Origin of the sequence: Prevotella sp. P5-50 (genome assembly GCF_002251295.1) — a bacterium.
Classification (GTDB): Bacteria; Bacteroidota; Bacteroidia; order Bacteroidales; family Bacteroidaceae; genus Prevotella.
In genome coordinates this window covers 1-57,671 of the sequence record NZ_NPJA01000035.1, presented here as the reverse complement: position 1 = coordinate 57,671, position 57,671 = coordinate 1, and the positions used below count along the sequence as shown (strand labels likewise).

General features: G+C 46.5%; 44 protein-coding genes, 2 tRNA genes and 1 pseudogene (1 of these 47 running past the window's edge). 28 read left to right on the top strand and 19 right to left on the bottom strand.

From position 1 onward, the window contains the following. The 3 genes in view from CIK88_RS08610 to CIK88_RS08600 are tightly spaced (at most 16 nt apart) and all read left to right on the top strand, a layout consistent with a single transcriptional unit that may run on beyond the window. Window positions 1-319, top strand: the 3' portion of a protein-coding gene (locus tag CIK88_RS08610; protein WP_094435886.1) for an HAD family phosphatase. It extends 302 nt beyond the left edge of the window; the window shows 319 of its 621 coding nt (coding positions 303-621); its start codon lies beyond the left edge, outside the window; its stop codon occupies window positions 317-319. Between the two features lie 16 nt (window positions 320-335). Continuing rightward, entirely contained in the window at window positions 336-1,157 is an 822-nt protein-coding gene (panB, locus tag CIK88_RS08605) for a 3-methyl-2-oxobutanoate hydroxymethyltransferase (protein ID WP_094435884.1), read from the top strand. Between the two features lie 15 nt (window positions 1,158-1,172). After that, entirely contained in the window at window positions 1,173-2,357 is a 1,185-nt protein-coding gene (locus CIK88_RS08600; protein WP_094435882.1) for an MFS transporter, read from the top strand. A gap of 492 nt (window positions 2,358-2,849) precedes the next feature. Here CIK88_RS08600 and CIK88_RS08590 read toward each other — a convergent pair whose 3' ends face one another. Beyond that, window positions 2,850-3,263: an N-acetylmuramoyl-L-alanine amidase gene (locus CIK88_RS08590; protein WP_094435878.1), complete on the bottom strand. Its 414-nt coding sequence runs from the start codon at window positions 3,261-3,263 to the stop codon at window positions 2,850-2,852. Between the two features lie 1,311 nt (window positions 3,264-4,574). Between CIK88_RS08590 and abc-f the strand changes: the two genes are divergently transcribed. From abc-f to CIK88_RS08530, 12 genes are all read left to right on the top strand, one after another. Beyond that, complete coding sequence (gene abc-f, locus CIK88_RS08585) at window positions 4,575-6,515, top strand: ribosomal protection-like ABC-F family protein (protein ID WP_094435876.1); 1,941 nt, start codon at window positions 4,575-4,577, stop codon at window positions 6,513-6,515. Between the two features lie 21 nt (window positions 6,516-6,536). Next, on the top strand, window positions 6,537-8,576 hold the full coding sequence (locus tag CIK88_RS08580) for a M13 family metallopeptidase (RefSeq protein ID WP_094435874.1): 2,040 nt from the start codon (window positions 6,537-6,539) through the stop codon (window positions 8,574-8,576). Between the two features lie 132 nt (window positions 8,577-8,708). After that, complete coding sequence (locus CIK88_RS08575) at window positions 8,709-9,650, top strand: zinc ribbon domain-containing protein (RefSeq protein WP_094435872.1); 942 nt, start codon at window positions 8,709-8,711, stop codon at window positions 9,648-9,650. Next, on the top strand, window positions 9,647-12,610 hold the full coding sequence (locus CIK88_RS08570) for a protein kinase (protein ID WP_094435870.1): 2,964 nt from the start codon (window positions 9,647-9,649) through the stop codon (window positions 12,608-12,610). Before CIK88_RS08575 ends, CIK88_RS08570 begins: the two co-directional genes overlap by 4 nt. 2 nt (window positions 12,611-12,612) lie before the next feature. Next, complete coding sequence (locus CIK88_RS08565) at window positions 12,613-15,921, top strand: AAA family ATPase (protein WP_094435868.1); 3,309 nt, start codon at window positions 12,613-12,615, stop codon at window positions 15,919-15,921. Between the two features lie 50 nt (window positions 15,922-15,971). Beyond that, window positions 15,972-16,562 (top strand): FHA domain-containing protein, encoded by a 591-nt coding sequence (locus tag CIK88_RS08560; RefSeq protein WP_094435866.1) that lies wholly within the window; start codon window positions 15,972-15,974, stop codon window positions 16,560-16,562. Between the two features lie 14 nt (window positions 16,563-16,576). Next, on the top strand, window positions 16,577-17,332 hold the full coding sequence (locus CIK88_RS08555) for a PP2C family serine/threonine-protein phosphatase (protein ID WP_094435864.1): 756 nt from the start codon (window positions 16,577-16,579) through the stop codon (window positions 17,330-17,332). A 60-nt stretch (window positions 17,333-17,392) separates the two neighbouring features. Continuing rightward, window positions 17,393-18,310 carry a homoserine O-succinyltransferase gene (gene metA / locus CIK88_RS08550; RefSeq protein WP_094390491.1) on the top strand — a complete coding sequence of 306 codons (918 nt, stop codon included), beginning with the start codon at window positions 17,393-17,395 and terminating at the stop codon, window positions 18,308-18,310. Continuing rightward, window positions 18,307-20,133, top strand: a complete 1,827-nt coding sequence (locus CIK88_RS08545; protein WP_094435862.1) for a U32 family peptidase — start codon at window positions 18,307-18,309, stop codon at window positions 20,131-20,133. Before metA ends, CIK88_RS08545 begins: the two co-directional genes overlap by 4 nt. After that, a complete protein-coding gene (locus CIK88_RS08540; protein WP_173815103.1) occupies window positions 20,114-21,085 on the top strand; it encodes a zinc ribbon domain-containing protein in 972 nt (323 codons plus the stop codon). The genes CIK88_RS08545 and CIK88_RS08540 overlap by 20 nt, the downstream gene beginning before the upstream one ends. A 199-nt stretch (window positions 21,086-21,284) precedes the next feature. Continuing rightward, window positions 21,285-21,371, top strand: a tRNA-Ser gene (locus CIK88_RS08535). A 31-nt stretch (window positions 21,372-21,402) separates the two neighbouring features. Further along, window positions 21,403-21,477 (top strand) — tRNA-Glu (locus tag CIK88_RS08530). A 448-nt stretch (window positions 21,478-21,925) separates the two neighbouring features. Here the strand turns inward: CIK88_RS08530 and pheS are convergent. Next, the gene (gene pheS / locus CIK88_RS08525) at window positions 21,926-22,963 is read right to left on the bottom strand and encodes a phenylalanine--tRNA ligase subunit alpha (RefSeq protein WP_094435924.1); all 1,038 of its coding nucleotides are present in this window, start codon (window positions 22,961-22,963) and stop codon (window positions 21,926-21,928) included. Between the two features lie 127 nt (window positions 22,964-23,090). Here pheS and CIK88_RS08520 point away from each other — a divergent pair, with 127 nt between their 5' ends. The 3 genes from CIK88_RS08520 to CIK88_RS08510 are packed head-to-tail and all read left to right on the top strand — an operon-like array spanning window position 23,091 to window position 25,709. Then, window positions 23,091-23,933, top strand: coding sequence for a DUF4348 domain-containing protein (locus CIK88_RS08520; protein WP_254046306.1), 843 nt, complete (start codon window positions 23,091-23,093; stop codon window positions 23,931-23,933). Between the two features lie 19 nt (window positions 23,934-23,952). Continuing rightward, a complete protein-coding gene (murB, locus tag CIK88_RS08515; protein ID WP_094435858.1) occupies window positions 23,953-24,954 on the top strand; it encodes a UDP-N-acetylmuramate dehydrogenase in 1,002 nt (333 codons plus the stop codon). Then, window positions 24,951-25,709 (top strand): MBL fold metallo-hydrolase, encoded by a 759-nt coding sequence (locus tag CIK88_RS08510; RefSeq protein ID WP_094435856.1) that lies wholly within the window; start codon window positions 24,951-24,953, stop codon window positions 25,707-25,709. The genes murB and CIK88_RS08510 overlap by 4 nt, the downstream gene beginning before the upstream one ends. 176 nt (window positions 25,710-25,885) lie before the next feature. Here CIK88_RS08510 and CIK88_RS08505 read toward each other — a convergent pair whose 3' ends face one another. Genes CIK88_RS08505 through CIK88_RS08480 form a run of 6 tightly spaced genes read right to left on the bottom strand, consistent with a single transcriptional unit; the run spans window position 25,886 to window position 32,171 of the window. Continuing rightward, window positions 25,886-26,701, bottom strand: a complete 816-nt coding sequence (locus tag CIK88_RS08505; RefSeq protein WP_094390486.1) for an SDR family oxidoreductase — start codon at window positions 26,699-26,701, stop codon at window positions 25,886-25,888. Continuing rightward, entirely contained in the window at window positions 26,694-27,926 is a 1,233-nt protein-coding gene (gene uxuA / locus CIK88_RS08500) for a mannonate dehydratase (RefSeq protein WP_094390485.1), read from the bottom strand. The genes CIK88_RS08505 and uxuA overlap by 8 nt, the downstream gene beginning before the upstream one ends. Before the next feature lie 42 nt (window positions 27,927-27,968). Beyond that, window positions 27,969-28,445, bottom strand: a complete 477-nt coding sequence (locus CIK88_RS08495; RefSeq protein WP_144007245.1) for a hypothetical protein — start codon at window positions 28,443-28,445, stop codon at window positions 27,969-27,971. A gap of 10 nt (window positions 28,446-28,455) precedes the next feature. After that, window positions 28,456-29,937, bottom strand: a complete 1,482-nt coding sequence (locus CIK88_RS08490) for an ATP-binding cassette domain-containing protein (RefSeq protein WP_094435854.1) — start codon at window positions 29,935-29,937, stop codon at window positions 28,456-28,458. After that, window positions 29,925-30,482, bottom strand: a complete 558-nt coding sequence (ruvC, locus tag CIK88_RS08485) for a crossover junction endodeoxyribonuclease RuvC (RefSeq protein ID WP_094390482.1) — start codon at window positions 30,480-30,482, stop codon at window positions 29,925-29,927. The genes CIK88_RS08490 and ruvC overlap by 13 nt, the downstream gene beginning before the upstream one ends. Window positions 30,483-30,518: 36 nt before the next feature. Beyond that, window positions 30,519-32,171: a glycoside hydrolase family 10 protein gene (locus CIK88_RS08480; protein WP_094435852.1), complete on the bottom strand. Its 1,653-nt coding sequence runs from the start codon at window positions 32,169-32,171 to the stop codon at window positions 30,519-30,521. Window positions 32,172-32,278: 107 nt separating this feature from the next. On the opposite strand from CIK88_RS08480, the gene CIK88_RS08475 reads away from it, so the two are divergent. The 4 genes from CIK88_RS08475 (at window position 32,279) to CIK88_RS08460 (ending at window position 38,562) form a co-directional block, all read left to right on the top strand. Continuing rightward, entirely contained in the window at window positions 32,279-33,742 is a 1,464-nt protein-coding gene (locus CIK88_RS08475) for a carbon starvation protein A (protein ID WP_094435850.1), read from the top strand. A gap of 21 nt (window positions 33,743-33,763) precedes the next feature. Then, complete coding sequence (gene nadC / locus CIK88_RS08470) at window positions 33,764-34,612, top strand: carboxylating nicotinate-nucleotide diphosphorylase (protein ID WP_094390479.1); 849 nt, start codon at window positions 33,764-33,766, stop codon at window positions 34,610-34,612. Between the two features lie 50 nt (window positions 34,613-34,662). Next, window positions 34,663-36,309 (top strand): dipeptidase, encoded by a 1,647-nt coding sequence (locus tag CIK88_RS08465; protein ID WP_094435848.1) that lies wholly within the window; start codon window positions 34,663-34,665, stop codon window positions 36,307-36,309. Window positions 36,310-36,546: 237 nt separating this feature from the next. Further along, window positions 36,547-38,562 carry a sensor histidine kinase KdpD gene (locus CIK88_RS08460; RefSeq protein WP_094435846.1) on the top strand — a complete coding sequence of 672 codons (2,016 nt, stop codon included), beginning with the start codon at window positions 36,547-36,549 and terminating at the stop codon, window positions 38,560-38,562. A 96-nt stretch (window positions 38,563-38,658) separates the two neighbouring features. Here the strand turns inward: CIK88_RS08460 and CIK88_RS08455 are convergent, their stop codons facing one another. Continuing rightward, entirely contained in the window at window positions 38,659-39,018 is a 360-nt protein-coding gene (locus CIK88_RS08455) for a hypothetical protein (RefSeq protein WP_094390476.1), read from the bottom strand. Between the two features lie 303 nt (window positions 39,019-39,321). Between CIK88_RS08455 and CIK88_RS08450 the strand changes: the two genes are divergently transcribed. Then, window positions 39,322-39,954 (top strand): peptidylprolyl isomerase, encoded by a 633-nt coding sequence (locus CIK88_RS08450; protein WP_094390475.1) that lies wholly within the window; start codon window positions 39,322-39,324, stop codon window positions 39,952-39,954. An 18-nt stretch (window positions 39,955-39,972) separates the two neighbouring features. Next, window positions 39,973-41,049, top strand: a complete 1,077-nt coding sequence (gene aroC, locus CIK88_RS08445; RefSeq protein WP_094390474.1) for a chorismate synthase — start codon at window positions 39,973-39,975, stop codon at window positions 41,047-41,049. Window positions 41,050-41,263: 214 nt separating this feature from the next. On the opposite strand, the gene nifJ is transcribed toward aroC, so the two are convergent. Further along, the gene (gene nifJ, locus CIK88_RS08440; RefSeq protein ID WP_094435844.1) at window positions 41,264-44,842 is read right to left on the bottom strand and encodes a pyruvate:ferredoxin (flavodoxin) oxidoreductase; all 3,579 of its coding nucleotides are present in this window, start codon (window positions 44,840-44,842) and stop codon (window positions 41,264-41,266) included. 35 nt (window positions 44,843-44,877) lie between these two features. Beyond that, the gene (locus CIK88_RS08435) at window positions 44,878-46,065 is read right to left on the bottom strand and encodes an ATP-binding protein (RefSeq protein WP_094435842.1); all 1,188 of its coding nucleotides are present in this window, start codon (window positions 46,063-46,065) and stop codon (window positions 44,878-44,880) included. 118 nt (window positions 46,066-46,183) lie between these two features. Between CIK88_RS08435 and CIK88_RS08430 the strand changes: the two genes are divergently transcribed. After that, entirely contained in the window at window positions 46,184-47,269 is a 1,086-nt protein-coding gene (locus CIK88_RS08430) for a hypothetical protein (protein ID WP_094435840.1), read from the top strand. A 41-nt stretch (window positions 47,270-47,310) separates the two neighbouring features. Further along, window positions 47,311-48,942, top strand: coding sequence for a glycoside hydrolase 43 family protein (locus CIK88_RS08425; RefSeq protein ID WP_094435838.1), 1,632 nt, complete (start codon window positions 47,311-47,313; stop codon window positions 48,940-48,942). Between the two features lie 523 nt (window positions 48,943-49,465). Here CIK88_RS08425 and CIK88_RS08420 read toward each other — a convergent pair. The 3 genes from CIK88_RS08420 to CIK88_RS08410 are packed head-to-tail and all read right to left on the bottom strand — an operon-like array spanning window position 49,466 to window position 51,536. Next, window positions 49,466-50,110 (bottom strand): MBL fold metallo-hydrolase, encoded by a 645-nt coding sequence (locus CIK88_RS08420; RefSeq protein ID WP_094435836.1) that lies wholly within the window; start codon window positions 50,108-50,110, stop codon window positions 49,466-49,468. Continuing rightward, entirely contained in the window at window positions 50,104-50,727 is a 624-nt protein-coding gene (rsmG, locus tag CIK88_RS08415) for a 16S rRNA (guanine(527)-N(7))-methyltransferase RsmG (RefSeq protein ID WP_094435834.1), read from the bottom strand. The genes CIK88_RS08420 and rsmG overlap by 7 nt, the downstream gene beginning before the upstream one ends. A 17-nt stretch (window positions 50,728-50,744) precedes the next feature. Continuing rightward, window positions 50,745-51,536 carry an RsiV family protein gene (locus CIK88_RS08410; RefSeq protein ID WP_094435832.1) on the bottom strand — a complete coding sequence of 264 codons (792 nt, stop codon included), beginning with the start codon at window positions 51,534-51,536 and terminating at the stop codon, window positions 50,745-50,747. 593 nt (window positions 51,537-52,129) lie between these two features. Between CIK88_RS08410 and CIK88_RS08405 the strand changes: the two genes are divergently transcribed. Both CIK88_RS08405 and CIK88_RS08400 read left to right on the top strand, forming a co-directional pair. After that, a complete protein-coding gene (locus tag CIK88_RS08405; protein ID WP_094435830.1) occupies window positions 52,130-52,894 on the top strand; it encodes a hypothetical protein in 765 nt (254 codons plus the stop codon). Next, a complete protein-coding gene (locus CIK88_RS08400) occupies window positions 52,881-53,843 on the top strand; it encodes a nucleotidyl transferase AbiEii/AbiGii toxin family protein (protein WP_094435828.1) in 963 nt (320 codons plus the stop codon). The genes CIK88_RS08405 and CIK88_RS08400 overlap by 14 nt, the downstream gene beginning before the upstream one ends. Window positions 53,844-54,262: 419 nt before the next feature. Here CIK88_RS08400 and CIK88_RS08395 read toward each other — a convergent pair whose 3' ends face one another. The 5 genes and pseudogenes from CIK88_RS08395 to CIK88_RS12410 all read right to left on the bottom strand — a co-directional run. Beyond that, on the bottom strand, window positions 54,263-54,610 hold the full coding sequence (locus CIK88_RS08395; RefSeq protein WP_094435826.1) for a hypothetical protein: 348 nt from the start codon (window positions 54,608-54,610) through the stop codon (window positions 54,263-54,265). Window positions 54,611-54,616: 6 nt separating this feature from the next. Further along, complete coding sequence (locus CIK88_RS08390) at window positions 54,617-55,660, bottom strand: Fic family protein (RefSeq protein WP_094435824.1); 1,044 nt, start codon at window positions 55,658-55,660, stop codon at window positions 54,617-54,619. 807 nt (window positions 55,661-56,467) lie between these two features. Next, a complete protein-coding gene (locus tag CIK88_RS12415; RefSeq protein ID WP_158214619.1) occupies window positions 56,468-56,566 on the bottom strand; it encodes a smalltalk protein in 99 nt (32 codons plus the stop codon). Beyond that, window positions 56,563-56,751, bottom strand: a complete 189-nt coding sequence (locus CIK88_RS08385; protein WP_094435822.1) for a hypothetical protein — start codon at window positions 56,749-56,751, stop codon at window positions 56,563-56,565. Before CIK88_RS08385 ends, CIK88_RS12415 begins: the two co-directional genes overlap by 4 nt. A 54-nt stretch (window positions 56,752-56,805) precedes the next feature. Next, window positions 56,806-57,671 (bottom strand): annotated as a pseudogene (locus tag CIK88_RS12410) (hypothetical protein); the annotation flags it as partial.

Below are 57,671 nucleotides of genomic sequence, written 5' to 3'. Positions count from 1 at the left end.
CACCAGTTCCAACCAAGCCAAGATGGAGAATGTCTATCACCGACATCCTGAGTTCAAAACCTATTTCGATGCCATCCTTACTTCCGAGGACTTCGAATACTCTAAACCGCATCCCGACTGCTACCTGAAGGCAGCAGCACGCTTTGGGGTTAACCCCACCGACTGCGTGGTCTTCGAAGATAGCTTCAATGGACTGCGCTCCGGACGTGCCGCAGGCATGACCGTCGTGGCACTGGCTACAACCAACGCACCGGAACAGATTGCACCACTCAGCGATGAGGTTATCAAAGACTTTAGCGAATATATTCCAAAACTCTAATAATTAATAAGATATAATGGCAGGATATTTGGTTAGTGACACCCGAAAAGTCACATCATGTCGATTAAAGGAAATGAAACAAAAAGGTGAGAAGATTGCCATGCTCACCTCTTACGATTTTACGATGGCAGGTATTGTCGATGGTGCTGGCGTTGATGCCATCCTCGTTGGCGATTCCGCTTCTAATGTCATGGCTGGCAATGCCACTACACTCCCCATCACCGTCGATGAGATGATTGTCTATGCTCGTTCGGTGGTAAGAGCTGTCAAACGTGCCTTTGTGGTCTGCGATATGCCCTTCGGTAGCTATCAGGTGACTGCCGATGATGGTGTACGCAATGCAGTACGCATCATGAAAGAGACAGGTTGCGATGGCGTGAAGATAGAGGGTGGGGCAGAGATTGCCGATATGATACGCCGCATCGTCGGTGCGGGCATCCCCGTAGTGGGACACCTCGGTCTCACTCCACAGTCTGTGAATGTCTTCGGCGGCTATGGACTGCGTGCGAAAGAGGAGGCTGAGGCTGCCAAACTCCTGGCTGATGCCCATGCCCTTGAAGAGGCTGGCTGCTGCGCTGTCACCCTGGAGAAGGTTCCTGCTGCACTTGCCACACAGGTGTCTCGTGAACTCACCGTTCCTACCATCGGTATCGGTGCAGGTAATGGCTGCGACGGACAGGTCCTCGTGGTACACGATATGTTGGGCATGAACAAGGGCTTCAAACCGAAGTTCCTCCGCCATTACGCCCAACTCCATGATACCATCACCGATGCTGTAGGACAGTATGTGGGTGATGTGAAAACAGGCGATTTCCCCAACGATAACGAGTCTTACTAATCGCAATATACCCCGATGAATGCACAGAACACACCCGTTCATATCCGTCTCTGGCATAGAGAGTTCTGGCAGATGGCTTTAGCAAACCTGCTGTTGTCTATGTCGGTCTATATCCTCTATCCGCTGTTGCCGCAATGCTTGGAGGATAACGGACATTTCACGGCGGTAGAAACAGGGGGCTCTATGGCGGTCTTCGCCTTGGGCTTGTTCCTCTTCGGTCCCTTCTGCTCGTTCCTTGTGCAACACTATCGGCGCAACAAGGTATGCCTCTGGTCTATCGTCATCATGGCGGCATGTCTTGGTGTCCTATGGTATCTCTTTGATGGTGGGTGGCCCTCTGCCACCTTCCCCCTCGTCATGCTGTTGCGATTGGTACAGGGTGCCACCTTCGGTTTGGCACAGATGATACTCTCCAGCACCCTCGTCATCGACACCTGTGAGTCCTACCTCCGTACCGAGGCAAACCACAGCATGTCGTGGTTCGGACGTTTCGCCCTGTCCCTCGGTCCGTTGGCAGGTCTTTTTGCCACCCGCCATTTCCACATGCCTGTTCCTGATGCGTTATGGATGGCGGTAGGCTGCGCCTTATTCGCTTTCCTGTTGATCCGCATGGTGAAATTCCCGTTCCGTGCCCCTTCCGATCATGTCACTTTGTTCAGCACCGACCGTTTCTGGTTAGGCAGTGGCTTCATTCTTTTCGTCAACCTGCTCCTCATCTCCGTGGCAGTAGGTATGGTCTTGGCATTAGCCACCACCATCGATTTCTATGCCGGTATCATGGTTGGCTACCTCTTCGCCCTGTTAGCCTGTCGTTTCGTCTTCCGTGATGCAGAACTCAAGAGTGAGGTTGTCAGTGGCCTCATCCTGTTCTTGGCAGCCCTCCTCCTGTTGATGGTACGTCCCACAGCATCCTCCGACTTCACCGCTGCCGCCCTGATAGGCATCGCCATCGGCCTCATCGGTTCCCGTTTCCTCCTGTTCTTCATCAAACTCAGTCGCCATTGTCAGCGTGGCACCTCCCAGAGCACCTATATGCTGGCATGGGAGAGTGGCATCGCCCTCGGCGTCGGCATCACCTACGCCCTCCCTGCCTCCCGCTACACCACCTCCCTGACCACCTCCCTCATCCTCGTCTCCCTCGCCATGCTCATCTACAACCTCTACACCCACCGTTGGTTCGAACACCACAAAAACCGGTAATCTTTCAACCTCTAACGATAACCTTAACCCTAACAACACGGAGTGTTTAGTTTATAGGTTATAGTTTATAGGTTATAGGTTATAGGTTAGTGATTAGTGTTTAGTGGTTAGCGTTAAGGTTATAGTTTAATGTTTATAGATTCTAGTTAAAGATTCTTCTAAAGATTTTGATACACAAGCAAAAACGGGCTGAAAGCCCAATGGTTTCCCTAGCCCAGGGCAACACCCTGAGGAAGAGCGCATTTTGGTCAAAGATTTTAGTTAAAGATTTGTTTTATGTTGCTTACGCAAGAAATCTTAGAGGAAATCTTCATGTAAAATCTAAGGACCTAAACGGTCCAGAAATCTATTTAAGATTCTATTTCCCTAAAATATTTCTTGCGAAGCAACATCTTAAAGAAGATTTCCTCCAAGATTTCTTGCGCTCGCGCAACCCAAAAATATCCGTGTCCTCCGTGTGATCCGTGGATCATTTAGAGTGTCCTCCGTGGATCATTTAGAGTGCCCTCCGTGGACCTTAAACCCAGGGCAGAACGGCTTCCGTGTATCCAGGTCACAGTGTCCCACGACGAGAGCCTTAGGATACCGTTCCTTCAGTTCCTTGATGAGTTTCCACAGTGCAATCTTCTGTTCAGGCGTCCTGGTATCCTTGGGAGTCTTCCCATCCACATCCAGTCCTCCGACATACGCCACTCCGATAGAGTGTTTGTTATGGTTCTTACAGTGGGCTCCCACCAGATCCTCCGCTCTACCTTTCTCGATGGTCCCATCCGTCGGAATCACATAGTGATACCCACATCCTTTCCATCCCAATGACCGGTGATACCGATCGATGTCCTTTACTCTCAGCGTGCTCCCCGCTTTATTAGCGGTACAATGCACAACAATCAATGTTATTGTTCTCATATTACTTTCAAATTTTTAACTGAACTTTCGCATGTGGGGAAGTTAAGGGAAGTTAGGGAAGTTAGAGAGAAGTTAAGGGACAAATGTCCTACGTCTTACGGCAAAAGGCTATTGTCTCTTAACTTCCCGAACGACCGTAGGAAGTGATAACTTCCATTTTATGGCACCTTTTCTCGCCATGACAGAATTAAAGCGAGCTTTATTCTGCTCATTTGGCTTAACGAAAACGTTCTTTAACTTCAATCAATTCCCTCAGTTGCGAGACTTGAAATCTTTAAATAAAAATCTCGACTGAAAATGCGCTCGAATACCTCGCTTTTGGGGAGGGTTTTTATGGGGATCGCATCGGAGATGCTCGAATTTTTGGAGCAGCGAGAGCAGAGAATAAATCTAAAAATTTATTCTTTGCCGAGTCGCGAGAAAAATAACCTATGGTAAATCTAAACGAAAATCTTTAGAATAATCTTTAACCTCTAAACTATAACCTATAACCTAAACACTCCGTGTTCTCCGTGTGGTCCGTGGATTTTTTCGGAGCACCAACGTTTCTGAGATTTCTGACATTATTAAGAAAAATGCACTATGCATGGTGCAAATTATGTTAAAAAGTGCACTGTGTGTAGTGCATTTTTCGTATTTATTCGTATATTTGCAACCACAGTAAAATAAATAAGGATTTTTTTATGATAAGGCTGAAGAGGTTGTATGTGAATACCGCCTCTTCTTTTTGTATGATCATCGGATGTTAGATGGATTTTTTGGGGTTGCTTCGCAAGAAATCTTTGGGGGAAATCTTTTTAAAGAAGTTGCTTACGCAAGAAATATTTTAGGGAGATAGCAATATTGTTAAATAGATTTCTGGACCGTTTAGGTCCTTAGATTTTTACCAAAGATTTCCTCCAAGATTTACCTATGGTTTGTTTTGTCGTGACTCAGCATAGTGAAAGCCGCGTCTCTCACTCTGTCTTCGCTACTCCAAAACATCTTGCCGACAGGCAACTAAAAATATAATCTTCAACAAAAATCCTTGACCAAAATGCGCTCGAATACCTCGCTTTTGGGGACGGTTTTATGGGGATCGCATCGGAGATGCTCGAAATCTTAACGAAAATCTTGAGAATAATCTTTAACTAGAATCTCTAACCTCTAATCACTAAACACTAACCACTAATCACTAACCCATAACCCATAACCTAAACACTCCGTGTACTCCGTGTGTTCCGTGGATAAAAATTTCCTTGTAATCCGTGCGACCTTTTCGGTGGGAATACGGGAATAATTTTGTAACTTTGCATGGTAAATATAAATAGAATGATATCAGTAGAAGGATTACAGGTGGAGTTTGGGGTCAAACCCCTCTTCCAGAATGCCAGTTTTGTGGTCAACGACCGCGACCGTATTGCCCTTGTGGGTAAGAACGGAGCTGGTAAATCAACGCTCTTGAAAATACTGTGTGGCTTGCAGCATCCTACGGCAGGAACTGTCAACGTGCCCTCCGACACCACTATCGGCTATCTGCCACAGGTGATGGTGTTGCAGGATGATACGACCGTGAAAGAAGAGGCGATGAAAGCCTTCGCCAATGTCACACGACAGCAACAGTTGATAGACAAACTCAATCGCGAACTCGCAGAACGTACGGACTACGAGAGCGAAAGTTATTTGGCGCTGGTGGAACGCTTCACGCAGGAGCACGACCGCTACATGATGATGGGAGCGGACAGTAATGATGCCGAAGTGGAACGCACCCTGACAGGTCTCGGTTTTGTAAGAACAGACTTTGACCGTCCCACACGCGAGTTCTCAGGAGGTTGGCGCATGCGTATCGAACTGGCAAAGATTCTGTTGCAGAAGCCCGACGTGCTGTTGCTCGACGAGCCTACCAACCACCTCGACATCGAGTCGATACAATGGTTGGAGCAGTTTCTTGCACAAAGTGCGAAAGCCGTAGTATTGGTCAGTCACGACCGCGCCTTTATCAACCATGTGTCTAATCGCACCCTGGAGATATCGTGTGGACACATCATAGACTATAAGGTGCGCTACGATGAATATATGGTGCTTAGAAAGGAACGTCGCGAACAACAGCAGCGTGCCTACGAGAACCAGCAGAAGGAGATAGCCGAGATGCGCGCCTTTATCGAGCGCTTCCGATATCAGGCCACCAAAGCCGTACAGGTGCAGCAGAAGGTGAAACAACTGGAGAAGATAGTACCTATCGAGGTGGATGAGGTGGATAACTCCGCCATGCACCTGAAATTCCCACCCTGTCTGCGAAGCGGCGACTATCCCGTCATCTGTGAGGACGTCAGGAAAGACTATGGCGCCCATACCGTATTCTCGCATGCCAACCTGACCATCAAAAGAGGAGAGAAGGTGGCTTTTGTGGGAAAGAACGGCGAAGGAAAGTCAACCCTCGTGAAATGTATCATGGGCGAGATACCCTACGACGGTATGTTGAAGATAGGGCATAACGTACAGATCGGCTATTTCGCACAGAACCAAGCCCAGCTCCTCGACGAGTCGCTCTCCGTATTTGAAACGATAGACCGTGTGGCAAAAGGAGAGGTCAGACTGAAGATCAACGACATCCTCGGCGCTTTCATGTTTGGAGGCGAAGCATCTGACAAGAAAGTGAAGGTGTTGAGCGGCGGCGAACGCAGTCGTCTGGCCATGATCCGGCTGTTGCTCGAACCCGTCAACCTGTTGATCCTCGACGAGCCCACCAACCACCTCGACATGCCCTCGAAAGACGTGTTGAAGGAAGCCATCAAGGCCTTCGACGGCACAGCCATCATCGTGAGCCACGACCGTGAATTCCTTGACGGCCTGGTCACCAAGGTCTATGAGTTTGGCGGAGGACGCATCAGAGAACACCTCGGAGGCATCTACGATTTCCTACAGTCGAAGCGTATTGACGAACTGAGCCAGTTGGAAACGAAGCCTGCGGCAGAAAAGACACCCAAGGCAACAGAGAAAAAATCAGACGAAAAATCGCCAGCCCTGTCGTATGCCGAACGCAAAGAACAGCAGAAGAAGATCAGTAAGGCAGAAAAGGCCGTAGCCGCTTCGGAGAAGAAGATCAGCGAGATGGAAGACCGCCTGAAACAGTTGGACCAACTCCTCATGGACCCCGCACAGGCATCCAATATGGAACTGGTGACCGAATATACCAATATCAAGGCAGCCCTCGACGAAGAAGTGGAGCGCTGGGAACAACTCTCAGAAGCGTATGACGCATTAACGAAATGACGAACAAAGATCAATAATATTATGAAAATGAAAAAATTACTTCTAATGATGGCAGTTACAACGATGGCCATTCCTTCGATGGCCCAGCAACAACTGAAATCGGGATTGTCTCTGGCCGACATGGATCAGAGTGCCCGTCCTGGAGACGATTTCTACACTTATGCCTGTGGCGGATGGATGAAAGCCAACCCTCTGCCGGCAGCCTATTCACGCTATGGAAGTTTTGACCGCCTGGCGGAAAACAATACCAAGCGCATCAACGGCATCCTGAAGGAGCTGCAAGAGAACAGCTATGCCGAAGGAACGGTAGAGCGTAAGTTAAGCGACCTTTACAAAATGGCTGTAGATACAGACCGCAGAGAAAAAGACGGACTCTCGCCCGTACAGCCCATCCTCAAGCGCCTTGAAGCCGCCAAGACCACCAGTCAGCTCTTTGCCATCCAAAAGGAAATGATGCCCGCAGGAGCACCTATGTTCTATGGCGCCGGTATCGGAGCCGACGAGATGAATGCTACGCAAAACATCCTTGGCGTCAACCAAGGCGGACTGACCCTCGGACAGAAAGACTACTATCTGGAGAATGATCCCGCCACGACAAAAATCCGTGAGGCGTACAAGCTCCACATCGTGAAAATGTTCCGACTCTTCGGATTCAAGACGGGGGCGGCACAGAAGAAGATGCAGAACGTCATGAAGATAGAGATGGCTTTGGCGAAAGTATCACGATCAAATACACAGCTGCGTGACCCGAAAGCCAACTACAACAAGATGACGCTTCAGGAGTTTCAGAGCAAATATCCCCATCTGCAACTGGAACAGCTGATGAATGCCAAAGGCATAGACAGCAAATACCTGCAGACACTCGTCGTAGGCCAGCCCGACTTCATGGCAGGTGCCGAGAAAGTGATTGCCGGTCTCTCAGCTCCGGCATACCGCGACTGGATGGAATGGCGCATCATCAACGGCGCCGCCAACCTGCTGAACGACGAAGCCGCACAAGCCAGTTTCGATTTCTACGGCAAGGTGATGGCAGGACGCAAGGAAAACCATCCCCTCTGGCGCAGAGCCACCTCGCAGGTGGAAGGCGTGATGGGTGAGGCCCTTGGAAAAATCTATACAGAGAAGTATTTCCCCGCCTCTTCTAAGAAGCGCATGACCACCTTGGTGGAAAACCTCCGTATCGCCCTGGGCGAGCGTATTGCCGCACAAACCTGGATGGACGACAGTACCAAGGTGAATGCCTTGTTGAAACTCAACACCTTCTATGTCAAGATAGGATATCCCGACAAATGGACCGATATGAGCGAGCTGACTATTGATCCGTCGAAATCGTATTATGACAATATGAAGGAATGTAACCGCTTCTGGAACAAATGGCAGATCAACCATACCGCAGGAAAGCCTGTTGACAAAGACGACTGGTATATGAATCCGCAGACCGTTAACGCCTATTATAATCCAACCACCAACGAAATCTGTTTCCCTGCCGGCATCCTTCAGCCCCCGTTCTTTGACCCAGAGGCAGACGACGCCTTCAACTATGGTGCGATCGGCGTGGTCATCGGTCACGAAATGACCCATGGATTTGACGACCAGGGACGACAATACGACAAAGACGGTAATATGCATGACTGGTGGAAGGCTGAGGATGGGAAGAATTTTACGGAACGTACCGACCGCTATGTGGAATTCTTCAACAATATCAAAGTATTGCCCGACCTGAATGCCAACGGACGTCTGACCCTTGGTGAGAATCTGGCCGACCATGGCGGTCTGCAGGTGGCCTATTACGCGCTGAAGAACGCCACCAAAACCCAGGCCCTTCCCGTGATCGACGGACTGACACCTGAGCAACGCTTCTTCCTCGCCTACGCAGGAGTATGGGCAGGAAATATCAATGAAGCCGAAATCCGCAACCGCACCAAGAGCGACCCACACTCCCTCAGCCGTTGGCGTGTGAATGGTGCGCTTCCCCATATTGACATGTGGTATGAGGCATTCGGCATCAAAGAAGGCGATAAGATGTTTATTCCGAAATCAGAACGGTTGGAACTCTGGTAAACACCCGATTTGAGGCATTTACAAAAAGAAATTATAAGAAAAACCGCTGTAGATGATAATTTACAGCGGTTTTTTTAGTATATTTTCAAAAAAAATAAGTATCTTTGCAACAATATTACAACATTTGTAGTAATGATAGAAGCTAACCAGACAATTAGAAACCAAAACCAGCGCACAGTACGTCCGCAGGAAATGTTGCCAAGCCAAGAACTCCAAGAAGATCAGGTTTTGCAGCAGGCGGAAATGCTAACCTTGCGTGCCAAAGTCAAAGTATGTCCGTATTGCGGCGCAGAAAATGAAGAAGAATCCATCTTTTGTGCACAATGTGGACAACCCATAGGAAAACTTACGTGTCCCTATTGCGGGGCAGAAATGGACCCAGGAGCAGATTTCTGTGAGACCTGCCATCGGTATGTGCGCAAAGACGTTTGTTCGTACTGCGGCTATGCGCTCCACGGCAACGAAGCCTACTGTCCCGAATGTGGAAGTCCGAGAGGAGGACTGGTTTGTCCGACCTGTCATACGATGAACGATTTTGCTTTCTGCAAGAAATGCGGCACTCCGCTGACGGCAGAAGCCAAGGAGATGGTGAAGCGATTGCAGAAAGAGCCCGATTATATCCATCTGCAAGAGATCGTCAAGGAGTACAACCTTCTGGAAAGCATCCTGCCTGCCTGTACGGAGAAAGACCGTCTGCGCGACAAAAAGAACGATGAGTTGAGAAAACGCGTGTTGACGCTTCTCGCGAAAGACTCGGGGATGCCTGAGGAAGACATCGTGATTCCATCGCGCAACCGCATGACCGATAAACAGTTGGAGATGTTGAAACAGCAAAATATGGAGGCGCTGGCAGAAGCGTTGGAAAAACTTGCAACCAGACCTACCGAGTCGCCTATCATGGCCAGAAACTACACTATGGCCTGCAAGCCACAAGGCATACGCCTCGCGTGGGTATGCAACTATAAACACGCCATGCACAGCAGTCCATGCGGATGTGCCAAGCCACAGCTTGGAGGCAAATGGGTGGTATTGGGAAAAAAGAGCAGTTCCGACATAAAAGATGATAAGAAATGACAGACAAGACCATCGTAAATCCGGAACAGACACAACAGGTCCAACAGGCAACGTTTCGTGTACAGGCATCTGCCATGGCGGATGACCAAACCATTCGTACCAATAGAATTGCCAATGACGATGAAGAAAAGACAGGAGATTTCATTCTCAAAGGCAAATGTTATCAGAATATCAAATGTCTGAGCGACCATTCTGGTGAAGCACAGGTGTTTCTGGTGAAAGACGGAGAAGGGGAGAAGGTGCTGAAACTCTATTACCCCAACTTCAGCATCAACAAGACGTTGATGCGCATCATTCAGAACTTTGACATGGAAATGGTTGTCAAAGTGCAGGATTACGGCAAGACATACGTTGACGGCAAAAACCGAGACTACGAACTGATGGAATATCTGCGAGGAGGTAATCTTGGAGAATACGACCTTGACGGTAACTTCAATCAGTTCAGACGTATTGCCCTGCAAGCCGCAGCAGCCTTGGAATATTGCCACAACAACAATATCATCCACAAAGACATCAAACCTAGTAATTTCTTCTTCCGCGATGAGAATCACACGCAATTGGTGCTTGGCGACTTCGGCATCTCAAGTGTGATACGTGACGATGAAGATATGCATAAGACCACACAAGCGCGTACCCCTGCCTATGCAGCACCGGAGATGTATAACGACGTGATTGACGGCGAGGTGGAGATTACGCCTTCGGTAGATAGCTACTCGCTGGGAATCGCCTTGATGACCCTGTGGCTCGGAGAGAGTCCGTTCAGCCAAAATGAGCGCGTGATGATGCGCAAGAAAAACGAAGGACGTCTGCCAAGAATCAACGAACTGCCAGAACGCGTCAAGATGATCGTACTGGGTCTGACGGCTGTCAACCCAAAGAGCAGATGGGACTACAATCATGTGGAGCGCTGGTTCCTGGGAGAGAATGTCCCCGTGGATATTTCATCGCCACTTCTGAAATATCGCAGTTTCGTGGTAGATCCAGAGCGCAACCTTGTGGCGGATAATGTGCATGAACTCATCCCCTTGTTGGTAGATAACGAGAAACTTGCCATCAACTATCTCTATAACGGTCACATTACCAGTTGGTTGGAACAATGTGGTAATGTAAAACTTAGCGCTACGTTGAAGGATATCGTCAGCAATCGCTATCCTGTCGATCAGACAGCAGGTCTGATGTCGGCCATCTACGCCATGGAGCCTACCTATCCGTATCGGGACCTCCGAGGCAAGCTATGTGACAACCTTCACAGTGTGGTCATCTCTGTACTTGCAGCCTCCGATGAATATGCGCTGGCCCTGAAGAACGAAAATGACAGCCTGTTCCTGTATCTTGAAAGCCATTCAACAGCTAATATTGAACGCCTCAGAAGTTATTTCCGCGAAGACAGCCACTTAGACTCGCGTAAGGCGATACTCCAGTTGGCCTATGAGGTAGATAGCGAAATACCGTTTCTTCCGAAATATCCATCATCCAACATCTCGGAAATCGTCAGAGCCTACGGGTATGAAGACTGTACAGACGACGAATGGATGGCGCTGAGCGACGGACGCCTGCTGTCGTGGATGTATGCACACGAAGATCGCATGGCCTGTGAGTCGTTGCGCATCATGACAGAAGGACAGCAGCCTTCAAAGGCGCTGGGGTATAAGGTGTTGTATAATATCGACCGCAACGCGGCATTCGACCTGCGCGAAGCACAAACTCCAGATGCCGTTGGCGCCTGTCTTCTCGCTTTGCTTCACGATACCCAGCATAGTAATGATGAGGATTTTGCGGCAGCCATAGCCGATTACTCAGACCCCGACGGCCGATTCCATTATTTCGCACAGTTGCACGGATGGATGGAACAAATCAATATGGCACGTTCATGTTTCGACATGTCGAGCGATGAGAATACCGAACGCCTGGGAGTTTACGACCTCCGTACGGCAGCCTATCGCTTCTGCATGATGCTCGGCGTCTGTCCAACCTATATGTTGGAGGACGGTATCGAACTGCATGATGTCAAGGCGATGCAGCAGTATGGGAAACGTACAGTACTCATTGGCGAACTCCAACGGGGTGCGTTGAAGCAATGGATGTCGATCTTCTACCACGAGAATCCGAAAGAAGACTTCCGCGAGTCATACAGTTACGAACGGAGTCTGGAACAATGGATACTGGCGTTAGGAGAGATAGACCAGACGCAGACCTATTATAAAAGGTATTGTGAGGCGAAAACACAAACCGCGCAGAAATTTGAACGCGTGCATGGCGATTATATCCGCGCCAATATGAAGGAACGCATGTTGCGCATGGTCTTTTATGCGCTATGCGTACTGTGGGTTCTGATGCTGGCGGTCTGCGGCATCAGCGGACGCGAGTATTTGCTGGAACATGCCGGACTCACCATCGTACTGCCTGTGGGAGGAATCATGGCACTTATCATAGCCATGAGAGCCTATTTCCACGGTTTCGGATTCGTGCTCTCGGCATTATGGGGAAGTCTGGGACTCTTCTCTACCTATATTCCTGTGGCCATTCTGCGGCATACGCAGAAAACGGCCCCCGCTATGTTTGTCCCGGTAGTAATCGTCATTACAGCCGTATATATGGCCATCTGCTATTTTACCGACTACCGGAAGGAAAGACGTAATGACGGAAACCTGATAGACGAGGTGATGGACGACGACATCAAGACCTCCCTGCTGGAACCCTTGTACTTCACCTTCAGACAGAAGAGTTATCGGTTTAAGGGTTCTAAGTTCGGACTGTTGGACGATGTCTCCAATCAGATACGTTCCATCAGCGGAGAGTCGGTAGCCCACTACCTGCTGTGGTCTGTCATGGTGCTCATCATGGTCATGGAACTGCTGGTCTATAGCCCGAAGCTATTGAATGTGAAGAATCCTGATTTGGACAACTGGCGGCTCAATCCTACCAAAGTTGTCAATCAGTTGCAAAGAGATGTAGAATAATTATGGTCTGTGAGAAATGTCATAAAGAAAATCGCTCGATAGCGAAATTCTGCAAGTGGTGCGGCCAACCTCTTGCCACAAAACACGTGCTTGACCGCATGGTCGGTCTTGACGAGGTGAAGCGTCAGTTGAAGACCGTAGTAGATACCTATACCTATTTACAATCGCGCAAGGATATTGTCAATATCCGGTTGAGCATCAATACCATTATTATTGGTGAGACAGGTACGGGAAAGACCGCCTTGGCCGAGGTCATTCGCGACTATTTCTATCAACATAAGATTATCGAGAAACCCAAGTTGACCATGGTTGACGCCGTGGATTACCAGCGTTTCGTGGATAAATGGGACGATAATGTGAAAAAGGCGCGCAACGGTATTCTCTTCTTTGACAACGTACAGAAACTGTTGCCAGACCGTTATTCCAATCAGGTCAACCCGCTCGACAAGTTGTTTGTGGAAATGGACAAATGGAACGAGAATCCTATCGTGATCATTTCGGGACTTCCCAAGGGACTTGACGATTTCCTGAGCAATAATCCTGCGGCGCAGAACCGCTTCAAATATACTTTCCGGTTGCCTGCACCAGGCTATGCAGAACTCTGTGAGATCTGTAAACTGGAGTTACGGAAGAAATACGCCATAACCTCCTTTACCCAGGCTGCAGAACATAAGTTGCAACGGTTCTTCCAGTATCAACTGAAGATCAAGGACGAGACCTTCGGATACGGACATCTTGCCGTGAAGACCGCAGAAGATATCTTCACCTCTTTCATCAGCAGAGGAGCCCAAGCCGATACCGTTGAGGAGTGTGACATCAGAGGATATGTTCCTGCAGAACGTTCTGTGGATGACATTCTCAAAGACCTTGACTGCTTCATCGGAATGGATGAAGTCAAGAAGACCGTGCGCGAGATTGCCTATAGCGTGAAGAATAGTGTGGAACGTGCACAACGGGGACTCGGCGATCAAGAGAAAGCCGGCATACATATCGTGCTGACGGGTAATCCCGGAACCGGTAAGACGACCATCGCCCGGAAACTGGGCGAGATACTGGAGTCGATAGGTTATCTCGACAGCGGTCATGTGGTAGAAGCCGACCGGTCGAAGATGGTGAGTCCATACCAGGGCGAGACTCCGAAGATCGTAGATCGCCTGTGTGATAAGGCCATGGGCGGCATCCTTTTCGTGGACGAAGCCTATACGCTGGCGCCACTCAGTCAGACGGGCGAGCGCGACACGCAAGGAGCGCAGGCCCTTGAACAGCTGATGAAACGAATGGAGGACGACCGCGGCAAATTTGTTGTTATTGCCGCAGGTTATCGGTCGGAGATGGAAAATCTGTTCCGTATCAACGTGGGTTTCAGAAGTCGATTCAGCTATTTCCTGAATATAGAAGACTACTCTCCAGAGCAACTTTTCGACATCATGAACATGTTTGCCAAGGAGAAGAAATACGAATTTAGCGAGGCGGCAGAAGGATTGGCGCGCAAGATGATCAAGGAGATGTATCAGTCGCGCGACAAGGATTTTGCCAACGGCCGCACGATGCGTCAGTTGTTTGACAAAATCTGTACCCGTCAGGCAGAACGTCTGCAACGCCTTGACATCAACAGTCTCGACAATCAGCAGTTGATGACGATAGAGCAGGTGGATATTCCCTATCAGGCTCCCAAGAGTGTCAACTACGACGAGTGTCTCGAGAAGCTCCATGGCATGGTGGGTCTTGCTGCGGTAAAACAGGAGATTTCCAATCTTGTTTCGTTTCTCAATCTGCAGATTCGCCGTGGAGAGACGGATACATTCCAGGGAAAACACTATGTGTTTACAGGAAATCCGGGAACCGGTAAGACTACCGTTGCCCGCATCATGGCAGATGTGTTTCGTACACTCGGAATCCTGTCGAAAGGTCAGCTTGTAGAAGCCGACCGCAGCAAACTCGTAGCGGGCTATTCCGGACAGACAGCTATTAAGACCAACCAGGTGATCGATTCAGCCTTGGGAGGCGTATTGTTTATCGACGAGGCCTATACGCTCAAGACCAGCGATGCCGACACATTCGGTAGTGAAGCCATAGACACCCTGTTGAAGCGTTTGGAGGATGACCGTGGAAAGTTCATCTGTATTGTTGCCGGATATACGGACCAGATGCATGATTTCATCAGTTCTAACCCCGGACTGAAGAGTCGTTTTACCCAGACCATCCATTTCGACGATTATACGCCAGATGAGTTGACGCAGATTTTCATCAATATGGCGACGGCAAAGAAATTCACCATCGATGCATCAACCACCAACGCCATTCACCGGCAGTTTGAGCAGATGTATCTGCGACGGGATAAGAATTTCGGTAATGCGCGAGAGGCACGCCGCCTTTTCAACTCGGCAGTAGAGAAACAAAGCCAGCGCCTGATGAAACAGATGAGCGATCCGAATTTCAATCAGGAAGATATGTTCAAAATCGTGGAAGACGATTTGGCAGACGGACGTAACGAGCAAGCACGCCCATTGGACGAAGTATTGTCAGAACTGGACGAGTTTGTGGGCATGCGTTCGGTCAAGAACATGATCCGTCGTCTGGCAGTACAGAGCATGTTCATGAAGCAACGTGCCGCCATGGGCGCAGGAAAAGTGCAGCAGATGTCTATGAACTTCATCCTGATGGGTAATCCCGGAACGGGAAAGACCACTATCGCCCGTAAGATGGGAGAAGTGTTGCAAAGCATGGAGATTCTCCCGACAAGTCACGTGGTGGAAGTGAGTCGTGCCACGTTGGTAGGAAAATACATGGGCGAGACTCCCAAGATCGTCAATAATATGTGTGACAAAGCCATGGGCGGCATCCTGTTTATCGACGAAGCCTATACGCTATCGGCAGAAAACGACCAGTATGGTAAGGAAGCCATCGATACGTTGATGAAACGGATGGAAGACGACCGTGGCAAGTTTGTGGTTATTGCTGCAGGCTATAAGGATCAGATGGAAAATTTCCTGATGACCAATCCAGGTCTTGCCAGCCGTTTCACACATAAGATGCAGATAGACGACTATAATGAAGACGAGTTGCTGGCCATTTTCAAGAAGATGGCACAGAAAGACAATTACACCTTGTCGCCAGCAGCTGAATTTAAGTTGATGGACCTGATCTGCAGAAAAGTGGTATCGAAGGATCAGCATTTCGGTAATGCACGAGAAATGCGCAACCTGCTCGATGCAACCATCCAGCAACTCTCCGTCAGAGTCAGCGGTATGCAGGAGGTGACCAAAGAAACCTATCAGACCATTATGCCAGAAGACATCTGTGACGTGTAGGTCGTGAGGGGAATTGCAAATAAAATAAGAATCTACGTAGAAAAGAAATTATGATAATATGTCCTAATTGTAAAGAAGAGATCGACGACGATTCGCGCTTCTGCGATCAATGTGGTCAGGCATTACTCTATTGCAGCAGTTGTGGTAGGGTAGGACTGGGTCATCGCTGTACCCATTGTGGCGGTCTGATGATCAGTTACGATGAATTACAGAAGAAGCGGGAAGAGCGCAATAATATGACCTCCTTGTCAACGTCGTTTGTCAGCCAGTCGGTAAGCATCGGTCAGGCAACGAGGGGCAATATGGAAACAATTCCCAACGATGTCCCGCAAATCAAGGGAATGCCCATGCTGTTGTTATACAACTCTTCTTTAGCCATCCGTATCGTAGGAGTGAACGGGGCTGTCATAGGACGCCGACAAGGTCCATACGCAAAATTCTTCAGCAACAACATGTATGTATCGGGTGTTCATGCCCAACTGCTCTTCAAACAAGATTCTGGATGGTGTGTCATAGACAAGCATTCTTCAAACGGAACGAAGCTGAACCAACGGGATCTGTTGCCCGATGTGCCGATGTCTGTTAAGAATGGAGATATTCTGACCATAGCAAATGTCAGTTTACAAGTAAGTATAAAATAATGATAAGATAAGATATGAGTAAGATAACGATAACTGCATCGAGTCGTGTCGGATGTATTCGAAGCAATAATGAGGATATGATTCTGGTGGAAAACAAGTATGTAAGGAGTGAGGCCTGTGACTTGCAGTTCTTTACAGAAAACAAGGATCGTTTTATTGTGGCTTTGGCAGACGGAATGGGCGGACATAATGCCGGAGAAGTTGCCAGCGAGGAGACGCTAAGAAATCTACATTTCTTCATCCACGACCTACCTGCACATCTGAGCGAAGGTGCCTTGTGTGAAGCTATGGTGGAGTGGCTCGTTTCCATCAATAAGATCATCTCTTCGCGTGGTGTTGAAGACCGCACGCTTCAGGAAATGGGTACCACACTCGTTGGAATACTATATTACGAAGGAAACTATTTCTGGATGAACTGCGGAGACAGTCGTCTGTATATGCTGTCAGATGGTAAACTGAAGCAAATCACGACAGACCACAGTCTGAACGAAATGACTGGTGTAAAACGCCATTCCAACGTCATCACCAACTGTATCGGAGCAGGATGTACCACCTCGTTTCTCGACTTTACCGAGTTTACCAATGATGTAAAAGCTGGTTGTACCTTCCTGTTGTGTTCTGACGGACTCAGCGATATGGTAGATGATGAACATATAGAAAAATTACTCAATGAAGGGAAGGATGCCAACGCTTTGTGTGAGGCAGCTATCACAGCCGGAGGTTTCGACAACGTGTCGGCTTGTGTTGTTGCTGTTGCTGAGAGCCATTGAGGATATATAAAAAAGATTGTATTGAAAAAGATTGTGTTGAAAAAGTAAACTGAAAGAAACATGCCTTTAAAATTACCAGATCAATTACCGGCAATAGAGTTGCTGAAAAAGGAAAACATTTTTGTGATGGACGATTCACGCGCCCACATGCAGGATATCCGCCCGTTGAAGATTGTGATTCTCAATCTGATGCCATTGAAGATAACTACTGAGACAGACCTGATCCGTCTGCTTTCAAATACACCCTTGCAGTTGGAAGTGAGCTTCATGAAACTCAGAAGCCACACGCCAAAGAACACCCCAATCGAACACATGATGATGTTCTACCGAGATTTCCAGCAGATGCGCAAGGAGCGTTATGATGGCATGATTATTACCGGTGCACCCGTCGAGACTCTTGATTTTGAAGATGTCACCTATTGGGATGAAATGACAGAAATATTCTCATGGGCACGTACGCACGTGACTAGTACATTATATATCTGCTGGGCTGCGCAGGCGGGATTGTACTACCATTACGGAGTGCCGAAATACCAGTTGCCCAAGAAAATGTTTGGCGTATTCCCCCAACATACATTACAGTCCAAGCTCCCTATCTTCCGAGGCTTTGACGATGTGTTTCAGATGCCGCATAGCCGACATACCGAGATTCATCGCGAAGACATAGAAAAGCAGCATGAGCTGAGTCTGATTGCCGAATCACCGGAAAGCGGAGTGAGTATTGTGATGGCGCGAGAGGGTAGAGAGTTCTTTATTACCGGCCATCTGGAATATGCTCCCAATACTCTTGACAAGGAGTATCGACGAGACTGTGGCATACGTGACGATGTGGATTTGCCCAAGAACTATTATAAAGACAATAATCCATCCAACGAGCCCCTTGTCACATGGAGGGCCCACGCCAATCTGTTTTATAACAATTGGATCAACTATTACGTATATCAAGCAACACCGTTCGATATCAATACTATACGATGAGAAAACTGGAACTGCTGGCACCTGCCAAGAACCTTGCCTGCGGTATTGCTGCTATTGACCATGGGGCCGATGCCGTATATATCGGAGCATCACGTTTCGGAGCAAGGGCTGCTGTGGGAAATAGTGTGGACGACATCAGACAGTTGTGCGACTATGCCCATCTGTTTGGTGCAAAAGTCTATGTGACGGTCAATACCATTATTTATGATGGTGAACTCGACGACACGCTGTCACTTATCCGCGAACTCCATGGGGTGGGGGTTGATGCCATTCTCGTACAAGATATGGGACTGCTCAAACTCCAGTTGCCTCCTATAGCGCTTCATGCCTCAACACAGACCGACAATCGTACGGCAGATAAGGTGAAATGGCTGGCAGAATTGGGATTTCAACGGGTGGTCTTGGCACGCGAACTATCGGTAGAGGAAATCAGAAGCATCCATGAGGCTGTGCCAGATGTCGAACTCGAAGTGTTTGTTCATGGAGCCTTGTGTGTCAGCTATAGCGGTATCTGCTATGCGTCGCAATACTGTTTCGGACGTTCTGCCAACCGTGGAGCGTGTGCGCAGTTCTGTCGTATGAAATTCGACCTTGTCGATGCAGAAGGACGCGAAATCGAACACCAGCGCCACCTCTTGTCGTTGAAAGACCTCAATCAGGCGGATGTGCTCGATCAACTCGTCGAAGCAGGAGCCACCTCATTCAAGATAGAAGGAAGGTTGAAGGATGTCACCTATGTAAAAAATGTCGTGGCTGCCTATAACCTTCGCCTCAATAAGATTGTTGCCAATCAGCCTGATCGCTATTGCCGCGCTTCGAAGGGAACGTGCAGCTATACCTTCACACCCAATCTGAAAAAGACCTTTAACCGTGGTTTTACACATTATTTCCTGAATGGACGCCAACCAGACATCTTCTCTCCCGATACACCAAAGGCCATGGGCGAGTATGTGGGATATGTGAAAGAGATACGCAACAACTCCTTTAATGTTGCAGGAACTGCTGCATTTGCCAATGGTGACGGATTGTGTTTCATTACGGGAGACCGCGAACTGGAAGGATTCCGTGTCAACCGAGCGGAAGGCAACAGACTCTATCCTCAAAAGATGCCTCGGAATCTTCGTCCAGGAATGGCACTCTATCGTAATAACGACCAGGAATTTGAAAAACTACTCTCTCGTCCGAGTGCAGAACGCAAGATTCCCATCATCATGCGGTTGGCAGCCGACGAACAGGGCTTTAATCTCTCGGTTGGCGAGGTTTCGGTAGGTATTGCCTGTGAGCATCAGGCTTCAGAGAAACCACAACGCGACAATATCGTCAGGCAACTCTCGAAACTCGGAGGAACACCCTATCTTTGCGAGCAGGTGGAGATGGGCGATGATTTCAATTATTTCATCCCCAGCAGTTTCCTCGCAGATCTGCGCAGGCGTCTTGTCGAAAAACTCATGTTGTCCACTCCTCAAGCGGATGGTCAGTCTAAAGTTTTACCGGCCCACATTCCCGCGTCTGTGTCGGCCCTTTATCCGTATGACTATCTGTATAATATCTCCAACGCAAAGGCACGCGACTTTTATATCTCACAAGGGCTTCATCCTTCCGAACAAGCATTCGAACTCCAGTCATCACGACAGAAGGCTTCCTTGTTGATGCAATGTCGCCATTGTCTGCGCTATGCGCTTGGCGGTTGTGTGAAACATGGCGGGACAAAGGCCCATTGGAGGGAACCCTTGTTTCTGCGTTTGTCTGATGGTCGTAGGTTTCGTTTAGAGTTTGATTGTCGTCATTGTCAGATGAATGTCTATGGAGAAAGTGAAAAATAGCCTGTTGTGTGTGATCGTCCTGTTGTTGTCTGCCTGTTACAACCATGGACCTGTTTCGCCTGACGCATGGGACCTTACCGAGCGTCAGATAGACTCCTTGTCGTTCTTTACTACCCATCATTATTCTCAGAACTATAACTTCGTGGTTAAGGCCAGCCAGATGCCCATTTCCGATGAGGCAGGATCTCAGGCTTTCGATACGCTATATGTGTCGAAAGGCGATCCCCTTGTTGTGGCCGACATCAAGACCATCTCGTCAGATACGATAGATTCCGTTTGGGTGAAGGTGGCGCGCGACCAGATGACACAGGGATGGATTCGTGAGAGCGAGATGTTGCCTTGCGTATCGCCCAACGACCCCATTTCCCAGTTTATAGATTTCTTTTCAGATACCCACCTGTTGCTATTCCTGGCATTATTGGTTGTTGTCGTAGTGGCATACGGTCTTCGACGTTTGATGCGCCATAATGCGCGTATAGTTCATTTCAACGATATTGATTCGTTCTATCCTACATTGTTGTGCATACTCATCGCCTCTTCTGCAACGCTCTATGCATCCATACAGATGTTCAGTCCCGAATCGTGGCGACATTTCTATTATCACCCTTCGCTCAACCCGTTCTCGCTACCGTGGTTCCTTGCACTCTTTATTGCCTCCGTATGGGCCATCCTTATCGTAGGTGTGGCGACGATAGATGATGTAGTGCATCGTTTGGAGCCTTCTGAAGGGTTGCTTTACTTATGCGGACTTGCTGGAGTATGTGCAGTCGATTATGTTCTTTTCAGCATCACTACCTTATATTATATAGGTTTCCTATTTCTTGTTGTCTATATCATCTTTGCCCTGTGGCGCTATTTCCGGTATTCGCATTATCGGTATGTTTGTGGCAATTGTGGCGCAAGGATGCATCGCAAAGGTATCTGTCCGAAGTGTGGGGTGGAGAATGTCTAAGGGATGTGCGGAAAACTCAAGAATCGTCAATATATGGCTCAAGAGGGTAGGGCTTGCGGTGGAAAAGCAGAAAAAATGGGCATAATGCAGAAAAAAATCAGAAAAATTTTTCAAAATATTTGGTGTTCTCAAAAATATGTAGTACCTTTGCACCGCGTTTGAGAGAAAACGCCTAAGGTTAAGAAAGAACAACCGGTTAGGAAGTTTGGGTGAGTGGCTGAAACCAGCAGTTTGCTAAACTGCCGTGCGGGTTACCGTACCGGGGGTTCGAATCCCCCAGCTTCCGCTGGGCTTTCCTAAAAAGACAAAAGAATGATGGTCGATTCATCTAATGGTTAGGATACAAGATTCTCAATCTTGGCATAGGGGTTCGATTCCCCTATCGACTACCAACAAGCAGCGTAAATGATGTATTTACGCTGTTTTTTTTTGTTCAAAAGTAGTATGTGAACCACCTTTTGCAGATTAGTCTCTTATGGTGATGCCGTGTAAAAAAAGTAAATCTAGAACTCGCAATTTTTCGGAAAGTTCCCTAACAGATTATTTCTTATCGAATATGGTTTCTCTTTTCTACATTCTATAGCTGTTCAACCTTTCTGTTGATTATGGTTTGTGAAGCGTAAGACTACTACCTCTATCCGTATTATTCCTCTAAGGAGAGGATGATACTTTTTTGAATGATTGGAATGATTATTCTTGTGGCGCAAAAGTAATTTTCATGGAAGCCTTGAAACGGTTAGAACTTTGCCGTACAGACGAAAGACTATGGTTGAGTATAGCAACAAAAAAAGAAGGCTCGCTGATGACAGGAGCCTTCTTGAATATGTTGGTGTGATGAAATTAGTCGGCTGACTCGAATTCGTGGAGGAAGCGGACGTCGTTCTCAGAGAACATGCGGAGGTCGCTTACCTGGTATTTTAAGTTGGTAATGCGTTCAACACCCATACCAAAGGCATAGCCGCTATAAACGCTTGAATCAATACCGCATTGTTCGAGAACATTGGGATCGACCATACCACAACCGAGAATCTCTACCCATCCTGTGTGCTTGCAGAATCCGCAGCCTTCGCCGCCACAGATGAAGCAAGAGATGTCCATCTCAGCGCTGGGCTCGGTAAATGGGAAATAGCTTGGACGAAGACGTATCTTGGTATCTGCACCAAACATTTCACGTGCAAAGGACAACAATACCTGCTTGAGGTCGGTAAACGATACGTTCTTGTCGATATACAATCCTTCTACCTGATGGAAGAAACAATGAGCACGGGCGGTAATGGCCTCGTTACGATATACGCGTCCGGGGCAGATGATGCGGATAGGAGGCTGGGTAGTCTCCATCACGCGAGCCTGTACACTTGAGGTATGGGAACGGAGCAGGATATTTTTGGTGACATCGTTAGGATGTTGTGACACAAAGAAAGTATCTTGCATGTCACGTGCAGGATGGTCTGCAGCAAAGTTCATACGGGTGAACACGTGGAGGTCGTCCTCTACTTCAGGTCCATCGGCTAATACAAATCCCATACGCGAGAAGATGTCGATAATCTCGTTGGTAACAATAGTGAGCGGATGACGTGTACCCAATCCGATGGGGTAGGGTGTGCGTGTGAGGTCGATATGTTGCGCATCGCATTCTACTGTTTCGGTATCAGTCTTGAGTTGGTTGATGCGCTCCTGTGCTATTTGCTTGAGTTCGTTGATTTTCATGCCCACAGTCTTTTTCTGGTCGGCTGGAACATTGCGGAAATCGTTCATCAAAGCTGTAATGGCACCTTTCTTGCTGAGGTATTTCAGTCGTAACTGCTCTACCTCTTCTGCGTTGGCGGCCGTCATTTGCCGCACTTCGTCTAAGAGTTGGTTTATCTTGTCGAGTATCATAATCATTGATATAAAACTAAATTTTCTGCAAAGGTATAAAAAAAATAAGAATTATGGATTAGGAGTTGGGAGTTTTTTGTACCTTTGCCGAAAAATTGAGAGAAGTTTATAAAATAGATGGAGGTCAATGATGAAACGATATTGGATTGCGTTTTATGTTATGGTCTGTTTGCTGGCAGGTTGCCAGGGTAACAAAACGGTAGAATCTACCGAAGAAACGGTTGCTGACACTACTGCGACTGTTGACTCTACGGTTGCTGACAACGAGATGAAGGCAATCGAAGAGGAGCCGATGCCAAAAGCGGCTGATGAGTTGTTTGATGATTTTGTATTCAATTTTGCCGCCAATAGGAAATTACAATACAGCCGTATTAAGTTTCCACTACCTGTTGTACGTGGAGACGATATTGAATTGTTGCCTAAAAGCAAATGGCATATGGAGAATTTCTTCATGCGACAAGATTTCTATACGCTGATTTTCGACAGCGAGAAACAATTGGAAGAAACCAAGCAGATTTCTGTCTCACATGCTGTGGTGGAGAAAATATATTTTCACTCGAAATCCATCAAACAGTATGTCTTCGACCGTATTAACGGAAGATGGATGATGCAGAAGATCATACACATTCCTTTGCATGAATCACATAATGCATCGTTTCTTGACTTTTACGAGCATTTTGCTTCTAATGCCGACTATCAGATGCACCATCTCCGAGAGACGGTAGATTTTGTGGGACCGGATCCTGACGATGACTTCAATGAGATGGAAGGAGTGATAACACCAGATACGTGGCCAGCTTTTGCACCTGAATTACCTACGGATATGATTTATAACATTATCTATGGTACCAATCATAAAGCAGGAAAATGTAAGGTGTTCGTGCTGAGAGGTATCGCTAATGGTTTGGAGACAGAACTGACCTTCCGACACGAAGGAGGAAAATGGATGCTGTCTAAACTCTCTACCTAATATAAATAGGAACAACGCTATGAAAGATATTCATGACTATAGTTTGAAGCAGCACAATACCTTTGGTATTGAAGCCCGTTGTGACCGCTTCTTGGAATATTCGACTGCCGATGAAGCAAAAGCTGTGGCCGACATTCTTCGTCAGTCAGCCCAACCTTTTCTGATTATTGGAGGTGGAAGTAATCTCCTGTTGACACAGGATTTCAAAGGCATTGTCGTGCGCTCAGCCATCAAAGGCATAACACCACAGAAGGACACCCTACGCTGTGGAAGCGGCGAGGTATGGGATGATGTAGTAGATTATAGTGTGAAGCATGGATATTACGGCATGGAGAATCTCTCGTGGATTCCGGGTGATGTGGGTGCCAGCGCGGTACAGAACATCGGTGCGTATGGTGTTGAGGTGAAAGACTTTATAGAGACCATTGAAGCCATCGAGATCGTTTCGGGAGCGTTACAGCTCATTGATGCCGCTGCTTGTCGGTACGCATATCGTCAGAGTCGGTTTAAAGGAGAATGGAAGAATCAATATCTGATCACCCATGTGACCTATCGTACCCAAAGAGATTTTCAACCTAAACTCGATTATGGTAACATTCGCAGCGAACTTGAAAGGCGAAACATGACTCATCCCACAGCAAGTCAATTGAGAGAGGTCATCATCGGCATACGACAAGAGAAACTGCCTGATCCTGCTGTTATGGGAAATGCAGGAAGTTTCTTCATGAATCCCATTGTGGAACGATCACAATATGAGGCTTTGGCATCACAATATGAGAATATGCCACACTATACCATCGATGCAAATCACGAGAAGATTCCTGCAGGATGGATGATAGACCAATGTGGATGGAAGGGACGTACCGTAGGACATGCAGGCGTTCACGATCGTCAGGCCTTGGTGTTGGTGAATCGTGGTAATGCTACCGGTCAGGAGATTGTTGATCTTTGCCGGATGATCCAGCGTGATGTGAAAGAAAAATTCGGAATAACCATCAAACCAGAAGTGAATATTATATGAAAATAACCTTCCTCGGTACTGGAACATCGTGTGGCGTTCCTACCATTGGATGCCAATGTCCTACCTGTAGCAGTCAAGATCCACATGATAAAAGGTTGAGATGTTCGGCGCTGTTAGAGGAGGGAGACACACGCTTGCTTATCGACTGTGGGCCAGACTTCCGTCAACAGATTATGCCCTTTCCATTCAGTCGGATAGATGGAATCCTTATCACCCATGCCCACTATGACCATGTAGGAGGACTTGATGATGTCAGGCCTTTCTGTCAGTTTGGAGAGGTGAACGTCTATGCGGACCCTATTGCACGTCAATCGTTATTGAAGATGCTTCCATATTGTTTTGGAGAACATCGCTATCCCAATACTCCTGTCATCAGACTTCATGAGATTCATCCTCATGAGGTGTTTAACATCAACGGTATTGATATCATGCCGATACAGGTGATGCATCACGACTTGCCCATTTTAGGTTATCGGATTGGTGGATTGACATATATTACGGATATGAAAACCATTGCAGATAGCGAATTGGAATATCTGAAAGGAACAGAAGTGCTGGTGGTTAACGCGCTTCGCCGTACTCCGCATCATTCACACCAGACGCTTGATGAAGCGGTGGCATTTGCGAAAAAGATAGGAGCACGTCAAACATGGCTTACTCATGCGGCACATAGCATAGGAAAACATGATGAGGTCAATAATATCTTGCCTCCTCATATTCGCATGGCATACGATGGACTTGTGGTCAACATATAATGAGTCGCAGGAGGTTCTCTGCCTTGAGAATCTCCTTTTGTCTTATGCCGTAATCCTAACTCTCTTTTTATAATCATACACAGAAAATTTATAAGGAATACTAAAACTTTCTGAAAAAAGAAAGAGAGTCACACGAGGTGTGGCTCTCCTTTGGAGTATGATGTATTGTTTGGAACTTACATGGCAAAAGCATTAAAACCTCCGTCAACAACAGCAACGGTACCGGTGACGAATTTTGCAGCTTCTGACATCAGATAGTGGATCGTGCCACAGAGTTCTTCAGGATCACCCATGCGGCCGAAGGGAGTCTGACGAATCACATCCTGACCACGCTGTGTGAAGGTACCATCGGGATTGGTCAACAAAGCACGGTTCTGTTCGGTAATGAAGAAACCGGGAGCAATGGCGTTGACGCGAATTCCTTCGCCAAACTTCTTGGCACATTCTGTTGCCATATATGCTGTGAAATTGCTGATACCAGCCTTGGCAGCAGCATAACCACATACGCGAGTCATGGGACGGAAAGCAGCCATCGAAGAGAAGTTGATGATGCTACCTTTTCCCTGAGCTACCATGGGACGAAGAAATACTTGGGTGGGGATGACCGTTCCTGTGAGGTTCAGATTGAGAACAGTCTGGAACTGTGAGGCATCGAGGTCGAAGAAGGTTTTATCGGGAGCGATGGTAGCGCCCGGCATATTACCTCCCGCAGCATTTAGGAGAGTGTCGATACGTCCGTATTTACGCATGATGTCGTCGCAGTTTTGCTGAACGACCTCTTGGTTCATGACGTCAGTTTTCATAAACTCACACACGCCACCTGCTTCGCAGATGTCAGAAGCAATTTTCTGTCCAACCTCTTCCTTACGGCCGAGGATGATGACTTTGGCTCCTTCAAGGGCCAGATACTTAGCGATGGCACGTCCAAGAACGCCTGTTCCGCCTGTGATGACAACAACGTTGTCTTTAATGTTGAAAAGGTTGTTATTCATAAAATCCGGGTTGTTTGTATTCTATTCCTAATTCACGGTCAACGGTGGCGAGAATGCCTTGTACTTGTCCCATGGCAAACATACGTCCGAGGAACGAGTAGCCTGCATTATAACCTTTAGTCTCGTCGCCAAGCATTGTCATGCCGTGATCCACACGCATGGGCAACGCAGGATTCTCTTGTTCGAAAATACGTGCCAGTTCGATGATATCGGCACGTCCTCCAAGGTGTGAGGCTTCTGTAAAGTCGCCATTGGGGAAGATATGACAAGAGCGGAGGTGTACGAAATGGGTGCGTGGTGCAAATTTACGTGCCATCTCCACCACATTGTTATAAGCGCCAGCAGAGAGACTCCCAGCGCAGAAGGTCAGTCCGTTGTGCTTGTTAGGAACAGCATCAAGGAACCATTGGATATCTTCTTGGGTGCGTACGATGCGTGGGAGGCCGAGAATCTCGATGGGGGGATCGTCAGGATGCACACACATGTTCATATCACACTCTTCGCAGGTAGGCATGATAGCGTTGAGGAAGTATTTCATGTTTTCCCTCAGTTGATTCTTGTCAATACCATCATAGTTTGCGAGCAACTGGTGGAAGAGTTCGAGGGGGTGTTCGTCGCCCTCTTTGAAGTTGCCACTTACAAAACCTTGCGTTTTGATAACGATGTTTTCTACCAGTTGATGGTCTTTCTCTGGAGTCATGGTTTTGGCGAGTGCATCAGCCTCTTCCAGTACGTTACGTCCTTCACCTACGCCAGCTGGGAATTGGAAGCGTGCCCATTCTTCGCGTGCGCCTTGTCTTTTGAGTATATAAATATCGAAATAGGCAAATTCTGCATAAGAGAAGAATAGGTTTGACGAACCGTTAGGATTCGCGTGAAGCAAGTCTGTACGAGCCCAGTCGAGTACGGGCATGAAGTTGTAACAGATGGTATGGATGCCTTCAGCCGATAGGTTGCGGAGCGATTCCTTATAGATTTCTATCTGTTGGTCACGGTCAGGACCTCCGTATTTGATAGTCTCTACCACGGGTAATGATTCCACGACGCTCCATCGCATGCCGTAGCTTTCGATATATTCGCGGAGTTCTTTGATTTTTTTCCTGGTCCAAACTTCACCAAGAGGTACGTCGTGAAGAGCAGTTACGATGCCTTCCACACCGATTTGTTTTAACATGGCAAGCGTTATCTTATCGTTTTTGCCAAACCATCTCCATGTTCTTTCCATAGTTGTTGATCTGTTTTTGTTATTGTTAGTTTTTGGGTAATGTTAGTCTTTCAGTTGTGCTTGAACAGCAGCCAAAGCCCGAGGCCAGTCGGTATCGAGTGAGAATCGTGTGATGCTGCTGGCATTGTTTAGATAGCTGTGTGCAGGTTCTTCTTCCTTGTCGTTGAAGAGCGGGTTTGACACGGAGGCATCGATAAAAATCTTGGTGATCTTCACTTGTGCAGCATCGGGCATATTATTCATTTTTACCAGTTGCATGATATATGCTGTAATGAAATTGTTCAGTCCTAATGCCTGTTCGTCAAGATAGAGTACTGGTGCGTCTGGCATCTGTTCCTGCATGCTTATTGCAAGATAATTGAGCGCATCGAGTTTAAACTGATTGATCTGTTTCATGATTGGCAAAGTCTGTTCGTTGCTCACAGCATCGAAGGCTTTGTGTTTAATCTCGTTGAAGATCTCCTGTGCTTGCGCATTAGCACAGAAAGCCATCATTAGTACAATAAATAACTTCTTCATATATAATATGTTATTGTTGTTTGATTAAGTAAATCTTGTTAGTGATATTGTTAGGTAGTTCCTCTTCGTAGTGGGTCACCATGACCATTGTCTTGTGTGGACGTTGGCAGAAGGTTTCTATCACATCTTTCACCAAACGGCGATTGTAGAGGTCGAGCCCGTGGAGTGGTTCATCAAGGATAATGAGTTGTGGGTCTTTAACGAAGGCACGAGCCAAGAGTACGAGTCGTTGTTCACCACTTGACAGTTTGAGAAAGGGTCTGTCGTAGAGTCCTTCGAGTCCGAAGATATCCATCCACCATCTGCATATTTCGTATTCTTCGGGATTGGGTTTGACGTAGAGTCCTACAGAATCTTTCAGTCCGCTTGCTACGATGCGAACGGCAGGAAGGTCTTTTTGATAAGCTCTATGCATTTCAGGAGATACATATCCAATATGTCGTTTGATGTCCCAGATGCTCTCTCCCGATCCGCGTTGTCTGTCGAAAAGTGTTATGTCGCAAGCATAGCTTTGAGGGTTGTCGGCGCATACCAGAGAGAGAAGAGTGGATTTTCCGCTTCCGTTCTGTCCGCTGAGCGCCCAACGCTCTCCATCGCATACCGTCCAATCGAGTTCTTTCAAGATGGTTCGTTCTCCATAGCGTATGCCCACCTGATGCATGGCAATAACCTGATGTGCTGTATAGTCATTGGCTTTGTTGGGCAATTGGATGATAGCTTCGCGTTTCTCTTCGGAGAGGACGTGTGAAGGTATAGTTGGTTGTCTGTTGTTGTATTCTTCTAATGTGCATTTGGGTTGTACCACTCCTTGTTTGACCTCCACGACATGCGTGATGAAGTCTGGAATGTCATCAGTTTTGGAGAGCACAAGGATGATCTGTAGCGCGCGCTCATGAGCCAGGGTGCTCAGCAATACTTTGAGTTGGTCGCGTGTTGTGGCATCTAGTCCAATAAACGGATTATCCATGATTAGTACGCGAGGATCTGCAAGGAGCGTCTTAGTGAGCTGGAATTTGCGCAGTTCACCACTCGACAGACTGATGATATATTTATCAGTTAGCTGTTGGATATGGAAGAGTTCGTATAGATGTTGTTGTAAACCTCGATGTTCTGGTGTATCTTCGCCTGCCATTTGGTATGCCTCTTCCAAGAGGTCACCCACACGTGGAGTCTCAGGGTCTATATCGTGTTGATTCCATCGTTGTTGGAGATAATATGCTCCGTCAGACGTACCGTATGAATCGCGAAATGTGATGTATCGTATGTTGTCTGAAACCAACGGTTTTGTACTTGGTGAGAAATCGTATTTAGGAGGCTGCAAGCGTAAAGGATGTCTGCCGGTAATGATATCTACGAGCATGGATTTTCCACTGCCGTTGCGTCCTACAATGGCGATATGTTCGCCGTCGAGAGATTGGAAATCGACGGGTTGAGCCATTCGCCATTCTTCCATACGGGTGACACCCTGTTGTATATCAATTATTTTTTGCATATTCTATTCTGATTTTTATTGGCGAAGTCTTTCCAGCTACGATAGTTGGCCTGTGATTCTGGTCTTCCCATTTGCAGAAAATGGCAATAGGCTGCGGCCAGCGCATCTGTTGCATCCCGGAATTTTGTTAAAGCGTCTGCATCAAATTTCAACATTCGTTGTAGCATTCCTGCTACCTGTTCTTTGGATGCCGAACCGATACCTGTTATTGCCATTTTGATTTTCATCGGAGCATATTCATGAATAGGAACTCCATGATGGATGGCTGCAGCGATGGCTGTACCTTGTGCACGTCCGAGCTTCAGCATGGTCTGTGCGTTCTTTCCGAAGAAAGGTGCTTCAATAGCCAATTCGTCGGGCAGATAGGCATCGATGATTCCCGTGACTCGCTCGAAGATGTGTCCGAGTTTAAGGTAGCCATCTGGAAATTTTCGCATATCGATAACTCCCATCGTCACCATTTCGGCGTGATGGTCCACCACTTTCAGCACACCATATCCCATGATATTCGTGCCAGGGTCGATACCTAATATGATTTTTTCCATTTATTTTGTTTTGCAAAGTTAGTCAATTCGTTTGAATTATTTCCCTTTTCTGATGACAAAATATCCAATATGTTGTTGGTTGTCGTGTTGTCGTGGCGAAACAACCTCATATACGCCATCTGGCAGAAACCCTACGGGGATTGCTGTGTCAGCGGGATGGGTGGCAAGTGTTTGTCCTTGCATAGAACAAATGGCAATTGTGGTAATCTCCCCAGTCAGCAGTTCGGTAGGAACGTGAAGAGTTGTACCATCGCAGTCGAGTAGGGAAGTCTTAGCCTCTTGTTGAGCAGTCGTTCGGTTAGGTTGAGCAGGCTGGCTCTCCTGTCCGTAGCGATCTACTGCTGATACTGCGAAGTGAAGTGGTGCTTCAGTTTTCTGTCGTTTGATTTCTATTGTCGTATCTTGCCAACGGATGGCGACGATGTTGTTGGCATCATTTGTGTTGACAGGATAGTGAGTAGAAGCATAGACGGTATAGACGATGTATTCGTTGGGATGCTGTGAGGTAACAGGAGCCCAAGACAACCGGTAGCCCGATGGAGACGGAGTTGCCGAGAAGTGCTGTGGAGCCGCAGGCGCAGGTGTTGATGTCTTGAGGGCAGGGGTGAGCGCCAATGTGGCATCGAAACGACAAACGAAGTCGTATATGCCCTTCACATTGTCTGTGAGGAATTTTGTACGGAAGTAAGCATGTCCCAATCCCATTTGTCGTGCCACATTCATTTGTCTTTCAACAGCCGACAGCGACCAGTTGCGCTCTTTGGGTGAGAGCATATAAATGCCCAGTCCTGCTGCTGTTTGTCCATCATAACGGTTGTCGCTCCAATCGCTGGCAAAAGGATAAAAGTGTTTGCCGTCGAAATACATCATCGGATAGAGTTGATCCATTATTCCGTCACGTAACCATTGCTGTGCATCTTGACAAACGCGTGTGTATGCATTCCACCCATAGCTTTCTTGTCGGTCGAGGTCTTTGTATTTTCCGATAGGAGAACAGCTCATTTTTACCCAAGGTTTGATGGATTTCACCCTTTGGCTAATTGCCTGTGCGATGCGAGTAATATACGTACGTCCCGTCTGCCTGTTGATATTAATTTTCCATGTTTCTGGGTAGCGGATGTAGTCGAGATGGATTCCGTCCACATCGTAACGCTTGGTAATGTCGCCACAAAGGTCTGCCAGATAGTCTGCAGTACCAGCCGCTTCAGGATTCATATATGCCTCGTCTCCTATACGTTTGACGAGGCGTGGGTTGCGTCGCATTAGGTTGCGAGCTCCAGCTCCATTCCATTTACCTATCGGAATGGTAACCACCCAAGCGTGCAGTTCCAGACCTCTGCGATGACATTCATCGATGGCAAACTGCAGGGGATCGTAGCCGGGATTTTGACCGGGATTGCCCGATGTGCATCCGTCCCATGGCTCTTGTGTAGAGGGGTAAATGACAGTACCGCGGATACGCGTCTGAAAGAGCACGGTATTGACGTGAGCCTCTTTCAGAAGGTCGAGGGTGCGACATAGTTCCTCTTGTTGCCGACGTATAGATTTAGTAGACTGCGCATAGTTATGCGGCCAGTCTAATCCACCTACTGTGGTGAGCCATGCTGCCCTTAATTCATGCTTCGGCTGTGCTTTACAGGAGAGCGCAAAGAGTGCGATGAGGATATATAAAAAGGTTGTCCGTTTCAATTTATTAGAGTTTTTGTGCACAAAGGTACAAAAAAGTTGGTAGAACGGCGTTCAAACTATAAAGTTTTTATTATCTTTGCACGAAGTTTATAAATAACAACTAAAAAATGGTATCTTTTATATTGAGTCTTGTGGCTCTGATTTTGGGATATCTTCTCTATGGACGCTTTGTGGAGAAGGTATTCGGTCCAAACGACCGTCTGACGCCAGCTGTTGCTAAGGCTGACGGTGTTGACTATCTTGTACTTCCTGGATGGAAGATTTTCATGATTCAATTTTTGAACATTGCCGGTACTGGTCCTATTTTCGGCGCTATTCTGGGCGCGAAGTTTGGTCCTGTGGCTTATCTGTGGATTGTGCTCGGCTGTATTTTTGCCGGAGCTACGCACGATTATCTCAGTGGTATGCTTTCCATGCGTAATGACGGAGCCAGTCTGCCTGAACTTATCGGCAAGTATCTGGGCCGCAATGCCAAGATGGTGATGTTGGCCTTCACCGTACTGCTGCTTATCATGGTCGGTACGGTATTTGTATATTCCCCAGCCGAGATCCTTCATTCGATATGGGGTTCGACTCTGTTTTGGATTATAGTCATTTTTGCTTATTATGTAATTGCAACCATGTTGCCAATCGATAAGATCATAGGAAAGATCTATCCTCTTTTCGCTTTTTCGTTGCTTTTTATGGCAGGCGCTCTTATGGTGATGCTCTTTGTGAAGATGCCTCAGCTTCCAGAGCTATGGACTCATTTTTATAATATGGGTGCAGAAGCCGAACCGGAGAAATGGACAGATCAGATATTTCCTTGTCTCTTTATCACTATTGCCTGTGGTGCCATTAGCGGTTTCCACGCTACTCAAAGTCCATTGATGGCTCGTTGTGTGAAAAGTGAGCACATGGGACGCCCCATCTTCTATGGTGCCATGATTACCGAAGGAGTTGTGGCCTTGATTTGGGCTACCGTATCATCTTGGTTCTTCTATGGCAGTCCGGCTCCTGGATACGAACTGATTGCTGCTGTGAATACAGGATTTTCGACATCAGCCCCTGCGGTCGTAAATATCGTTTGTAACGACTGGTTGGGTGTGGCAGGTGCTATTCTTGCCTTGTTGGGTGTCGTAGCTGCCCCTATTACCAGTGGTGATACTGCATTCCGTTCTGCCCGTCTGATCATTGGTGAATGGCTTCATATCGACCAACGTCCAATCATCAAGCGTCTTGCCATTTGTCTGCCCTTGTTTATATCCTCCATCGCCATGTTGGTTTGGCAGATAGAAAATCCTGATGGCTTCAATATCATTTGGCAGTATTTTGGATGGGCAAACCAGACGCTTAGTGTATTTACCCTTTGGACATTAACGGTGTATCTTGTACGCCAGAAGAAACCCTATATCATCACGCTCATACCTGCGTTGTTGATGACAACGGTGTGTACCACATTCCTCTTTGTCTCCAAACAAGCATTCCACCTGCCTGAAAACATCGGATATCTGTTAGGCATCCTCTGTCTGGTTGTAGCTCTTGTGTGGTTTATTGTCTGGTACAGAAAAGAAAAAAGCAAATTAGTATAAACTCTTAAATACAAAAACATTATGTTAAGTGTAGAACAACTCGTGGATCAACTTATTGATCTCTCCTTTGCCGAAGATATTGGCGATGGTGACCACACCACTTTGTGTTGTATTCCTGCTGACGCCATGGGAAAATCGCATCTACTCATTAAGGAAGATGGTATTCTTGCTGGTGTAGAAGTTGCCAAAGAAGTGTTCCGTCGCTTCGACCCAGAAATGCAGGTAGAAGTACTGATGGGTGACGGATCGAAAGTGAAGAAAGGCGACATTGCCATGGTAGTAACAGGTAAGGTGCGCTCTTTGCTTCAGACAGAGCGTCTGATGCTTAATATCATGCAGCGCATGAGTGGTATTGCCACTATGACCAATCGTTATGTAGAACGCTTGCAAGGTACAGGAACACGCGTGCTCGATACCCGTAAGACCACACCAGGTATGCGCATGTTGGAGAAACAGGCCGTGAAGATTGGCGGTGGTGTGAACCATCGTATTGGCTTGTTTGACATGATTCTGTTGAAAGACAATCATATAGATTTCGCAGGAGGCATTGTTAATGCTATTGACCGCTGCCACAAGTATCTTGAAGAAAAAGGACTCCATCTAAAGATAGAAATTGAGGTACGCTCGTTTGATGAATTGCAGCAGGTTCTCGATCATGGCGGCGTAGATCGCATCATGCTCGATAATTTCTCTGTTGCTGACACCAAGAAGGCGGTTGACATTATCGCACATCGTTATGAAACAGAGTCGAGTGGTGGTATTACCTTTGATACCATTCGCGACTACGCCGAACAAGGTGTTGATTTCATCTCGGTTGGCGCTCTGACCCATTCTGTCAAGGGATTGGATATGAGTTTCAAGGCTTGTTAGATGTTGATGTATAACTATGAAATTTCACGATAATGTTACAATGTAAACGAATGATTCTTTCGGTGAGCATGCTGATGGCAAGCATGATGGCCACCGAAATGGAAGCTTGCACCAATTTTATTGTCGGCAAGAAAGCCAGTGTTGACGGATCGGTCATCTGCAGTTATAGTGCAGATTCCTTTGGTTCTTACATGCCACTTTATCATTATGCAGCAGGTAAACATGCTAAGGGTACCAAGCGTAAGGTTTATGAATGGGATACCAATAAATATCTTGGCGAGATTGATGAAGCAGAAGAAACCTATAATGTAGTTGGAAATACCAACGAATGGCAAGTTACTATTGGTGAGACTACGTATGGCGGTCGTGAGGAAATGGTTGATTCTACAGGTATCATCGACTATGGTTCACTCATTTATATCGCCCTGCAACGTTCACGCTCAGCTCGTGAGGCCATCCGCGTAATGACCTCTCTTGTAGAACAATATGGTTATTGTTCAGAAGGTGAGACATTCACCATCTGTGATGCTGACGAAGCATGGATTATGGAGATGCAGGGATGCGGTCCTGATCGAAAGGTATCCAAAGAGCGTACCGTATGGGTTGCTTTGCGTATTCCCGATGATGCTATCTGTGCACACGCCAACCAGAGCCGTATCGGACGTTTTAATATGAAGGACAATAAAAACGTTCTCTATTCAAAGAATGTGGTGAAGTATGCCCGTAAGATGGGATGGTACACTGGTAAGGATGAAGATTTCTCATGGAAATGGACTTATGCAGCTCCCGATTTCTCTGGTCGCCGTATTTGTGATGCTCGTGCATGGAGTTTCTTCAATCACCACAAGAAGGGAATGGAACGCTATCTGCCATGGGTACTCGGTAAGGACAAAGATGCCGAGGATATGCCTTTGTGGTTAGTACCTGACAAGAAACTGAGTGTTGCCGATGTTATCAACGACATGCGTGATCACTATGAAGGCACCCCGTTGGCTATTGATTCTACCGACATCGGAGGAGGAATCTGGCAGATGCCTTATCGCCCGACACCTCTTTACTATAAGGTTGATGGTAAAACTTACTTCAACGAGCGCCCAATCTCAACCCAGCAGGCATCCTTCGTATTTGTTTCGCAGATGCGTTCTTGGTTACCTCGTGAGGTTGGAGGATGTTTCTGGTTTGGCAACGATGATGGCAATATGGTGGTATTCGTGCCTATCTATTGTTCGATGACCCAGCGTCCGGAATGCTTCAATGCACCAGGAGCTGATGCCATCACTTTCAGCGACCGTAGTGCTTTCTGGGTGTGCAACTGGGTGAGCAATATGGTTTATCCCCGTTATTCAACTCTCTTCCCCGACTTGAAACAGGTGAGAGACTCTTTGCAGCAGTCTTATTTCGACCAACAGGCAGAAATAGAGGCGAAGGCACAGACGATGGAACCTGCACAGATGCAGAAGTTCCTCAATGACTATAGTGTCAATAAAGCACAGCAGATGCTTGCTCGTTGGAAGCAGTTGGCTACCTATCTTATCGTTCGCCATAACGACATGGCAGTCAAACCTGTAGATGCTCAGGGACGATTTTTGCGTAGCGAGTATGGTTTTGGTAAAACTGTTGAACGTCCTGGTTATCCTCAGCCGTTTGCTCGTCGCCTTGTCAAAGAAGCTGGCGATCGATATAGTAAACCTGAATAAAAAAGCTACAATAAGCCTAAATCCGGTCATAAGGATTTGGGAGAGATTAAATAATCAGCACACTGGTTTCCCCGACCGGTGTGCTTTTTTTTATTTGCTTGTCCAGGAATGCGAATATTTTAAGGTTCTGTATAGAGAAAAAAGATAAAAAACTTGGTAGTGAGTCAATTAGTTTGTATATTTGCATATTGGTTAAGCACGACCATATCATATTACTAACACCTAACCAGATAATATATGACCAAAATCGTAACTGTTTCAACCTCTGTGCTTGTCAAGAGTGTTTTGACGATATTTGTGTTGGCAATAGCATTGTTAGCCCAAGCAAAAAGTCAATATGACGGCTTCAAGACCGCCCACCTTCAACAGTTGTATAAGAATGCAGAAGCAGCCATTTATAATGATAATGCCATGCAACTTTCACAAATGCTGATGAGAGAAGGAAAGAAGCAGAACGATACGCTTGCCATTACTGAAGCCTATACGCAGCAAGTGTATATTTATGCGCTGAAAGATAAAAATCCTAATAAGGCGCGTGAAATCCTTTACGAACTGAAACAGCACTATCCTAAGCGTATGAATGCCATTTTCAACTGCTTTCGCTTTGTGATGTATGGTTATCAGAACAACGGACTATTCCATACTGCAATGGTCATAGCACGCGAAATGACAAATATTTCCCAAGAACCTCGCTGTGTGATAGAAGGCAAAAGTGCTATCTATGAACATTATAATGATACCAATAATGAGCAAATGGCATTGAATACTATGCAGGAACTCTGTCAATATATTGACCGCACCTTCCCAGGTGAAAAGATCAAAAAAGCCTATATGGCAGCGACCATATTCTCTGAAATGGCATTAGCGGCTTGCAGCAATGGTAAGAATGCTTTGGCGTTGAAGTATCTGAAGCGTACTAAGGAACTCTACGATAAGTATAAAGATGACTATGAAAAGCGCGACCATCCATCGCAACATTGCCTGTGGGCATTTCAATTGAATCGGTATTGGTATATTTATGGCACCTATTGTTTGCAACATGATACAAAGAATAGCAAACCGAAAGGTGACAACATAGAATTGTCAACCGTGCTAAAAACATTATTAGCAGACAAAAGCGATGATTCAAAGCGCTATTACTATAATCTTGTTATGGAACACGCTATGAACCAAGGCAAATGGCACCAGGCTTTACAAGCTTCCGATTCTATTGTCGCTATCAAGAAACGTATGGAAATAAATCCATATACCAGTTTGTATTTTAAGAATCGTGCAGAAATATTGGAACATCTGAGAGACTATGAAGGTGTCGTAGAATGTTATAAGAAACTGGTGGAAATCAACGATTCTAATCGTCTGGCGGAGGCACGTAGCAGTACGGAGGAATTCTCACAACTTCTTGGATTGCATGATCTTCAACGCCGCAACTCTGCTATTCAGGAAGAACTCGAACATAAGAAATTGCAAGAGGCATATTTCTTTATCTTTGTCTCTGTTGTCATATTGATCGTATTAGGATTGTGGCTCTTCTCGGCATTAAGGGCACGCAAAAAATTGCAGAGAGCTTATAATGATGTGTCGTGTGCACTTGAAATGAAAACCAATTTCATCCGTAATATCCAACATGAGATTCGTACGCCGCTCAACGCCATTGTGGGTTTCTCTCAGATTGTAGATATGAATTATGCAGATAATCCAGAGTGTAAGGAGATGACCAAACTCATCGTCGATAATGGCGTCTTATTGACTAAATTGATCGACAATATTATTGATGTGTCGGATGTTGAGAGCAGACAGTTGAAGGTAAGTACTTTCAATCCGGTAGCATTACTCCACGATACTGTACGTCAGATGGAACATCATACAGAATGTTCGTTTGAAATAACAACGCAAATGGAGCCAAATTCCGACCAGACATTCTGCAGTGATATGGATCTCATAGGCAAAGCGTTAGCACTCGTTATTGATAATGCTACAAAATTTGCAAAAGAAGGTCATGTGGTGTTGAACTGTGCCATAGATGGAGATCTCTTGCGTTATACGGTGACCGATAACGGTCCTGGTATTCCTGCCGATAAGCAAGAATGGGTTTTCGAACAGTTTACAAAGATTAATCCGTTTACTGTAGGTACGGGTATTGGACTTCCTCTGTGCCGTGCTATAGCCCGCCGCTTGGGAGGAAATGCCAAGATAGATGCCAGTTATACGCAAGGATGTCGCATCATTATAGAAGTGAAGCGTATGAAAGGGTAGAGGAGTTGTATAACAGAGCAACAAAAAAAATCGCTGTCCTCATCATGAGAACAGCGATTCCATTGTCTATATTAACCTTTTCACATCGGAGGCTGATTATTTCAGACCACGGTTGGCCATGGTCGCGTTCAGCAGCATTACATACTTTTTGTACTGTTCTTCATTAAGTACGGTGTGCATGTAAGCCAAGTCCTTGTTGATGGCTTTGTTCATCATAGTACCACGCTCTTCCTTGCTTGACTGTCCGGCAAAGTCCATTTCTGCACAGAATACCTTGTGGATGTCAGCAACGCTTGCCTTTTGGTCACCAGTCAAATCAAGTGCACGTGAGAGCATGTTCATGTTGATGTTCATGTTGTAAGCCTCAGCATTGTTTACGCTGTTAGTGTTCTCATTGTCTGCAAAAGCCATTGTCATACTCAACATTGCAGCTACTGCAAAAATCATTCTTTTCATTTTAGTTACCCTTTCTTTTACCTTAAATTAATAATGTTATCCTTACTTGTCTTCAGGTCTTATTCCTGTTTGACGATGCAAAGATAGAGAGTATTTTGATATCATACAAGTGGTTTTGTATGTTTGTGTGCGCAAACAGCTTGTTTCTTGATTTTAATCAAATAACAGCGAATATAGAACACATTTAATCAGATTTTCACGAAAGCGCATAGAATATTTGTTTTTCCATCAAATTATGCGTACCTTTGCATACAAATTGAAAATAGAGTTAGAAACATAATTGTAATACAAATAGATAAAGATATGAATAACGCAAACAATAAGTTTATAGCCCTCACTTACAAACTCTATGTGGATGGTGATCATGGTAAAGAAATGGTAGAAGAAGCTAAGGCTGACAGACCATTCCATTTTATAAGTGGATTTGGATTTGCCCTCGATGCTTTTGAACAACAGGTGATTTCCTTGGAAAAGGGTGCGCAGTTCAGCTTCTCTCTTTCTAAAGACGAAGCTTATGGTGATTATGACGATCAACAGGTTGCATCGTTGGACCGTACCATATTCCATGTGAATGGCAAATTTGATAGCGAACATATATATGAGGATGCCATTGTTCCCTTGCAAAACGCAGAAGGGCAACGCTTCTACGGTCGTGTATTGGAAGTGGGCAACGATAAGGTGAAAATAGATATGAATCACCCTCTGGCTGGCGAGACCCTCTATTTTGAAGGTGAGATTCTGGAAAACAGAGATGCTACAGAAGATGAGGTTAAGAAACTGATTGCTCATCTCAGCGGTAAAGGTTGCGGTGGCGGTTGCCATCACGACGGTGAAGGATGTTGTGGCGGTGGGTGTGGGAACCACGACGGAGAAGGGTGTTGCGGAGGACACGGCGATGGTGAATGCAGTTGCGGTGGCCACTGTCATGAAAACTAATCATTAAAACGATATAAGGTGAAAAATACGTTTGGACATCTTTTCACGCTTACCACATTCGGGGAAAGCCACGGTGAGGCAATTGGCGGTGTGGTAGATGGAATGCCTGCGGGCATTCTCATCAATCCTGATTTCATCCAACAGGAACTTGATCGCCGACGTCCGGGACAAAGCAAGATAACCACGGGACGGCAGGAAGCCGATCGTGTCGAACTGCTTAGCGGTGTTTTTGAAGGACGTTCGACAGGATGTCCTATTGGTTTTATTGTACGTAACACCAACCAACATTCGTATGATTATGACAACATGCGTGATACATTCAGACCATCGCATGCTGATTATACCTATCAACAAAAATACGGACTGAGAGACCATCGCGGTGGTGGACGTTCGTCAGCTCGCATTACCATCAGTCGGGTTGTAGGAGGTGCATTGGCAAAACTTGCTTTACAACAGTTGGGTATTTCGGTCGAGGCGTTCACCTCTCAGGTAGGGGATATTGCCTTATTGCATGATTATACCCATTACGATCTATCGTTACGGGAGAATAATATCGTGCGTTGTCCAGATAGCGAGAAGGCTGCGGAAATGGTGCGCTTGATAGAAAGCGTCAAAGCTGATGGCGATACTATTGGTGGCATTATCACTTGTGTGGTAAAAGGGTGTCCTGCTGGATTGGGTGAGCCTGAATTTGGAAAATTACATGCTGCTCTTGGTAGTGCCATGTTGAGTATCAATGCTGCCAAAGGTTTTGAATATGGTGAAGGTTTCAGTTGCGTCAACTCACGTGGTTCTCAGCAGAATGACATCTTCGTCAATCGAGATCATCACATCACCACATTAACCAACCACAGTGGTGGAATTCAAGGTGGCATCAGCAATGGAGAAGATATCTATTTCCGTGTTGCCTTCAAACCAGTGGCTACCATTCTGCGCGAGCAACAGACTGTCAACATCGAAGGACAGGAAACAACGCTTTTAGCGCGTGGCAGACACGATCCTTGTGTATTGCCTCGTGCCGTACCTATTGTAGAAGCAATGACGGCAATGACCATCTTAGACTATTATCTGCAAAACAAGGCAACGACTTTGTAAATAAGACATAAGAGTCAATTCGTCCAAACACAGATTGAATAGGAATAGCAAACAGGTGTCAGTTTCTGATGCCTGTTTTTTTTTTCGACTATAGAAAGATGAAACTGGTGCGGTTTCTATATTTACAAGAACGAGTATGTCATGACTTGACAGCGCATAAAAAAAGGCAAGGCCCATATAGAGCCTTGCCAATGATTATAGAGAGGAGAGGGGATTAGTCTTCCCAGTTCTCCTGAGTCTTGCGAACATAGGTCTTGTAACGCTGCTGAGCCATCTTCTGTGCCTCGGCAAACAGTTCTTCGGCCTCGTTAGGATAAGCCTTCTTGACAGAAAGGTAACGAACCTCACCAAGCAGGAAGTCGTGGAAGTTTGCCCAGTTAGGCTCCTTAGAGTCGAGTGAGAATGGGTTCTTGCCCTCGGCAGCCAACTCTGGGTTGAAGCGCCACAGGTGCCAGTAACCACATTCTACAGCCTTCTTCTCCTCAGCCTGGCTCTTACCCATACCGCCCTTGGCCTTCAGACCGTGGTTGATACATGGAGCGTAAGCAATGATGAGTGAAGGTCCGTGGTAAGCTTCTGCCTCGCGGATGGCTTTAAGGGTCTGAGCGTGGTCAGCACCCATAGCAATCTGAGCAACATAAACATATCCATAGGTAGTGGCAATCATACCGATATCCTTCTTCTTGATGCGCTTACCCTGTGCAGCAAACTGTGCGATAGCACCGAGAGGAGTAGCCTTTGAAGCCTGACCACCGGTGTTAGAGTAAACCTCGGTATCAAGAACGAGAATGTTCACATCCTCACCGCTGGCGATAACGTGGTCGAGACCGCCGTAACCGATATCGTAAGAAGCACCGTCACCACCGATGATCCACTGTGAACGTTTCACGAGATAGTGGTCGAGTGTCTGCAGTTCTTTGCAGATATCGCATCCAGCCTCTGCACCTGCCTTGATGCAAGCCTTGAGTTTTGGAGCAATCTCCTTGGTCTTTTCAGCGTCTTCCTTGTTGTCAATCCATTCCTGAGCAAGAGCCTTGTATTCGGCAGGTGCATTCTCGCTGGCGATGATTTCGCCGAGCAGGATGGCAACGCGCTCCTTCATCTTCTTGTTACCCATAGTCATACCAAGACCGAATTCGCAGAAGTCCTCAAACAATGAGTTGTTGAAGGCAGGACCCTGACCCTTTTCGTTGGTGGTGTATGGAGTAGAAGGAATTGATGCAGAGTAGATTGAAGAACAACCGGTAGCGTTGGCAATCATCTGACGGTCACCGAAGAGCTGAGACAGCAACTTCACGTATGGAGTCTCACCGCAACCAGCGCAAGCACCTGAGAATTCGAAGAGAGGCTGAGCAAACTGTGAGTTCTTCACGTTGCTCTTCACGTCAACGAGATCCTGCTTAGACTTCACGTCCTTCACAAGTTTCTCCCAGTTCTTAGCTTCCACCTTCATATCCGCAGCATCGGGGTTGAATGGAGCCATGGTGAGAGCCTTGCCGAGTTTTGGATTACCTGGGCAGATATCAGCACAGTTACCGCAGCCAAGACAGTCGAGTACTGATGTCTCGATACGGAAGTGCATGCCCTTCATAGCGGCAGGAGCCTTCATCTGGATAGTCTTGAAGTCGTCGCCGAATCCTGCAAGTTCCTCGTCGGTCAGAACGAATGGACGGATGGCAGCGTGAGGACAGATGTATGCACACTGGTTACACTGGATACAGTTGTCTGGATTCCAAACGGGAACGAAGGCTTCTACACCACGCTTCTCGTAAGCAGCAGTACCAACCTGCCATGAACCGTCAACGGTGTTGTGCTTCACAAAGTCGTTCACAGTCAGCAGATCGCCGGCCTGGGCGTTGATGGGGCGAACAAGCTCCTTAACGAATGTGGGAGCGTCGTCCTGCTTCTCGGCATCATCAGCCAAGTTAGCCCATTCGGGTTTAACCTCGAATTTCTTGAATTCACCACCACGGTCGATAGCAGCATAGTTTTTGTCAACAACGTCCTGACCCTTGGCACCGTAAGACTTCAAGGCAGCAGCCTTCATCTTTTCAACCGCAAATTCTACAGGGATAACCTCTGTGATACGGAAGAAGGCACTCTGTAGGATGGTGTTGGTGCGGTTACCCAGACCGATTTCCTGTGCAATCTTGGTAGCGTTGATGGTATAGACAGTAATGTTGTTCTGTGCGAAGTAGCGCTTAACCTTGTTAGGCATGAATTTCTCCAGTTCAGCATCATCAAAGATGGTGTTCAACAGGAATGTACCGTTCTTCTGCAGACCACGTGTTACATCGTACATGTGTAGGTAAGCCTGAACGTGGCAAGCTACGAAGTTAGGAGTAGTTACCAGATAGGTAGAACGGATAGGAGTATCACCGAAACGCAGGTGCGAGCAGGTGAAACCGCCAGACTTCTTAGAGTCGTATGAGAAGTAAGCCTGGCAATATTTGTCGGTGTTGTCACCGATAATCTTTACAGAGTTCTTGTTGGCACCGACAGTACCGTCAGCACCCAGACCGTAGAACTTAGCCTGGAACATGCCGTCGCCACCGAGTGCGATTTCCTCTACTGCAGGCAGAGAGGTGAAGGTCACGTCGTCAACGATACCCACGGTGAAGTGGTTCTTGGGCTCTGGCATGGCGAGGTTGTTGAATACAGAGATGATCTTGGCGGGAGTAACGTCTGATGAGCCGAGACCGTAGCGGCCACCTACGATGAGAGGACGGTTTTCCTGGTCGTAGAAAGCTGCCTTAACGTCGAGGTACAGAGGTTCGCCGTCGGCTCCTGGCTCCTTGGTGCGGTCGAGTACAGCGATGCGCTTTACGCTCTTGGGAACTGAAGCGAGCAAGTGCTTCACTGAGAAAGGACGATAGAGGTGTACGCTGATCATGCCGACTTTCTGTCCGTTGGCGTTCAGATAGTCGATAGCCTCGCGTGCAGCGTCTGTTGCAGAACCCATGAGGATAATCATTCTGTCTGCATCCTCAGCTCCATAGTATGAGAAGAGGTGGTATTCACGACCGGTAATCTTTGAAATCTCACCGAGATACTTCTCTACTACTTCAGGTACTGAATTATAGTAGCTGTTGCATGCTTCACGGTGTGTGAAGAATGTTTCGGGGTTCTCAGCGGTACCGCGAGTAACAGGGCGCTCAGGGCTCATAGCACGGTCGCGGAAGCGCTTGATGTATTCCTCGTTGACGAGAGGACGGATATCTTCCTGATCCATCAACTCAATCTTATGATACTCGTGAGAGGTGCGGAAACCATCGAAGAAGTTAACGAAAGGAACGCAAGTCTCGAGCGTTGCGAGGTGGGCAACGGCAGTCATATCCATCACCTCTTGAACAGAACCTTCGCAGAGCATGGCGAAACCGGTCTGGCGGCAAGCCATGACGTCCTGGTGGTCACCGAAGATACACAGTGAATGTGAAGCCAGAGTACGTGCAGAAACGTCGAATACGCATGGGATAAGCTCACCGGCAATCTTGTACATGTTAGGAATCATCAGGAGCAGACCCTGTGATGCGGTGAATGTGGTGGTGAGAGCACCGGCCTGCAGTGAACCGTGAACGGCACCTGCGGCACCAGCCTCAGACTGCATTTCCTGTACTGCTACGTTTTGTCCCCAGAGGTTCTTACGACCACGAGCAGCCCATTCATCGACGTGCTCCGCCATTGGAGATGACGGGGTGATGGGGTAGATAGCAGCTACTTCCGAGAACATGTAGCTCACGTGAGCAGCAGCCTCATTACCATCACAAGTGATAAATTTCTTTTCTTTTGCCATTGTTTTAATAAAAATATTAAATGATAAAACTTTGTTTAGTATAGGAATCCCAGAAGCCATAGTGGTATCTGGTTGTCTTTTCCGATTTCTGTATTATAGCGTGCATAGATGGTGTCGGGCGAGTTTCGGGTCTTTCCTGATGCTTCTGCATCACAGACGCGGAATTTCAAGCGTTCATCTACTATATATAAGGAGTCGCGCGAACCTTGATTTATCTTATGGTCTTTCCACAGCGAATTGACGAAGAAGGTCTCCATGGCATTCTGCTTTTCTACGTGGATGGGGTAGATGGCATAAAGCAGATTGGAGTTGTGCAGCATGATTTTTGCCGGTTTCTTGGGGAAATCCTGTCCCACAGGGTAAATCATGTTCAGCAGTCTGGCGTCAGTAAGATATTTCACGTAGTTCATGACTGTGGCGCGACTGGTCTCTATCTTGTTGGCCAACTGGCTGACGTTGGGCGCTTTCGGACCTTCTTCTGCCAGGAGGTAGAACAGTTGTTTGATTTTCGTGAGATATTTCAGTTCAATCTGTTTGATGAGTAGGATATCCACTTCTGTCATCATGTTCATGGTTTTCAGCAGGTTTTCCGAATAGTTGCGCTGTTCCTGATAGAATGGATAGAAACCATGATGAATATAATCTTGGAAGTATTTGTTGGGTGATACTTTTGGTAATATTTCCTTGATGATGTGCTCGTGGTCGGCAAGAATCTCTTCAAGCGTATAGGGATGGAAATTGTTGCCGGTTTGGAGGTTGATGAATTCACGGAAGGAGAAACCTCTGAGGTTATAACTCTTCACGATGCCGTTCAGTTCGGGGTTTTCCTCTTTCAGTCGCATCACGCTTGATCCAGTGAATACTATTTTCAGTCCGGGATGCTCGTCATAACATCGACGAAGCTCCTCCGACCAGTTGGGTTGTTTGAAAACCTGGTCAACCAACAATACGCGTCCTCCTCTGTGATAGAATTCTCCTGCAAAATCTGCAATGCCTCTCTCCTGAAAATAGAAATTGTTCATGTTGATATAGAGACATTGGCGGTCTTGAATGTCGAATTTCTCTTTTGCATATTGCAACAGGAAGGTTGTCTTTCCGATACCACGCGTTCCCTTGATGCCTATCAAGCGGTCGTTCCAGTTGATTTCGTCCATGAGGATTCTGCGAACGGGTGCGTTCGTGTGCTCAACCAAATATCGATGTGTTCGAAAGAATGCTTCCATTGAAAAGTACGATTTGTTTTAAAACGTTTGCAAAGTTAATAATTTATTTGTAATTTGCAAACTCTATATTGCAAAATATCAAAAAAAAGTTGTAAATTTGCATCCGAAACAAACTATTATGAGTAATTTCTGCCTTTTCAACCCAGAACATGAAATAGCTTTAGCGAGCAATTTGATGAATTTCACAGCTCCGAAGGCTGGACGTATGTTACGTGCCGACTTGGGATTTCTGCCTGTTTTTTGGGCGGAAGAGGGGGATGTTATTCTTGTGGATGATGTTGACAGTTGTCAAAACGCCTTAGACGATTTCCTTTCTGACTGCGCATGGTGGTTGAAAACTGCAGACAAGCATCTGCCTCATGTCGTATGGACTGATGGTCGCAGGATGGATCGTATTCCCCTGCCGTCTTCCATCGACCCTTGGGGATGGGATCCGGCTGTTTGGAACAGATTGTCGCGTATCGCCATAGCCAAGGCCTTGTTGCCGTCGCTGCATCATATCGAACAGATACGCCTGTTGGCACATCGTCGTACTGCTGCCCGACTGCTGGCGCAGTTGTCGGGAACGGGAATTGTCGGTGAGGCTTTTGAGTGTCATACGATGAAAGAAGTCGAGGACCTGGTCGCTCGTTACAAGCGTGTCATGATCAAAGCGCCTTGGTCGTCGAGTGGGAGAGGGGTGCGCCCCTTTACTCCTGATAAGCTGTTGGAGGCTCCGCAAAAAAAGTGGATAGAAAACCTTCTCCACCAGCAAGAGTCTGTCATGGTTGAACCCTATTATAATAAGGTGAAGGATTTTGCCATGGAATTTACGATGACCCATGATGGTCAAGTCAGGTATGAAGGTCTGTCGCTCTTCCATACCGACCATACTGCCTATACGGGTAATCTCTTGGCTACAGAAGAAGTGAAGCGAAAAGCCATAAGTACTTATTTTTCAACCCAACAGTTGGATGATATTAAAGTGAAGATTTGTAACTGTTTGCCCAGCCTCTTAACTCCTGTTTATCAAGGTCCTTTAGGCATTGACATGATGGTCGTGGAAGATGGCAAGGGTCATTTGATCTTGCATCCTTGCGTCGAAATCAATCTCCGCCGTACCATGGGACATGTGGCTTTATCGCTTTCCCCTACGCATGGTGATGAGGTTGCCATGATGCAGGTTGTTTACGATCAGCATTACCAACTCAAAATTACCAAGTAACAAGTATTTCGAAATCTCATTTATCAAATAACAAAAAAAACATGAAAAGAAAAACTCTTCTACTAACGCTGCTGGCAGTTACCCTGTGTGGTCATGCGCAGTACAAATCTCAGGTGTGGTCACCCGATAATGGTGACGGAACATACACCAACCCCGTAATCAATGCCGATTATAGCGACCCCGATGTCTGCGTGGGATCTTCTGGCGATGATTACTATATGACAGCATCCAGTTTCCAGTGTATTCCCGGTTTGCCCATTCTTCATTCCAAGGATCTCGTCAACTGGCAGTTGGTGGGACATGCGGTGAAGGAACTTGAACCCAAAGAGGTTTTCGACAAACCGTCACACGGTAAAGGTATCTGGGCGCCTTCCATCCGTTATCATAACGGCGAATATTATATCTATTGGGGAGATCCTGACTTTGGCGTCTTTATGGTTAAAAGCAAAGATCCCGCAGGAGAATGGAGCAAACCGCATTGCGTGATAGCAGGCAAGGGAATGATCGACACCACGCCGTTGTGGGATGAAGACGGACGCTGCTATCTGGTCAACGGATGGGCTAGTTCAAGAGCTAATTTTGCATCGATGCTGTGTGTGCGTGAACTCTCTGCCGACGGAACACGCGCCATCAGCGATCCTGTCATTGTCTTCGACGGTAATGGTACGGAAAACCGCACTTGCGAAGGTCCTAAATTCTACAAGCGCGACGGATGGTACTGGATTATGTGTCCTGCCGGCGGCGTACCTACCGGTTTCCAGTTGGCTATGCGCAGCAAGTCGCCATACGGTCCTTACGAACATAAAATCGTATTGGCACAAGGCAAAACCAATATCAACGGTCCTCACCAAGGCGGATGGGTACATACGAAATATGGAGAAGACTGGTTCCTGCACTTCCAAGACAAGGATGCCTATGGTCGTGTGGTTCATTTGAATCCCGTTGACTGGTCCACAGGATGGCCTATCATGGGCAAGAAGGGTGAACCTGTCACCACTTACAAGAAACCCAAGTCGTCATCATCGGTTATTGTCAATCCGGAAGAGAGTGATGAGTTCAACAAGCCGACGTTGGGTCTCCAATGGCAATGGCACGCTAATTATCATCAGTTCTTTGGAATGCCTACTGCTTTCGGCACCATGCGTGTTTTCACATATAAACAGGATGGAGGTGCGAAGAATCTTTGGAATGTGCCCAACATGCTGTTGCAGAAGACTCCTGCCGACCGTTTTACCGCAACAACCAAACTTCGCTTAACCGCTAAGGCAGACGGTCAGTATGGTGGTTTTATCATGATGGGACTTGATTATTCAGCATTGGTAGTGAAACGTGTCGGTAATGAGTTCCGTCTGATACAGATGACCTGTAAATCGGCAGACAAGGGAAATGCGCAGAGCGAGACACTCATCGCCACGCTTCGTCCTACCGCTGTTGATAAGGTAAATTACAAACCAGCTATTCACGAAGATATTTACCTCCGCATGACCGTCAACGATGGTATGATGCAGTTTGCATGGAGTCAGAACGGTAAGAAATTCACCACCTGTGGCGAACCGTTCAAGATGCGTGAAGGAAAATGGATTGGTGCGAAGATTGGTTTCGTAGCAGTAGATACAAATCCCAATGCGGATAAAGGTTGGATTGATGCCGATTGGATTCGCTTCACCAAATAATCATTTCAGCAAGAGACACTCTTAGATGATATCATTTCCGCACCACTTGGACGTTCTTCCAGTGGTGCGGATTTTTTTTTGTAAGTGGCATAAGAATCCACAGAATACACGGAGCGTTTAGGTTATAGGTTATAGGTTAAAGGTTAAAGGTTATAGGTTATTTTTAAGATTCTCGTTAAGATTTCGAGCCTGTAAGGCGATCCCCATTAAAATTCTTCCCAAAAGCGAGGCATTCGAGCGCATTTTCAGTTAGGATTTTTGTTAAAGATTTTAAGTCTCGCAACTGAGGGAATTGATTGAAGTTAAAGAAGTTATCACTCCCTACGGTCGTTCGGGAAGTTAAGAGACAATAGCCTTTTGCCGTAAGACGTAGGACATTTGTCCCTTAACTTCTCTCTAACTTCCCTAACTTCTCTTAACTTCCCCACATGCGAAAGTTCAGTAAAGATTTTATTTCCGTCTAACATCCGTCTAAGATCCGATGATTGACTTCCGTGTGAGATATTTCCAGAGTCACCATGGATTAGTATATCAGATAGGGATTGGAGCGCAGCTCGTCCGCCATACTTGTTTGTGGTCCATGACCACATAAGAGTATAGTGCTTTCGGGCAGACTGCGCAACAGTTTCAAACTCTCCTTCATTTGCGCATAGCTACCGCCAGGGAAGTCAGTACGTCCGATACTCTGTTTGAATAGCGTGTCGCCCGTAAACGCCACCTTTTCTTCTTCGCAGTAGAACACACATGATCCTGGGGTATGGCCAGGTGTGTGAAGAATCGTAAAGGAATGGTTGCCAAACGCCACCGTTTCTCCATCAGTAAAATAATGTCCTACGGGAGCGTACTCCTTTTGAAGCAACATACCGAGCATCGACGATGCCTGATCAGCCAGGTTTTCTATGAGCGACTGGTCTTCAATCCTTAGTTCAACCTTCAGTCCAAACTCCTTGTATATGACATCGTTACCGATATTGTGGTCGAAATGTCCGTGGGTGGCAATTAGGTGCACAGGCGTCAGCTTGTTGTCGTGGATGAACCGTGAGATGGCTTGATGCTCCTCAGGGTAAAAAGCCCCACAGTCTATGATGACACACTCTTTTGTTTCGTCATAGACCACATAACAGTTTTCCTGCAGCATGTTGCAGGTGAAGCGTTGGATATTCAGCATGGCAGATATACGATATTTTTCTCTTGAAACCATTCCTCATCAAAGAAGGAACTGATGTCTGTTATTTCCACGATATTGCGGAACGGTTTTGTTTCCTCTTCCAGATGCCCGCCCTTAAGACAGATGATGCCGTTGGGCAGACTGTTGCGTTGATCGCGTGAGATATTCTTCTTCACTATTTTATAAAGGTCAGTCAACGGCATGACAGCGCGACTCACCACAAAATCATACTTGCCCTTTTCCTCTTCACCCCGGAGGTGGGTAGGGTGGCAGTTGGTCAGGCCGATAGCTTGGCAAACCTCCTGCGCCACGCGGATTTTCTTTCCCGTACCGTCGATGAGTTTGAAGTCGCATTCAGGAAACAGTATGGCGAGGGGTACACCGGGAAATCCGCCACCAGTGCCGAAATCGAGAATGGTAGAACCGGGAGTGAAGTGCGTCACTTTCCCGATAGCCATCGAGTGGAGCACATGGTGCTCGTAGAGGTTGTCGATGTCTTTACGTGATATCACGTTAATCTTCGCATTCCACTCCCGATAGAGTGCGTCAAGCGCCTCGATTTGCTCCTTCTGTCTGGAGGTGAGATCAGGAAAATACTTGAATATAATGTCTGTCATCTTGATTATTGAAGCGTTTATTGTTTTTTCATTATAGCCTTGAGTTGTCCATAGGAAATCGTCAGTTCGGTATCGCCCGTGGCGTATGGTGCTATTTCGTATGGATTATAGTGGAACGTCACCTCTTTTGTGCCCAATATATAGTTGTCAGGCACATAGAGGTCCATGGTCATCAGATACCCCTTGTCGTGCAGCTCATCCATGTTCTTCGAGTTTGTTTTGCTCATCAGTTCCGAAAGGAGCATGTCGCAGAGCGGTTGCTCATAACCCGTCACGAAGATATCGTTGAGATTCAGCAGTTGTCCACTGTCAGCATCGAAGTTCATCACCATGGTCTGGTGGTTAGGATGTGCTCCGCCTTCGTATGTCATGAGTTCCACCCGATAGACGATGGCATCGTTCAGTCCAGGTGTTACTGTCGTTCCCAGTTTATACTGGTATTCGTACCATCCCTGTCGTTCCGTGTCGTGTTGGTCATCCCTGTAGAGCGGCATCATGTTTTCCCGATAGCTGTCAGCGTATTGCTTCACAAACGCGTCAACAGCCTGTTGCATGCTCAGTTGTTGGAGATTGAAGATCCGTTGTTCTATGGTGTTATTGATGCGTTCCGCCCTTTTGCTTTTTTCATCCAGGTATTTCACTTGGATATCGATGGTGCATGCAGGGCTGTGTGGAGCATCAGTCAGTGCCATATTCCGGTTGACAACAACCTCTTTGAAAAGGCTGTTGACATCGTCTTTGTTTTTACATCCGCATAGCACCAAGCAAACAGCCAATGCAGTGTATATAATCTTCTTTACGTCTTTCATCGACTTGCAAAGTTACGCATAAGGGTTTGAAAATGCAAATTATTGCAATAATAGTTTCTCTTTCCCATTCGTTTTTTGTATTATCCAAAAAAAAATCCACGGAGCACACAGAAATCACGGAAAGATTATAGTTAAAGATTCTTGTAAAGATTATAGTTAAGATGTCGAGCCGTAGGCGATCCATAATAAAATTCCTCCCAGAAGCGAGGAACTCGAGCGCATTTTCAGTTGAGATTTATATTAAAGATTTTACAAGGGAGATAATCTGCGAATCCCTAAAATATTTCTTGCGAAGCAACATCTTAAAAAAGATTTCCTCCAAAGATTTCTAGCCTTCAGGCTACCCCAAAAAATACCGTTTCCCAAAACTGTTATCTGTTATCTGTTATTTGTACCGCAAAAAAATCATTTTTGGAAACTGTCAACTGTCAACTGTAACGCTTGGTGTTGATGTCATTGACCCGTCCCTGTGACATTTTGTTCCTCCGTAGTCGGACAATTAAGATGGAAAGAATATATAAAAAAGTATAAAAAGTTTCTGATTTTTCTCATAAATATATTAGATTTTATATTTTTGTGCAAAATTAGAAACAATGACAGAACTATTGAGTATATTATATAAGCTGCGGATATTCACTTCGGATGAACTTTCTGAGGCTCTGAAAGGCAAGGTGAAATCGGTGGAAGCGTTGCTTGCTCGGTACAAGCAACAAGGGTGGATTGTGGCTATACGGCGCAATACCTATTGCATGAAGGATATTGCATCTGGCTTACCTGTTTGCGACAAGTATGAGATAGGAAGCCACTTGTCACCTACAGCTTGCATCAGTTATCACACAGCATTGGAATTTCATGGATTGGCTCATCAACCCTTCAATGAGGTTTTTGTGAAAAGCATGACTCGCTTCAATTCCTTTCCTTTCGACGATGTGGATTATACCTATTGCCGACAAACAAAGGAAATCGTTGGTATGATGACACCCAAGGGAAACCCTTATGTGCGAGTAACGGATGTGGAGAGTACGTTGTTGGATTGCTTTGACCGCATCGACCGAGCTGGTGGTATTGAGGAATTGCTGCATTGCATGGAGGGTATCGTCTTGCTCAATGAGGAAAGGCTCATCGATTATCTCGCAAGGTACGACAAGGCATTCCTGTACCAGAAGACAGGCTATCTGTTGGAGCGAATCAAGGAACAAGCCAACATCTCAGAATCCCTCTTGGAGCTGTGCCGAGCCAAGGGAACCAAAAGCGTCAAGTGGTTGACTAACAACGATGAGTCGGATACATTTGTAAATAAATGGCGCATGTATGTGCCGCAAGAACTAACATCAAAGGAAGAATATGAACTCATATAACAAACAAACTCTTGACATCATCGCCAAGGAGCAAGGCTTTATTCGCGACAACCTCGAAAAGGTGATGCGACTGGTGGAGATACTCAACTATTTCCATGACAGTCCTTTGCTGTCTAAATCTCTTGTGCTGAAAGGTGGCACAGCCATCAATCTCACCGTTTTCCAACTGCCAAGACTCTCGGTAGATATAGATCTTGACTTTACGGTGGATTGCGACCGAGAATCCATGCTCTCCATTCGCCAAGAAGTGAATAACGAGATTCTACGCTATATGGAGTCGGATGGTTATCATCTTGCGCCTGGCTCCAAGACACCGCATACGCTTGACTCATGGGTGTTTCATTATACCAATGCCGCAGGCAACAACGATGGCATCAAGATAGAAATCAACTATTCCGACCGTTGCCATATTCTGCCTGCCATAGAGACTCATGTGTCCATTCCGTTTCTGAGCGATGTGAAGGTACGTTCTCTTTCACCTGTCGAATTGTTTGCCACCAAGATAAACGCCTTGATAGGTAGAAGTGCTGCACGTGACATTTATGATGTCTATAACATGGTGAAGCATCAGCTATTCGTGAGCGATGAAGAGAAAACGTTGCTGAGAAAAGCGACCGTCTTTTATCTGACTGTTGGCTCAAGCAGAAAAGACAACACTACGCCTACAGAATATATTGACTTTCCGCAGATAGACAAGATCCGTTTTCCGCAGATTCGTTCGCAACTCTTGCCTGTGCTTAGGCGCAGTGAGCATTTTGACTTTGAAAAAGCCAAGACAGAAGTGAAAGACTTTCTCTCAAAGCTATTGGTTCTGACAGAATCAGAGAAAGAATATGTGCGGGAATTCAATGACAAGAAGTATATTCCAGAATTGCTGTTCGAAGATAAAGAGATGGTCAATAGAATCAAATTTCATCCTATGGCTTTGTGGAAGACAAGGAGTCGTTGAATGTTTTTCTGTAAATTTTGAAAAAAAGTTATTGTTTTGCTTAGTTTTTTGCTTGGCTCAACTGTATAGATAGTGTATGAAACAGGAAAAGGACATAGAAAGAATGTTTCGTCAGCATTACGAGATGTCACAGGGACAGGTCAACGACATCAAGAATAATGCACAGTTTTTGGGTTTTAAGAATGATAGGAGAGTAATTCCCCTGTTTTACGATTTTCCATGCAAATTTATAAAAATAAAATGAGAGTTGCGAAGATGTTGACTGAAAAAATTATATTCATCTTTATTTTCTTTGGCCAGGCCTTTATCGAAGAATGATACAGGAGGTCAAAATGGCCCTTGTTTTTGCTTTCCCCAAACTGTTATCTGTTATTTGTTATCTGTAACGCAAAAAATTCATTTTTGGAAACTGTCAACTGTCAACTGTAACGCTTGGTGTTGATGTCATTGACCCGTCCCTGTGACATTGAGTTGCCGATCTTATGAACCAAACGGATGTCGTCATCCAGATTGACATCATGATTGATAAAGGCATAAGTTTCTGGCTTATGAAGCAGATCGTTGAGGGTTTCCCGTTCGTCTATCTGAACGTTTTTCATCTTCAACATGTTCTTCACAAGCCATTCCAAGGCTTTGCGAGAACTATTGGCTGAAGCCTCAGGATATGTTGCCTGCAAAGTTTCTGCCATATCGCAGTATTCGTACAAGCGTTTGAACCCAGGCACTTCCTTTGCTAAAAGCAGGATATAATCGAAATTCTTAGCCATATATCGTTATTTCTTTTTATACGTTCTGTTCTTATTGCCGCCTTGTGCTTCGATATAGCCGAACTCCGTAAGTTGGCGCAGGTAACGTTTGGCAGTTGTTTGAGTTAGGTTAAATTGCTTGGTGATGATCTCTGTTGTGATTTCATCCTTTCCGTCTGCAAAGATTAAAATATCGGCCAATTTCTTAGCTAATGCTGGCTTTATCGACCATTTATCGACCATTTCCTCTGCAAAATCAATTTTATCGACCATTTCCTCTGTCATAGACTTGATAAATTGGTCGATATCCCATTTAAGATGCTTACAATGCAATTGGGTCATACAGTCCAGAAATATCTGAATATCTTCATTCTCTCTTGTGTCTATCAAAGCCTGAATATATTCAGCTTTATCCTCCCTAAGCACTTTGGTGGGTAACACACCATATTCTATTTGGAGCAAATTCATCAATAGTCTGCATGTTCTGCCATTACCGTCAGCCCAAGGGTGAATGGAAACCAATTCAAAATGTGCCCAAAAGCTTAGTTCATAGATAGCCGCAATATCTGTCTTATCAATCGCCATACGGCGTTTGTTCAGTTCCTCACAGAATGCTTCAAGTCTTGAGGGTACTTTCAAGTACGACACATACGACTTTCCTCCAAAGCCTGCTGTCACATTCAGTTTTCTTAATTCGCCTTTAGCTGCAGAGAAATCTCCCCCAAGAGAATGATATTCACTTCCAGTACGAGCCATAACCTTTGATGCAAGTGTGATTAGCCAATTTACAGTAATAGCTTCATGGTGTTTTATCCACTTCATGCCATAGTCGTATGCTGTTATAAGGTCAAGGTTCATCAGTTGTTCTACCAAGGTGCGCTTTTGTGATGTGATGCCTTCATCAAACAACAGTTGAGCTTCCAATTCTGTAACAGTAGAACCTTCGATGGCTGTGGAGTGCGTGATGATAGAGTACAGATAGAACTTTTCGTAGTCTATCTGCTCACTAATGCCTAACTCCTTGTGTTGTTGAATGAGGCTCAATAGCATTTCTTTATTCTCTTTCGTCATATAGCTTCGGTTTTATTCAAACCAATACTGCATGCGAGATGCAAGCAAGGTTTCAAGATGTCACAGGGACAGGTCAACGACATCATGACTGATGCACAGTTTTTGGGTTTTAAGAATGATAGGGGAGTAATTCCCCTGTGTTACGATTTCCCATGCAAATTTATAAAAATAAAATGAAAGATGAGAAGATGTGGGAAGAAAAAGTTGTCATTCGTCTTTATTTTCTGTAGTCAGGCCTTTATCAAAGAACTATTCATGAGGTCAAGATGGCCCTTGTTTTTGCTTTCCCCAAACTGTTATCTGTAACAACTGTAACGCAAAAATGAGTTTAGGAAACTGTTATATTGTTATATTGTAACGCTTGTAACGCAAAACAAAATCAGGGAGGCAGCAAACAAAATCTTTAACAAAAATCTCGACTGAAAATGCGCTCGAATACCTCGCTTTTGGGGACGAATTTATTATGGATCGCATCGGAGATGCTCGAAATCTTAACGAAAATCTTTAGAATAATCTTTAACAAGAATCCGTGTCCTCCGTGTGATCCGTGGATGTTTTTAGTTGCCTACGGCAAGAAATCTTTGGAGGAAATCTTGTTTAAGATGTTGCCTACGGCAAGAAATATTTTAGGGAGATAGCAATCTTAAATAGATTTCTGGACCGTTTAGGTCCTTAGATTTTACATGAAGATTTCCTCTAAGATTTCTTGCGAAGCAACCCCCAAAAGAATCCGCTTAGAATGTGTTCCGTGGATAAAAAAACACCCACGAACCACACGGGGCGGTTCATGGGTTTGCGGAGGGAGTGTCACCCGATGGTGAAACCAAGGGCCGAGAGCACGGCGGTGATGGTGGTCAAAGCAATGTTGATGATGACGCTCCACTTGTTTTTAGAATCTTGTGTCATGATAGTTTTCTGTTGATGATGTTGTGATAGTCTTTAATGCCGAGGAAGGTGGCACACAGTATCAAGAGCTGGGCAACGAGGATGAGGACGGATCCCGAAATCTCACCTTGCGGAGGCATCATCATGCCAGCTACAGCGAAGAGGATAGCACAGACGAAACTGGCTAATGAGAGTATTCGTTTCATACGCTAAATGTGAGGGTTAAAGAGTCCCGCGGACGTTCCGCAGGACTCTGTGGTTCAGCCTTCCAGTCCACCACCACCGGGTTCCTGTTCACCAGTGTCGCTATTCGACTTGAAGTAGGCAGTGAGGGCGGTGTTTGAACTGAGCGTGATGCTGCGTGAGGCATTGGTGTCGCCATCGCTCCATCGGTTGAACTGGTAACCTTCGGCAGGCGAGGCACTAATCTCCACCGACTGACCCGCAGGGTAGCGACCTGCACCGGTCACCGTGCCACCGACTGAGGGATTAGCGAGGAGCTTGACCTCAAACTTCCCGTCGGAGGGAGTCACATCGGGGACAGCGGGAGTGACGGGAGCTACCGAACCGTTGCCGTCGGGAGTGAGGAACACATCGGCGCTGCTGCCGTAGCTCTTGCACGCCTTGGTGAACGCATCGTCCGTCTTGTACGCCTGCAACATGCTGTTGTTGTCGATGAGGTATTGGGTCGATACCTTGGTCTTGCCGTAGTCGTTGCGGCTGTGTACCCAGGCAAACACACCGTCGCCCTCGTCCGCACCATGGGCGAGGAAGCCCTCCTTTGCAGCGAATCCCACCTTGTCAACGAGATCCCAGAGCTTCGCAGTCGATTCCTTGTCGAGCACTACGTAGCTTGCACTGAAGGCGCAGTAGGGAATCTGAGTTTCCGCGTTCAGACGCTGCAACACCTTGTAGAAGCTGATCTGGTCGCCGTAGTCGAACTCCTGATTGTTGGTCACCACCGCCTTGGCGAAGTCCTTCACCGTGGTATTCTCGTCAATGGCGAGACCTCCGAGGTTGATGCTGGTCACCGCCTTGTCGCCAGTACCCTTCACCGAGATAGAGGGCAGCGTGCCTTGGGTGATCTGATAGGGAGCTGCGATGCATGCGCCGCCATCCGATTCAG

Excerpts from the sequence above, each read along its gene's own strand:
- CIK88_RS08490 (WP_094435854.1), bottom strand. The coding sequence starts at position 29,937 with ATGCAAAAAATAATTGATATACAACAGGGTGTCACCCGTATGGAAGAA.
- CIK88_RS08430 (WP_094435840.1), top strand. The coding sequence starts at position 46,184 with ATGAGTAATTTCTGCCTTTTCAACCCAGAACATGAAATAGCTTTAGCG.
- pheS (WP_094435924.1), bottom strand. The coding sequence starts at position 22,963 with ATGATACTCGACAAGATAAACCAACTCTTAGACGAAGTGCGGCAAATG.
- CIK88_RS08435 (WP_094435842.1), bottom strand. The coding sequence starts at position 46,065 with ATGGAAGCATTCTTTCGAACACATCGATATTTGGTTGAGCACACGAAC.
- CIK88_RS08575 (WP_094435872.1), top strand. The coding sequence starts at position 8,709 with ATGATAGAAGCTAACCAGACAATTAGAAACCAAAACCAGCGCACAGTA.
- CIK88_RS08425 (WP_094435838.1), top strand. The coding sequence starts at position 47,311 with ATGAAAAGAAAAACTCTTCTACTAACGCTGCTGGCAGTTACCCTGTGT.
- abc-f (WP_094435876.1), top strand. The coding sequence starts at position 4,575 with ATGATATCAGTAGAAGGATTACAGGTGGAGTTTGGGGTCAAACCCCTC.
- CIK88_RS08555 (WP_094435864.1), top strand. The coding sequence starts at position 16,577 with ATGAGTAAGATAACGATAACTGCATCGAGTCGTGTCGGATGTATTCGA.
- metA (WP_094390491.1), top strand. The coding sequence starts at position 17,393 with ATGCCTTTAAAATTACCAGATCAATTACCGGCAATAGAGTTGCTGAAA.
- CIK88_RS08460 (WP_094435846.1), top strand. The coding sequence starts at position 36,547 with ATGACCAAAATCGTAACTGTTTCAACCTCTGTGCTTGTCAAGAGTGTT.
- CIK88_RS08495 (WP_144007245.1), bottom strand. The coding sequence starts at position 28,445 with ATGAAGAAGTTATTTATTGTACTAATGATGGCTTTCTGTGCTAATGCG.
- CIK88_RS08570 (WP_094435870.1), top strand. The coding sequence starts at position 9,647 with ATGACAGACAAGACCATCGTAAATCCGGAACAGACACAACAGGTCCAA.
- CIK88_RS08450 (WP_094390475.1), top strand. The coding sequence starts at position 39,322 with ATGAATAACGCAAACAATAAGTTTATAGCCCTCACTTACAAACTCTAT.
- nifJ (WP_094435844.1), bottom strand. The coding sequence starts at position 44,842 with ATGGCAAAAGAAAAGAAATTTATCACTTGTGATGGTAATGAGGCTGCT.
- CIK88_RS12415 (WP_158214619.1), bottom strand. The coding sequence starts at position 56,566 with ATGACACAAGATTCTAAAAACAAGTGGAGCGTCATCATCAACATTGCT.
- CIK88_RS08405 (WP_094435830.1), top strand. The coding sequence starts at position 52,130 with ATGACAGAACTATTGAGTATATTATATAAGCTGCGGATATTCACTTCG.
- rsmG (WP_094435834.1), bottom strand. The coding sequence starts at position 50,727 with ATGACAGACATTATATTCAAGTATTTTCCTGATCTCACCTCCAGACAG.
- CIK88_RS08455 (WP_094390476.1), bottom strand. The coding sequence starts at position 39,018 with ATGAAAAGAATGATTTTTGCAGTAGCTGCAATGTTGAGTATGACAATG.
- CIK88_RS08545 (WP_094435862.1), top strand. The coding sequence starts at position 18,307 with ATGAGAAAACTGGAACTGCTGGCACCTGCCAAGAACCTTGCCTGCGGT.
- CIK88_RS08520 (WP_254046306.1), top strand. The coding sequence starts at position 23,091 with ATGATGAAACGATATTGGATTGCGTTTTATGTTATGGTCTGTTTGCTG.
- CIK88_RS08400 (WP_094435828.1), top strand. The coding sequence starts at position 52,881 with ATGAACTCATATAACAAACAAACTCTTGACATCATCGCCAAGGAGCAA.
- murB (WP_094435858.1), top strand. The coding sequence starts at position 23,953 with ATGAAAGATATTCATGACTATAGTTTGAAGCAGCACAATACCTTTGGT.
- CIK88_RS08565 (WP_094435868.1), top strand. The coding sequence starts at position 12,613 with ATGGTCTGTGAGAAATGTCATAAAGAAAATCGCTCGATAGCGAAATTC.
- nadC (WP_094390479.1), top strand. The coding sequence starts at position 33,764 with ATGTTAAGTGTAGAACAACTCGTGGATCAACTTATTGATCTCTCCTTT.
- ruvC (WP_094390482.1), bottom strand. The coding sequence starts at position 30,482 with ATGGAAAAAATCATATTAGGTATCGACCCTGGCACGAATATCATGGGA.
- panB (WP_094435884.1), top strand. The coding sequence starts at position 336 with ATGGCAGGATATTTGGTTAGTGACACCCGAAAAGTCACATCATGTCGA.
- CIK88_RS08540 (WP_173815103.1), top strand. The coding sequence starts at position 20,114 with ATGGAGAAAGTGAAAAATAGCCTGTTGTGTGTGATCGTCCTGTTGTTG.
- CIK88_RS08580 (WP_094435874.1), top strand. The coding sequence starts at position 6,537 with ATGAAAATGAAAAAATTACTTCTAATGATGGCAGTTACAACGATGGCC.
- CIK88_RS08560 (WP_094435866.1), top strand. The coding sequence starts at position 15,972 with ATGATAATATGTCCTAATTGTAAAGAAGAGATCGACGACGATTCGCGC.
- CIK88_RS08465 (WP_094435848.1), top strand. The coding sequence starts at position 34,663 with ATGATTCTTTCGGTGAGCATGCTGATGGCAAGCATGATGGCCACCGAA.
- CIK88_RS08385 (WP_094435822.1), bottom strand. The coding sequence starts at position 56,751 with ATGAAACGAATACTCTCATTAGCCAGTTTCGTCTGTGCTATCCTCTTC.
- CIK88_RS08590 (WP_094435878.1), bottom strand. The coding sequence starts at position 3,263 with ATGAGAACAATAACATTGATTGTTGTGCATTGTACCGCTAATAAAGCG.
- CIK88_RS08505 (WP_094390486.1), bottom strand. The coding sequence starts at position 26,701 with ATGAATAACAACCTTTTCAACATTAAAGACAACGTTGTTGTCATCACA.
- CIK88_RS08410 (WP_094435832.1), bottom strand. The coding sequence starts at position 51,536 with ATGAAAGACGTAAAGAAGATTATATACACTGCATTGGCTGTTTGCTTG.
- CIK88_RS08390 (WP_094435824.1), bottom strand. The coding sequence starts at position 55,660 with ATGACGAAAGAGAATAAAGAAATGCTATTGAGCCTCATTCAACAACAC.
- CIK88_RS08600 (WP_094435882.1), top strand. The coding sequence starts at position 1,173 with ATGAATGCACAGAACACACCCGTTCATATCCGTCTCTGGCATAGAGAG.
- CIK88_RS08510 (WP_094435856.1), top strand. The coding sequence starts at position 24,951 with ATGAAAATAACCTTCCTCGGTACTGGAACATCGTGTGGCGTTCCTACC.
- CIK88_RS08420 (WP_094435836.1), bottom strand. The coding sequence starts at position 50,110 with ATGCTGAATATCCAACGCTTCACCTGCAACATGCTGCAGGAAAACTGT.
- CIK88_RS08395 (WP_094435826.1), bottom strand. The coding sequence starts at position 54,610 with ATGGCTAAGAATTTCGATTATATCCTGCTTTTAGCAAAGGAAGTGCCT.
- CIK88_RS08475 (WP_094435850.1), top strand. The coding sequence starts at position 32,279 with ATGGTATCTTTTATATTGAGTCTTGTGGCTCTGATTTTGGGATATCTT.
- uxuA (WP_094390485.1), bottom strand. The coding sequence starts at position 27,926 with ATGGAAAGAACATGGAGATGGTTTGGCAAAAACGATAAGATAACGCTT.